This window comes from Thermomicrobium sp. 4228-Ro (assembly GCF_026241205.1).
Lineage (GTDB): Bacteria > Chloroflexota > Chloroflexia > Thermomicrobiales > Thermomicrobiaceae > Thermomicrobium.
The window spans coordinates 1,660,138-1,717,808 of sequence record NZ_JAPFQM010000001.1; the positions used below are offsets into that span (position 1 = coordinate 1,660,138).

The window sequence follows — 57,671 nt, forward strand, 5'->3', positions numbered from 1 at the left end:
CTGCTCGGCGGAAAGGGGGCCAACCTCGCCGAGATGACCCGGATCGGCCTCCCGGTGCCGCCGGGATTCACCGTCACGACGAAGGCATGCGTCGCCTACCTCCAGGGTGGGCGCCAGATGCCCGAGGGGTTATGGAGTGAAGTGCTGGAGGGGTTGCGGGATATCGAGGAACAACTGGGCCGCCGGTTCGGCGATCCGGCCCAGCCGTTGCTCGTTTCGGTCCGGTCCGGTGCCAAGTTCTCCATGCCTGGCATGATGGACACCATCCTCAACGTCGGGCTGACCGACGAGACGGTGCGTGGTCTCGCTGCGATGACTTCGAACGAGCGTTTCGCCTACGATTGCTACCGGCGCCTGATCCAGATGTTCGGAAAAGTCGTGCTCGATATCCCCTCGGAACGTTTCGAAGACGCGCTCGACGAGCTCAAGCGGGAACTCGGTGTCGTCCAGGACTACGAGATCCCGGCCGAGCAGCTTCAGCAATTGGTCGAGGCGTACAAGAGAATCGTCCGAGAAGCGACCGGGAGCGACTTCCCGCAAGATCCGTTCGAGCAGTTGCGCCGGGCGATTCTCGCGGTGTTCGAATCGTGGAACAATCGGCGAGCGATCGACTACCGGAATGCGCACGGCATCCCGCACGACCTGGGCACGGCAGCGAACGTCCAAGCGATGGTCTTCGGGAATCTGGGGCCGGATTCGGCGACGGGCGTCGCCTTCACGCGGAATCCGAGTACCGGCGAGAAGGGGATCTTCGGCGAGTATCTGACCAATGCTCAGGGCGAGGACGTCGTCGCTGGTATCCGCACGCCGCAGCCGATCCAGGAGATGGCGAACGACCCGCTCCTCCGCGGGGCATACCAGCAGCTGCTCGAAGTTGCCGAGCGGCTCGAGCGCCACTATCGCGACATGCAGGATCTGGAGTTCACGGTCGAGCGCGGCAAGCTCTGGATGCTCCAGACGCGGACCGGCAAGCGCACCGGCCGGGCGGCGGTCAAGATCGCGGTCGATATGGTGCACGAAGGGCTGATCGAGCCCCAGGAAGCGGTGTTGCGGGTCTCGCCGGAACATCTCGATCAGTTGCTGCATCCGATGATCGACCCCTCCTGGAAAGGGGAACCGATCGCCAAGGGGCTGCCGGCCAGTCCGGGGGCAGCGAGCGGGAAGGTCGTCTTCGACGCCGACGAAGCCAAGCTCCTCGGCGACCGTGGCGAAGCGGTTATCCTGGTGCGATTGGAGACGTCGCCCGACGATTTCCACGGCATGCTGGCTGCCCGGGGTATCCTGACAGCGCGTGGTGGCATGACCAGCCATGCCGCGGTGGTGGCGCGCGGTATCGGGAAGCCGGCTGTCGTCGGGTGCTCGGCGCTGGTGGTCGATTACGAGCGGCAGGAATTCCGCGTCGGTGATGTCGTGGTGCGGCGCGGTGACGTCATCACGATCGATGGCTCGACCGGCGCCGTGCTGCTCGGTGCGGTCCCGACGATCCCCCCGAGTGTCGGTGGCGACTTGGCGGAGCTTTTGAGCTGGGCCGATCAGTTCCGGCGCTTGCGGGTGCGTGCCAATGCCGATACCCCGGAAGATGCTGCGAAGGCCCGCGAGTTGGGCGCCGAGGGTATCGGGCTGTGCCGCACCGAGCATATGTTCTTCCAGGGTGACCGTATCTGGGCGATGCGCGAGATGATCATGGCGACGACGCCGGAGGAGCGACGGGCGGCTCTGGCCAAGCTGGAGCCGATGCAGCGGGAGGATTTCATCGGGATCTTCAAGGCGATGGCAGGTTTCCCGGTGACGATCCGGACGCTCGACCCGCCGCTGCACGAGTTCCTGCCCAAGCACGAGGAAGAAATCCAGGCGATGGCCGAGCGGCTGGGCGTGTCGCCGGAGGCGATTCGCGCCAAGGTCCAGGCGCTCACCGAGGCGAACCCGATGCTCGGGCATCGCGGTTGCCGCTTGGGCATCACCGCGCCGGAGATCACGGAAATGCAAGCGCGCGCGATCTTCAGCGCTGCGCTGCACTGTGCTGCCGAGGGGATCGAAGTCCATCCGGAGATCATGGTGCCGCTCGTTTCCGACGTGCGGGAGCTGATGCTGCAGCGCGAGATCATCGACCGCGTCGCGCGGGAACTGTTCGCCCGAGCTGGTCGCGAGATTCCGTACTCGGTCGGCACCATGATCGAGGTGCCCCGTGCGGCGCTCACGGCGAACGAGATCGCGCGCGAGGCCGAGTTCTTCAGCTTCGGCACGAACGACCTCACCCAGATGACCTTCGGTATCTCGCGTGACGATGCTGGGCGCTTCTTGCCGTATTACCTCGAGCAGGGGATCTATCCGGCCGATCCCTTCCAGACGCTCGATCGGGCTGGCGTCGGTCGCTTGATCGAGATCGCGCGGGACGGTGGGCGTGCGACGCGACCGGACATCAAGCTCGGGATCTGCGGCGAGCACGGTGGCGATCCGGCGAGCATCCGCTTCTGCCACGAGGTCGGCCTGGACTACGTGTCCGCTTCTCCCTACCGGGTTCCGATCGCACGATTGGCGGCAGCACAAGCGGCGCTCGGTACCCGTGAGGGCGATGTGTAGTGCTCGAAAGACGCAGGTCGGATCGCGGCGAGGCCAGCGGATTCCCGCTGGCCTCGCGGTTCTGCACGCGCTGAGAAAGCGGAACGGGAGCCGCACCGGCAGCTGGCAACGGAGCGGGTCGCCAGCGACTGGGTCGCTCGTGTTGCGGTGTCGGTGCGGTCATCTTATACTTTACCCAGTTGCCGTCACGATCAGGCGAAATGGTTCGTTTCGACCTGTCGGGCACGAGATCACGATGGAGTTGCCGAACCGGTAGCATTCGGGGGAAACCAAGTGGAATCGAGGATCGTCGCGGCTACGCCATTCGCGGACATTCGTGAGGAAGTCAAGCGCATTCTGGAAGCCGCCGAAACGCGTGGTGTGACGCTGCGCGTGCTCGGCGGTGTCGCAGTCTACCTGCATTCACCCAGCGCGACGCACCGGGCGTTGCAGCGCACCTATCGCGATGCGGATTTCATGGGCTTGTCGGCGCAAAAGCGGGCGATCGAGTCGCTGTTCGCCGAGCTCGGGTACCAGGCGGACCGCGAGTTCAACACGCTGCACGGGCACCAGCGGCTGTTCTTCTGGGACCCGCAGCACGAGCGCCAGATCGATGTCTTCCTCGATCAGCTCCGCATGTGTCACACCCTCGATCTGCGAGGGCGGCTCGATCGAGATCGGTTAACGCTTCCGCTCGCCGATCTCTTGTTGACGAAGCTGCAGATCTGGGAAGCGAACGAGAAGGATCTGATCGACATCGTCGCGCTCCTGCACGATCATCCGCTCGGTTACGGTGACGAGGAGACGATCGATATCCGGCGCATCGTGGACGTCTTGAGTAACGACTGGGGCTGGTACCGGACAGCGAAGGAAAACGTGGAACGCGTCCGTTCGTTGATTCTCGAGCGGGAACTCCAGGAAGAGTTCGTTTCTCTCCGCCGGCTCGAGGAGCTGTGGCGTGCAGTCGAGGATGCTCCGAAGAGTCGCGCCTGGAAGCTGCGCGCCATGATCGGGGAACGCAAGCGCTGGTACGAGCTACCGGAAGAAGTACGGCATGACTGAAGGAAGCGGGAGTAGGTAGGCGAAGGATGGTGTGGTTCCGCAAGGGAAAAGATCGGGCCAGTCGGCAGCTGGCACTTTACTATACGAGTGATGTCCATGGCTCAGAGCGGTGTTTTCTGAAGTTCCTGAATGCTGCCAAGTTCTACGGTGTCGATACATTGATTCTCGGGGGTGATCTCACCGGAAAGGTTCTTGTCCCAATCGTCCAGACTGACGGCCGTTGGGAGATGACCTTCTTGGGGCGACATGAGGTGCTGAGGAGTGCGGAGGAGGTCGAAGAGGCAGAAAAGCGGATCCGGTTCAATGGCTTCTACCCCTACCGCTGCGATCCAGATGAACTGGCACGTATGGAGGCTGACCCCGCCTATGCGGAACGGATCTTCCGGCGGGTCATGCGGGAATCGGTCGAGCGCTGGGTGCGTCTCGCCGAAGAACGCCTTCGTGGTACCGGGGTACGATGCTTCGTCATGCCGGGGAATGACGACGAGTTCGAGATCGACGAGGTCTTGAACCGGAGCGACGTCGTGATCAATCCCGACGGAGCGGTCATTGAGCTCGACGGCTACCAGCTGCTCAGTCTCGCCTGGGCCAATCCGACCCCGTGGAACAGTCCGCGCGAGTTGCCGGAAGAGGAACTGGCGGCACGGATCGAGCGACTGGCACGCGAGTTGGACCCGTCCCTGCCGGTGATCTTCAACCTGCACTGCCCGCCCTATGACTCGACGCTGGATAGCGCGCCGCAGCTTCGCGAGGACCTCTCCGTCGTGATGGTGGGTGGGCAACCGAATATGGTTCCGGTCGGCAGCCGTGCGGTTCGGGAGGCGATCGAGCGCTACCAACCGGTCTTGAGTCTTCACGGACACATCCATGAGTCGCGCGGTGCCGTGCGGATCGGCCGGACCTTGTGCGTCAACCCGGGATCGGCCTACGGTGAAGGTGTCCTCCACGGGGCTCTGGTGCGTCTCGAAGACGATCGCGTGGCGAGTTACCAGCTCGTGAGTGGATAGTGGGGATGCGGGTCTTCGATCTCTCGCATACGATCGTTACGGGCTTACCGATCTTTCCGGGCGATCCGGAGGTGCGGCTCGAGCTGGCCAATGCAACCCCTCCCTGGCGCGTGACGCGTATGACGCTCGGCAGCCATTCAGGCACGCATATCGATGCACCGTCTCACTTTTTTGCCGATGGACGATCGATTACCGATTATCCTGCCGCGCGCTTCATTCTGCCGGCCATTCTGGTCCAACTTCCGGACCTCGCCGATGATGCGGCGATTCCGTTCCCCCTCTTGCGCGAATGCGTGCCTGGCTCACCGACCGGTCAGGCGGTGTTGCTCGCGACCGGCTGGGACCGCTACTGGGGGACGGATCGGTATTTTCGTCACCCCTACCTCTCCGAGGAGGCAGCGACCTGGTTGGCGGAGGCGCGAGCGGCGCTGGTCGGGATCGATGCGCTCAACGTCGATTCGACGGTGCAGGGAACCGACCATGCGCATGCCCACCTGCTCGGGGCCGATGTGTTGATCGTCGAGAACCTGCGAGGCCTCCGTACCGTGCCTCCTGGCCGCGACTATCTTTTCGTCTGTCTGCCCTTACCCCTCGAGGGAGCGGACGGTGCCCCGGTGCGGGCGGTGTTGCTGGAACGATGAGTGGTTCGAGTCACTGAGGGAAGGAGCGGAACAGTGTCGGGGAGTGGGCAGAGCTCAGGACCGCGTGTCTTCACGCGTGCAGCGACCGGCCTGGTGCGGGAGGCTGGTCTGCTGGATGCGCTCGTCTACAACGTCAACTTCATCTCGATCGGACTCATGGTCGCGCTCATGTTCCTGTACATGCCCTCGTACGGCGGCGTGAGCCTACCGCTCTCGCTCGTCCTCTGTGCCCTCCTCGCGCTGCCGACCGCCGCGACGTACGGCATGCTGGCAGCGATCATGCCGCGGAGCGGTGGGGACTATGTCTACGTCAGTCGTGTGTTAGGGCCAGCCTGGGGCATGATGTCGAACTGGAATACGACAGTCTGGTGGGTGTTGTATGGTGGGGTGCCGTCTGCATTCCTTGCGAGTTTCGGTATTGCCCCGCTCATGCGCATCATTGCTGCCTTCACCGGCAATGTGGCCGTGCTCCGTTTCGCGGACTGGGCGGCCTCGCCGACCGGCATGTTCGTGATCGGAGCACTCTTGATCCTCATCTTGACTGGCATTTTCATCCTCGGGCTGGGTGTGTATTTTCGTGTGCAGAACGTTCTCTTCGCGTTCGCCATGTTGGCGACGGTGCTCGTTGTCCTCGTTACTCTTCTGCGGTCGCCGGGTGTCCTGCAGTCCAGCCTGGCGCAACACCTCGCTGCTCTCGCTGGCCGCCCGGACATTTTGGAGGCGCTGCTTCGGGAGAGCGGCTACGAAGTACAGTCCTTCAACCTGCGGAACACTGTCATCACGATGACCTGGATCTATCTGACGATGGGCTTCAGCTTCTCCAGCGCGTACATCGGCGGTGAGGTGAAGCAAGCCAGCAAGATCCAGGTCTGGGTGATACCGGGTACGGTGATCTATGCGCTCGTCTGGGGGCTGCTCTTGGTCTGGAGCGTCACTCGGGCTGTCGGGGAGGAGCTCATCGGAGCGATCAGCACGCTCGGCGATGCCGGTGCGCCGAACGTCGGCCTGGCAGCGGCACCGCGCTTTCACGAGCTCGTTGCCCTCGGGAGCGGAAATCTTCTGCTCGCATTCCTGATCGGGTTCGGCTTCATCTTCTGGAGCTACGCCTGGCTACCTGGACAGATCTTAAATGCGTCACGGAACCTAGTGGCCTACGCGATCGACGGCTTGATGCCATCTGCCCTGGCCTGGGTGAGCCCGCGTTTCCATACCCCGGTCGTGAGTCTCGTGCTGATGGGCGGACTGTCGATCGTGTCGCTCGCGATCTATGTTTTCACGCCCTACTTCGCGACGCTCGTCGGGATCTTCGGTTTCCTCCTGACCTTCATCATGGTCTCGCTCAGCGCGGTGCTTTTGCCGTACCGTCGACCCGACCTCTTCGCAGGCTCTCCAGTAGCGTGGCGGATCGGCGGTGTGCCGGTACTCAGCATCGTCGGTGCGATATCGATCGTGGCGTGCCTGGTCATGCAGTGGGCGTACCTCAACGATCCCTACTCGGGAATCAGTCTCGACCCGAGCACGCTGCGTGAAGGGATTCTCGGATTCGGCATGTTCCTCCTGAACGTCGCGATCTTCCTCTCGGGGCTCGTCATCTACGGGATCGCCCGCTGGTGGCGGAATCGACAGGGGATCGACATCTCGCTTGCCTATCGCGAAATCCCCGTCGAGTGACGAGAGGACGAGGAGGCTGAGCGATGAGCAGTGGCGGCGGTCGCAGCCCAGTCCGGGGACCGCGGACGTTCGTTCGTGAGGCGACCGGACTCACGAAGGAACTCTCGCTGCTCGATATCTTCGTCTACAACACCAACAACCAGAATATCGGGCTCGGTGTCTTGTTCATCCTGTTGTTCGTGCCGGCCTTCTATCCTGGGGCCAGCATGCTGGCGGGAGCGCTTGTTGCCGGTCTGCTGGCGTTAGCACACGCGACGACCTATGCCTTCTTCGCAGCGGCCTTGCCGCGCAGTGGTGGCGACTACGTGTACATCAGCCGCACGCTCTCGCCGGTTCTCGGTTTCATCAGCAGTTTCAACTGGCTCGTCTGGTTGAGCGTGTACATCGGCATCCCGGCTGCCTACTTCGGTCAGTATGGGCTGTCCTCGCTGTTCCGGATGCTCGCTGCGAATGCCGAGAATCCTGAGATCATGAGGCTGGCGGATTTTTGGCAAACTCCGCTCGGCATTTTTCTCGCAGGGACGGTACTCATCGTCCTCTTCGGCATCGTCTTCGCACTCGGGACGAAGTTGTATTTTCGCATTCAGAACGCTGCCTTCCTTTTCGCGACCATCGCGGTTGCGGTTGCTGGACTCATCGCGCTCGTTACCCCGCGTGAAACGTTCCTCTTGCGTTTCGACGAGTACGTGCGTGCGGTCGGTGGTGTGGAGCATGCGTTCGCCGTAGCCCAGCTGAGCGCTGGTTACCAGACGCATCCGTTCGATGCCTATCAGACCTTCCTTTCGCTGAGCTTACCGCTCTATATCGTATTGTTCGCGATTACCTCGAGTTTCATCGGCGGGGAAGTGAAGAACGCACGCCGGGCGCAGTTCTTTGGCATGCCCGGCTCGGTGCTGTACTGCACGGCCTGGATCCTGCTGCTCGTGGCGGCATTCCAAAAGATGGTCGGCTACGGCGGTCTGGCGGTCATCGGTGCAGCGGACCCGCAAGCCTTGGGGCTGGCCTTCACACCGACCTTCATCGAGCTCGCCGGGGCAGTCGTGCACCGCAATCTGGTGCTGGTCCTGTTCCTCGGTATCGGCTTTCTGCTCTGGACGTACGTCTGGTTGCCGATCAACTATCTGGCGTCGACGCGCATCTTGCTCGCCTGGTCGTTCGATCGTCTGATGCCGGAAAAGCTCTCGTACGTGAGCCCGCGGACGCATACGCCGCTGGTGGCGATCCTGGTGGTCGGGCTGATCGGGGAGGTTTGCCTCGCGCTCTATGCCTGGCACATCGTGCTCGCGAGCATCGTCGGGATTTTCGGCTGGATTGTCTCGTTCATCTTGACCGCGATCGCGGCGATCGTGTTCCCCTACCGGCGGCGCGACGATTTCGAGTCCTCACCGGTCCGTTGGCGCTTGGCCGGGATACCGCTGATGTCGATCGTGGGAGCGCTGGCGGTCGTCAGCTTGCTGGTGTGCGAGGTCGTGTTCTGGCTCGACCCATTCGTCGGGCTCGCCCATTACCCGAACGTGCAGGTGCTGACGGTCGCTGTCTTCATCGTGGGGATGCTGGTCTACTGGCTGGCCAAGACGATTCAGGCTCGCCGGGGTATACGCGTCGAGTATGCCTTCCGAGAGATTCCGCCGGAGTGACCGGCTGCTCCGCCCGAGAGTGTCCAGTCTGTTGCCAGTACGATTGTGCAGTCGAGTACGTTCGTGGCGTTACACTTCGCGTCGTCGAGTCAGAGACGAGCAGAACACGTGTTCGGTGAATGGGGCAGCGGACGGTGACGATGGACGATCGCGAGCACATTCCCCATACCGAAATCCACCGCCTGTCGCGGCGCTTTTTGGAGGCTGCACAGGACATTCTCGTCGTCGCCCTCGTCATCGTCCTTTTCGGATTGATGATCCGGACGCTGCTCATCTTGATCGACCATCTCTTCGGGCCCTCCCTGGACTTTCGCGTCGTTATCGCTGAGGTACTGTTCATGCTCGTCATGGTCGAGCTGATGCGCTTGCTCATCGTCTACCTGGAGGAACACCGAGTAGCTGTCGATTTCATGGTCGAACTCGGCATCGTCGCCACGCTGCGCGAAGTCGTTCTCCGCGGTGTGGTCGAACTGGGCTGGGCGCAGGTGCTGGCGATCAGTGCCTTCCTGCTCACGCTCGGTGCCTTGCTCCGGTTCGGCACACTGCGAGCTCAGTTGCAAGCACGGCAAGCGCGTTGGCTCCGTGCGGAACGTCCGGGACCGGACCAGGCTGCCCGGGAAGCTGGCGAGCGGGTCCGCACCGCTACGGCGCGATCGGAGTGGACTCCGGAAGACTGACCAGCGCTGCGAGCGGGACGCGCAGTTCCCCGTTTGCGAGGCGGATGTCGACCCGCTCACCGCGCCCGAGCTGGATCTCGTACGGTGCGACTGGTGCGAGGTCTTTCCCCCGGCGCGGTTCGGGCCGGAGGACGAGCGGAGCATCAGTGCGCACGGATTGGCGCAGTGCCACCAGCGCTGCGGCGCGTCCGCAGGGATCGGCGTACTCTGCCTGCGTCGCCGCATCAACCAAACCGATACCGATGTTTCCAACGCGCAAGCAGGCTAGCAGCGCATCCTGCCGAGGGATGACCTCCAGCACGCTCTGGTTGCCGAGTGGAACGGCGAATGGTTCGTTCAGTTTCAAAAAACGGAGACCACGCGCAGTTGCCATACGTTCCAGAATCGTCCACGCAGGGTCGTCGTCTGGCGAGCCGGCGATGATGACAGAGCGCACGGCGCGGCGCTCGACAAAACCGAGAGCTCCCGTGACCTGGTCCGTATCCCACGCAGGAACGATGAGGAGCTCGTAGGGGCGTTGCCAGGGAAGCGTTGCGCGGTCGGCCAGTTCCACGCCAGCGTTCGGTACCGAACCGCCACCGAGTACGATGACGCGACCATCGAACAGCAGGACCGTGCTCAGCGTGCTCCCAGTACTCCCGACGACGAGACGCTGACCGGTCTGGTGGTGAACGAGGAAGAGACTCGTGAGGAGTCCGAGGATGAGTCCGCTGAGCAGCTGTGCGGGGGCACGCTGGCTGCGCACGGTTTCGCCTCACTGCGAACCGTTCTGCTGCTTCTGATAGAAGGCGATATCGATGGGTGAGCCACGCGGCACCCAGCTGTTCCACTGGAGCGTTGCACTGACGACGCCCCCGTCTGGAAACTGCGCGCAGTCGAACGACGGGAAAGTGGCGGTGATCTGGGTGCAGGTCATCGGGGTAACATTGCGGACGACGAGGCCAGCTCGCTCCAGTTCGATGACCGCTTGCTGGTACGGCTTGCTGTACATGTCCGGAACGCGCACGCGGTCACCGACACTGACATAGACCTTGACGGTGCCACCGTTGCGTACCTGCTCGGCGGGTTCGGTCCGGATGACGTAGCCTTCCGGAACGGTCCGGCTTCCCTCTTCGACCTTCTCCACGGTGACCGGCAGCCCCTGGAGTTGTTGCAGGACCTCGGTGTACGGTTTCCCAGCCAACCCGATCAGGGTGATCCACTCCGGCCCCTTACTGACCCACACCCGTACGGTGCTGCCTCTTTCGGCGAGTGTGCCCGGAGGCGGATCCTGCCGGACGATCGTTCCCGCCGGGACAACGTTATCGAACACTTCTTCCACCTGGAGTTGGAAATCGCCAGCCGCGGCCACTGCTTCGGCCTGCCGGAGGGTCGAGTTGACGAGATCAGGGACACGGGCCATTTCGGGTGTCGGCGTCGGGCTCGGTGTCGGTTCGGTCGTCGGAGTCGGGACGCTGGTCGGTGTGGCTGGTGGACTCGGTGTCTCGGCGATCGTCGGGCTGGGCACGATAGCCACAGTGGTCGGGGAGGGATGCGGGCGATCGTCGATGCCCGTCAGAGCGCCGAGATCGACCAGCTGGAATGCGAGCACGACCAGCGCAACGATGCCCACGAGAATTGCGCTTCCCACGAGCCAGGTCGCGCAGCCGATGTCGCCGGCCCGGCTGACTGCTGCGGGCGGTGGTGGCGTACTGCGCGCCCGTGCGCGGCCGGCTGGGACACGCGGCGGCACGCCACCGCGCGGCGGTGCTGGTGTGCTTCCCGCTCCGTGTTGACGCCAGTGGGCGAGCGCGTGCGCCAGTGCACCGGCCGTCGGAAAGCGCTGGCGGGGATCTTTGGCCAACGCGCGCAGGATGATCGCTTCGACCGCCGGTGGGATGTTCGGATTGAACTGTCGTGGCGACGGCGGGGCTTCGTGGACATGCTGCAGAGCGAGGCCGATGGGATTATCAGCGTCGAAGGGGAGGTGCCCGGTCAGCATTTCGTAGAGGACCACACCGAGCGCGTAGATGTCCGAAGCCGGTGTGGCTGGCTCTCCGCGCGCCTGCTCCGGCGAGACATAGTGGACCGTGCCCATCCCGAAGCCCGCTTCGGTGAGGCTTACATCGGTCAGCCCCTTTGCGATCCCGAAGTCGGTCACTTTGACGAAGCCCCGTTCGTCGACGAGGATATTTTGCGGTTTGATGTCCCGGTGCACGAGGCCGTGCTGGTGCGCGTAATCGAGGGCAGCAGCGACCTGGCGGACGATGTGGATCGCCTCGTCGAGCGAGAAGGGCGCGTGTTCGAGGATCAGTCGCTTCAGTGTCTTGCCTGGGACGTACTCCATAACGATATAGCGGGTACCGTCGTCGCGGCCAACGTCGTACACGCTCACGATGTTCGGGTGACTGAGACGGGCGGCCGCTTGCGCTTCGCGTTCGAAGCGCCGGAGGAAGCTCGCATCCGCTGCGAACTGGCCACGCAGCACCTTGATCGCGACAGGACGATCGAGGACGAGATCGTAACCGCGGTAGACGACGGCCATCCCGCCCTCGCCGATCGGTTCGTCGAGTCGATAGCGGCCGTTCAAGACGCGTGTTTGCACTCAGCTCGCCTCTCTACGCACTCGCACAGCGCGATGGTCGGGCCAGCCCTTCCTCACGGGGTTATCCTACTACGTGCCCCTGCGAGCGTTCTGGATTCTGACGGATACGCTCAGGCAGAGTGGGCCCTCGCCGTCAACTCTGCCGGCCCTCACTGTGGCAAGATGGAGCGCGAAGCGAGGCGGAGGGGACGGTTCGATGGGACCCTCGATGCACTGCCGGCTCGGTGAAGCGCTCACGGAGCGAATCGGAAACACCCCGCTCTTCTGTTTGCAACGGCTCCCAGCGGAGTATGGTGTTGCCGACGGTGTTCAGCTGCTCGTGAAAGCGGAGTGGTACAACCCGGGGGGCTCCGTCAAGGATCGAGCAGCATTCCGCATCGTTCAGGAGGCGTTTCGTTCGGGGGCGCTCGGTAACGGCAAGCGCCTGCTCGATGCCACGTCGGGGAACACCGGTATCGCCTATGCGATGCTCGGGGCGGCGTGGGGCTTCGGGGTAACGCTCGTCGTGCCGGCGAGTATCGGCGAGGAGCGACGGGCTATCCTCCAAGCCTACGGTGCTGAGCTGATTTTCAGCGACCCCTACGAGGGGACGGATGGCGCGATACGGCTGGCGCGGCAGCTGGCGGCCGCGCATCCCGATCGGTACTACTACGCCGACCAATACAGTAACCCGGCCAACTGGCTTGCACACTACGATGGGACGGGAGTCGAAATCTTGGAGCAGACGCGTGGGCAAGTGACGCATTTCGTCGCTGGCCTGGGAACGACCGGAACGATGATGGGCACCGGGCGTCGCCTCAAGGAGGCGAACCCGAGCGTGGTCTTGGTCGGCGTTCAACCCGACGATCCCTTTCACGGGCTGGAGGGTTTGAAACACTTGTCGACTGCTCTCGTTCCAGCGACCTATGATCCGTCACTGATCGACCGCATGGAGTTCGTCGATACCGAGGAAGCGTACCGACTGGCGCGCGATCTCGCGCGGATCGAAGGACTGCTTGTCGGCCCTTCGGCGGCAGCAGCGGTCGTTGCGGCGTTACGCGTCGCACAGGAACTCGAATACGGCGTGATCGTCGCGATCCTGCCAGATAGCGGGCTCAAGTATCTCAGTACACCACTCTGGCATCCAGACCGAGCTTGACGGCACACTGGGGACAGAAGGGAGTGAGAGACGATGGCGGTGACGATCTTGATACCAGCACCGCTCCGGCGGTTCACCGAAGATCGAGCAGCGGTGCAGGTGGACGCCAAGACGGTTGGCGAAGCGCTGGCCAAACTAGACGAACTGTATCCCGGCCTCCGCGAACGGATCTGCGAGCCGGATGGTCGCGTCCGCCGATTTGTCAGTGTCTTCGTGAACGGGAAAGATATCCGTTCATTGCAGGGAATCGATACGCCCCTCAACGATGGGGACGAGGTCGGCATCATTCCGGCGATGGCGGGTGGACGGTGATCCGTATTCCACGCGAGCAGTACGACGCGATCATCGCTCATGCGCGGCGCGAGGCTCCCCGTGAGGCCTGTGGGCTCGTCGCGGGTCACCGCGACCGGGTCGAACGGGTCTATCCAGTCGCGAACCGGGCTGAGTTCGCAGTCGAATTCTTCGCTGAACGGGGACTCATTCCGCCCGGCCGGGATTACCGGCCGGATGCTCCCGGATCGATCGCGGTGGAGCGCTTCTTCATGGATCCGGAAGAGCAGTTCCGCGTGTTGCGCGAAATCGAAGCGAGCGGGCTCGAGCACCTGGGAAGCTATCACTCGCATCCAGCGACCGAGGCCTATCCATCGCGGACAGACGTGGAGATGGCTGCCTTCTGGCCGGGGATGCTTCTTCTGATCTGCTCGCTGGCCGATCCCGATCGGCCGGTCGTGCGCGCTTTCCGCGTCATCGATGGACGTGTCGAGGAAGAGCCGGTCGTCGTCGAAGAGTGATCGACAGGTGGCCAGACGGAGCAGAGGGGCCACGGCTCGAGCCGTGGCCCCTCTTTTCGGAAGTTCCTGTTCCCGAGGGCTTCAGTCGGCGACGCTGCGGCTGACCGGCAGGATGCAGCTCTGCTGGTAATCGATCTGGCCGATCGTCTCCACGGTGAGCGTCGAGTTGGGGCCGCAGGCTGCGCACTCCGGATCGCGCTCGACGTGGAGTTCGCGGAAAGTAGCCGACAGGGCGTCGTACAGGAGGACGCGGCCGATGAGCGGCTCGCCCAGACCGAGCAGGAGCTTGATGGCCTCGGTCGCCTGCAGGACGCCGATGACGCCCGGGAGCACACCGAGCACACCGGCCTGGTCGCAGCTCGGCGCCAGCTCGGGCGGCGGCGGCTCCGGATAGAGGCACCGGTAGCACGGCCCCTCGCCCGGCTTGTAGACCGTCACCTGGCCGTCGAACCGGAAGATGCTCCCGTCGACAACCGGCTTCCCGAGCAGCACCGCGGCATCGTTGACCAAGTACCGTGTCGGGAAATTGTCGGCTCCATTCACGATCACGTCGTAGTCTCGGATCACGTCGAGGATCGTCTGACTGCTCAACCAGACATCGTGAGTGATAACTTTGACGTCCGGGTTGAGGGCCTCGATCGTCTCGCGGGCCGACTCGGTCTTCGGTCGTCCGACGCGATCGGTCGTGTGGATGATCTGCCGCTGTAGGTTGCTGAGGTCGACCACGTCGGCGTCCACGATGCCGATCGTCCCGACCCCCGCTGCGGCCAGGTACAGTGCTGCTGGCGAGCCGAGCCCTCCCGCCCCGATGATGAGCACCTTCGAGTCGAGCAGGCGTGCCTGGCCCTCCTCACCGACCTCCGGAATCAGGAAGTGCCGGCTGTAGCGCTGGAGTTGCTCGCGCGTCCACTGGCGCGGTGTCACGAACGGGTAACCAGCGTGCTTCCAGGCACTGAAGCCGCCGGCGACCGAGTAGACGTTCTGGTATCCCAGTTCCTGGAGCGCCTTCGCGGCGAACGCCGAGCGAACGCCACCGGCGCAGTAGACGTAGACGGGTGTCGACTTGTCCGGCACCTCTTCCTCGATACGGAGCTCGAGGTAACCGCGCGGAATGAAGATCGCGCCGGGGATGTATCCCTGCTCCCACTCCTCGCGTTCGCGCACGTCGACGATCACCGGACGACGACCAGCTCGGAGCTGCTCGTAGACCTGATGGACGTCGACCTCGCGAATCGCTCGCTTGATTTCCTGAAAGAGTTGTTCGTACCTTCTCGCCATCGATCGGTCCTCCGCGATAGGCTCGTGCACTGGCTGGCAGTGTTGCCTGAGCCAACGACAGCTCGATTGTACCCTAGAGGGGTACGAGATGTTCATGGCGAAAAGGATGAGCGATGGCAGGCGAGCGTGTCAACCGAGTGACCGATCATGGCTGCTTCGGATGTGGTGAGCGCAATCCGATCGGGCTCAAGTTGGCCTTCTATCGGGAGGAGGAGGGCGTCGAGGCCTCCTTCACGCCGCAACCGGAGCACGAGGGATACATCGGTCTCGTCCACGGCGGGATCCTCGCGACGCTGCTCGACGAGGCGATGAGCTGGGCGGTGATCAGCACGGCCGGGCGGCTGATGGTGACGGCCCACCTGTCGATCGCTTTCCGCCGGCCAGTTGCGGTCGGTCAGCAACTCCGTCTCCGTGGTTGGGTCGAGCGGTCGGAGCGTCGGCTCGTGCGGGCCCGTGCGGAAATCCGCGATGCTGTCCAGGGAACCCTACTGGCCGAAGCGGAGGGAACTTTCCTCCCTGTCGCTGCGGACCGTGAGAAGTCGTGGCGGGAGCAGTATATCCGGTCGGCCACGGCAGACAGCGAGTGAGAGCTCGTTCGGGCTACCCCTTCGGCAAGAGCGGTGGCGATGTCTCTGTCGTCTGGAGCGTGAAGTTCACGCTCACGGACTGCCAGTCCGGCTCGTACGGTGCAGCGAGGATCGGTCGCAGACCAGCGTGCTCGAGTCGGCTCGCGATCGCTTCTGCCGCGGTGCGCTCCGGGCACCAGGTGAAGATCGCCGGTCCAGCTCCGCTCGGCCAGGCCCAACGGGCTCCAGCGGCGGCGAAAGCCTCGAGCGTGCGTTGGACTTCGTGGAACGCTGAAAGCGGACGCAAGAAGACGTTGCGAACGAGCCTCGGATCGAGCCCGAGCCCGGCGCGCAGTCGCCCGGCCTGGCGGAGAGTGGCAGAACCATCACTGTAATCGGCTGGCGTGAGCGCGGCATACAGGCGGCGCGTCTTGCTGCCGAGCGTCAGTTCTGGTACTACCAGGACGAACCAGCCGTCCGGCGACGGGAGTGGCTCGAGTTCGGTTCCGCGCCCGCGCGCCAGTGCGGTTCCGCCGTCCAGAAAGAACGGAACATCGCTCCCGAGCTGGTGTGCGGTTTCTTCGACCAGCTGGCGTGGCACCCCGGCGCGCAGGAGGATACCCAGTAGCGTCCCAGCATCGCTCGATCCACCGCCCAGCCCCGCCGCGACCGGTATCCGCTTGCTGAGGCGAAGACGGGCCGTGAGTTCGACACCGCGCTGCCGGAGCAGATGCAGTGCGCGAGCGACCAGATCGTCGCTGAGCGAAGCGGGTGGCTGGTAGTCGCAGACATCGGCAGGATCGAAGCAGAGTTCGTCGCAGAGATCGATCGTCTGGAGAATGGTCACGATGTCGTGGTAGCCGTCCGGGCGTCGACCGAGTACTTCGAGACCGAGATTCAACTTGGCTGGCGCAGGTACCGAAACTGGTGCACGGGGAACGACGCGCCAGGATATCATCGGAGTTCCTCTCGAAATGCCCGGTACAGGCGAAGCCACTCGTCCAGGGTCAGCGTTTCGGCACGCCGGGTCGGTTCGATGCCGGCCGAGACCAGGAGTGCCCGGACGCGTTCTTTGTCGAGCCCCAGCTCACTGGCGAGAGCGTTCACCAGCTGCTTGCGTCGCTGCGCGAATCCCGCCTGCACGAGGCGAAAGAAACGCGGCCACTCCTCGCGCGCCAGAGGTGGCTCTCGTGGTTCGAGAACGACGACGGCACTTTCGACTTTCGGCGGTGGTGTGAAGGCTCCCGGCCCGACCCGGAAGGCGATCCGGGGCCGAGCGAAGAACTGGACCAGCACGCTCAGGAAGCTCATGTCGGGCGGTATCGCCACCATGCGCTCGGCGACCTCCCGTTGCACCATCACGACCAGGCGGGTCGGAGGATGCGCGGCCGTGAGCAGTCGTTCGAGAATCGGGGTGGCGACGTTGTAGGGTAGGTTCGCGACGACGACATAGGGCGCTCCACGCGTAACGTCAGCGAAATCGATCCGAAGGGCGTCGCCGTGCAGCACAGTGACGTTGGAGCTGCGAAACCGCTCCGCGAGGAAGGCAGCGAGCTTGTCATCGAGTTCGATCGCGATCACACGCCCGGCGTGGCGAGCCAGTGCTTCCGTCAGGATACCCAGCCCGGGGCCGATTTCGACGACGAGCGAGTCGGGACTCAGGTCGGCGGATGCGACGATGCGCTGGACGATCGAGCGATCGTGCAGGAAATGCTGGCCGAGCGCCTTGCGTGGTCGGATGCCGAGTTCGGCGAGGGTGGCCCGCAGCTGACCACGTGGGGATCGTGCAGCGGGGTGGCTATCCAGCGAGTTCGGCGACGACGTCGACACCGGAACCCTCGTCGACGAAACCGATTCGCCAGAGTGGTTCACCCGCTTCGCGGAATGCCTGCTCGATCGATGACGCGCGTTCGGCTGGGACAGTGAAGAGCAGGCCACCTGAGGTGACCGGATCGAAGAGGAGATCCCAGAGAACGGTCGGGATTCCCCGGCCACGGCGGACGACGGCGTCCGGCCCCTCGGCGTAGAAGGCGCGATTGCGCTGCGCGCCACCAGGCAGGCGCCCGGCCCGAGCGTACAGTTCGGCTCCTTCGAGGATGGGCACGGTTCGGGCGGCAATCACCAGCCGGACACCACTCTTCAGCGCGATGTCGCTGGCATGCCCAGCGAGACCGAACCCGGTCACGTCGGTGCAAGCGCGGATCCCGTGTGCGACCAGGAGACGGCTCGCCGTCCGGTTGAGCCGGAGCATCCAGGCGACTGCCTCCTCGACGTGGGATGGCTCGGCGACTCCGGCTTTGAGCGCAGTGGTGATCGCGCCGGTGCCGATCGGTTTGGTGAGGTACAGGAGTTCGCCCGGACGAGCTGCACGCTTGGCGAGGATACGGTCGGGTTCGACGCGCCCGGTCACGACCAGTCCGTACTTGGGCTCGTCGTCCGTCACCGTATGCCCTCCAGCGATCACGACACCGGCTTCCCGGGCCTTGTCGAGTCCACCACGGAAAACCTCGGTCAGTAGTTCCAGGGGGAGATCGTTCGGCCAGGCGGCGATGTTGAGCGCCAGGAACGGCTCGCCGCCCATCGCGTAGACGTCGCTCAGCGCGTTGGCCGCAGCGATCGCGCCGTAGGTGTAGGGATCGTCCACGACGGGTGGGAAGAAATCGAGCGTCTGGACGAGTGCGAGTCCGTCGTCGACGAGGTACACTGCGGCATCGTCGCTCGCCTGGAGGCCGACGAGCAACCGGGGATCGCTCTGGAACTCGAGCGGGCGCAGCACCTGCGCCAATGCCGCTGGAGCGAGCTTTCCTGCTCAACCAGCGCAGCTGGCAAGTGCTGTCAACCGAATCGCCTCACGCCGGTCGGTCATCACCGCACCTCTTCCGACACTCTGGCGGCAATAGTACTCCGGCGTCGACTCTTCGGCGAGTTCGCTCGGGGTGCAGCCTCTCCTGTGCGACAATCTGCGCGAAGGGGAGGACAGGTATGGGTGGGATCAGTACGGACGAACTCGTGTCGATCGCGCTCGAGATGGCGGGGATGCGCAAGCTTCCCGCCGACAGCGAGGTGTACGTCCGAGGAGAAGGAATCGAACGGCTATTGGTCGCACTCGATGTCGGAACAGCCGAGCTCCTTCTGGCACGGGAGCTCGGGTGTGACGGTGTGCTGGCCCATCATCCGGCTGGTGGGCGAGCAGTCTTGCGTTTCCCCGAGGTACTCACGCGACATGTGGAACTGATGGTCGAGCACGGCGTCGACCCGACAGCGGCGAAAGCTGCGCTGCAGCCGCTCGTCTCGCGCGCCGTCCTGCGGGCGCACGCGGCGAACTACGACCAGGTGCCGGCGGTGGCGCGTGCGCTCGGCTTGCCGTTCCTGAATCTGCACTTACCGCTCGACGAGATCGGTCGGCGGATCATGGTGGAAGCGATCGAGCGCTACCGTTCGCAACTCGACCGCGAGTGCACGGTGCAAGACGTGATCGACGCGCTGCGCACGCTTCCCGAGTTCGCGGAGGCGGACACCTCGATCATGGTGCCGGTCGGCGCGATCGATCGCCCGGCGCGCCGGATCGCCGTCGTGCACGGAGCGGGAACCAACGGTGGCGCGCCGGTCGCACAGGCATATTTCGCGCACGGGGTCGATACCGTTATCTATCTCCACCTGGCGCCCGAGGAAGCGGAACGCCTCCGCTTCGACGCAGTAGGCACCGTCATCGTGGTCGGTCACCTCGCCGGCGACCGGGTGGGCATCAACCGGTACCTGGCTGAAGTGGCGCGGCGCGGTGTCGAGATCGTTCGGCTCGGCATCTAGCCGCCGAACACCTTGGCGATCCGGTCGAGTGCGCGTTCGAGCAACTCGTCGGCGGTCGCGAAGCTGAGCCGGATACAGCTCGCCCCGGACTCGCCGAAGGCGTCACCGGGCGTGACACCGACGTGCGCCTCGTCGATCAGCTTCTGCGCCACTTCCTGGCCGGAGAGCCCGGTGCCGCTCACATCTGGGAAAGCGTAGAATGCGCCTTCCGGTAATGGGCAGTGGAAACCAGGAATCGCGTTGAGCCGTTCGGTTACGAACCGACGTCTCCGATCCCAGGCCGCTACCATTTCAGCGATCGCGTCCTGTGGCCCTTCCAGCGCAGCAACACCACCCCACTGGGCGAAGGAGGTGGCGCAGGTCGCCGAGTGGCTGTGCACTTTCATGATTTGCTTGATCAGCGGCGCCGGCCCAGCGACGTACCCCAGACGCCAACCCGTCATCGCGTAGGCCTTGGAGAACCCGTTCACGGTGAGCGTCCGCTCGGCCATGCCTGGGAAAGCAGCGAGACTGAGATGCTCGCGGCCGTCGTAGATGATCTTCTCGTAGATCTCGTCGGAAATGACGAGCAGGTCATGCTCCCGGGCGACGGCGACGATCGTTTCCGCTTCCTCCCGGGTCAGCACCCGACCGGTCGGATTGTTCGGGCTATTGACGATCATCACCCGAGTCTGTGGCGTCAGCACCGCCTCGATGGCCTCGCGGGTGATGCGATAGTTCTCCTTCGGCTGGAGTGGGACATGCAGGCAGCGTGCGCCGGCCATGATGACCATCGGCTCGTAGGAGACCCAGCCGGGATCGAACATGAGCACCTCGTCGCCGGGGCCGACGAGGGCGAGGATCGACACGAACAGCGCCGCCTTGCCGCCCGGCGTGACGATGATCTCATCCGCGCTGACCTGGACACCGTTCTCTACCTGCAACTTGCGAGCGATCGCGCGGCGCAATTCCGGAATACCCGCACTCGCGACGTAATGTGTCTCGCCGCGGAACATCGCGTCGGCGGCAGCCTGGCAGATATGCTTCGGGGTCGGAAAGTCGGGATCGCCACCGCCGAGATCGATGACGTCGATACCCTGCTGGCGCAGGGCACGGGCGCGGTCACTCACAGCCAGCGTGGGCGACGGGCGCAACTGACGGACTCGCTCGGCGACACGGTACTGCAGCACGGTTCCTCCTCTCCGCAGGCGTACGCTCCGCTCGTGCCGATTATGCCGCCTGCGAGTGTTTATCGTCCTGACATGACTCGACGCAAACAGTCATCGTTGACCCCTTGAAAAGTGGTGCGCGCCTGAGTACGATACTTGGCGGTTAGCACTCTCGGCGTGCGAGTGCTAACCGGTCGGACAGGGAGACCGCTAAGCGATGCGGAGGAGGGACGGACATGACGGCGACGACGACCAAAATCCGGCCGCTGGGTGATCGGGTCGTGGTGAAGCCGATCCAGAAGGAAGAGGTTACCAAGAGCGGGATCGTCCTTCCGGATACGGCGAAGGAGAAGCCGCAGCGTGGACAGGTGGTCGCGGTCGGGCCAGGGCGGCTGACCGATGACGGGAAGCGCCTGCCGATGGAGGTGAAGGTGGGCGATGAGGTGCTGTTCGCCAAGTACGCCGGCACCGAGCTCAAGATCGATGACGAGGAATATCTGATCCTGAGCGAGAAGGATATTCTTGCCATTTTGAGCGAATAAGTCTCAGCGTCGGTACGGTGAGCGGTCGATCGTTCGGAACAGGAGGGGAACTATGCCGGCGAAGATGATCCGCTTCCATGAGCAGGCACGGCAGTCGTTGAAAGAAGGCGTCGACATTCTCGCGAATGCGGTGAAGACGACGCTCGGGCCGAAGGGGCGCAACGTGGCGCTGGACAAGAAGTACGGCGCTCCGACGGTCAGCCACGACGGTGTGACGGTCGCCAAGGAGATCGAGCTCGAGGACCCGTTCGCCAACATGGGTGCGCAGCTCCTGAAGGAGGCTGCGACCAAGACCAACGACGTGGCCGGTGACGGGACGACGACAGCGACGGTTCTCGCCCAGGCGATCGTCCACGAGGGGCTCCGCAACGTCGCGGCCGGTGCTAACCCGATGCTGCTCAAGCGCGGTATCGAGCTGGCGACCAAGGCCGTGGTCGAGCGGCTGAAGTCGATGGCTAAGGAGGTCCGTGGCCGCGAGGATATCGCGCACGTGGCGACGATTTCGGCGGCTGACCCGGAGATCGGGAACCTGATCGCCGAGGTCATGGAGAAGGTCGGGAAGGACGGTGTCATCACCGTCGAAGAGTCGAAGGGCCTGGCCTTCGAGGTCGAATACACCGAAGGTATGGAGATCGACCGCGGCTACATCTCCCCGTACTTCGTAACCAACCCCGAGCGGATGGAGGCCGTGGTCGAGGAACCGTTCATCCTCATCACCGATAAGAAGGTCTCCGCGGTTTCCGACATCCTGCCGATCCTCGAGAAGGCCCTCCAGGTGAGCAAGAACTTCGTGATCATCGCGGAGGACGTCGAGGGCGAGGCGCTGGCGACGCTGGTGGTCAACAAGCTGCGCGGAACGCTCAACGCGCTCGCGGTCAAGGCACCGGGCTTCGGTGATCGCCGCAAGGAGATGCTCCGCGACATCGCGATCCTGACCGGTGGTACGGTGATCTCCGAGGAACTCGGTCGCAAGCTCGAAACGGCTCGCCTCGAGGATCTCGGTCGCGCCCGCCGTGTCGTCGCGACCAAGGACAAGACGACGATCGTCGAAGGGTACGGTCGCGAGGAGGACATCAAGGCGCGGATCGAGCAGATCAAGGCCCAGATCGAGCAGACGACCAGCGACTTCGATCGCGAGAAGCTGCAGGAGCGGCTGGCCAAGCTGGCCGGCGGTGTCGCCGTCATCAAGGTCGGTGCGGCGACCGAAGTCGAGCTGAAGGAGAAGAAGCACCGCGTCGAGGACGCCTTGAGCGCGACCCGCGCCGCGGTCGAAGAGGGTATCGTGCCGGGTGGTGGTGTGGCGCTCCTCAACGCGATCTCCGCGCTCGACGAGGTGCAGGCCGAGGGTGACATCAAGACCGGCGTGATGATCGTCAAGCGGGCGCTGGAGGAGCCGCTCCGCGGTATCGTCGAGAACGCAGGTCTCGACGGCTCGGTCGTGATCGAGACGGTGCGACGGCTCCAGAAGGAGCAGAACAACCCGAACATCGGGTACGACGTCATCCGCGAGGAGTACGGTGACCTCCTCGAGTGGGGTGTCATCGACCCGGTGAAGGTGACCCGCTCGGCGGTCGAGAACGCGGCTTCGGTGGCGGCGATGATCCTCACGACCGAGGCGCTGATCACCGAGAAGCCGGAGAAGGAGAAGACGCCGGCGCCGAGCATGGAGTACTGAGCGCTGCTCCGACGCGAACGCTCGGCCGGGGATGCTGCCCAGCATCCCCGGTTTTTTGTTCCCGCTCCCTCCGGGCCGAGTACACTGCAGCCGGTCAGGCGGTGTGGGATGCCTGGCAGGAGAGGGCGATGGGTGAGGCGCTGACGGACTCGACCGAGCTGACCGGCGGTCGCCTCCGCGTTGTCCGTCTCGGGCTCTTCGACAGGGCCTACGCACGGAACCGGACGACGGCAGCAGCGTTGCTCGCGGCCGGGGCGCAGGTTGCCGACCTGCACGTGCCGGTGGTCGAGGGGATCGGCGACCGGCTGCAGCCCGCGCGAGCGACGCGGGCACTCGCGCAGCTGGGCCGGCGGATCGTGGCTGGAGAGGCGAGGCTCCTGGTGCGTGCAGTACCAGCACTGGCGCGGGCCGATCTCGCCTTGATCGGGTATCCCGGCCAGTGGGATGCTGTTCTGTGGTCACCGCTCGCCCGGCGAGCCGGTTGCACGGTGTTGTTCGATCCGCTCGTCTCCCTGACCGAGACGTTCATCGAAGATCGTCGTCTGCTCTCTCCCGGTTCGTGGCGGGCGCGCCTGGTGCGCTGGCTCGACCGGCGTGCCTTTCGCGCCGTCGATGTCATCCTCGCCGATACGCCCCAACAGGCGGCTTATTGGGCAGCTTTGGCGGGACTCCCGCTCGATCGGTTTCTCGTCGTCCCGGTGGGGGCTGACGAGGAAGTATTCGATCCCGCGCGCCGGGCGGCGACCCCGTGCGACAAGTCCGGCCCGTTGCGCGTTCTCTTTTACGGAACGTATAGCCCCCTGCACGGGGCGGAAACGATCGTCGAGGCGGTGCATCGACTGGAACGAGCTGGGGAGCAGATCGCACTGGTCATGATCGGGACTGGGCAGTGCGAGGCGGCGGTGCGACGACGGGCTGGCGAACTCGGCTTGGCGCAGGTGACCTTCATTCCGTGGGTTCCTGAAACGGAACTCCCAGGCTGGATCGCCTGGGCCGATATCGTCCTCGGGATCTTCGGCGGGACTGCCAAGGCTGCTCGAGTGGTGCCGAACAAGGTGTATCAAGCGATGGCGATGGGTGCGACGATCGTCACCCGCGATAGCCCGGCACTGCGCTGGCTGGCGGCAGGAGAGCCGTGCGCGGTACTGGTACCGCCGGGTGACAGCGAGGCGTTGGCCGGAGCGATGCGCTCGCTCCGATCGCGGGACGTGCGTGATCGGATCGGCCGGACAGCACGCCGGGTATTCGAGCAGCGGGCCTCGACGCGGGCGCGCGCACGTGCCTTGCGGCCGCTCTTCGAGCGCATCGAACGGCAACAGCGCAGTACGCGGCGGCGTGTACCGTGAGGGCGGGGCAGCATCGGTCGCGAGCCTGGCGACTAGCCGCTGGTGTCGCGATCCTGGCGCTATTGCTGTGGCGCTTGGGGCCGGCCGAACTCGGCCGTGCGCTCGGTGCGATGCCGGTGTCCGTCTTGCTTCCCGCTGCGGCTCTGGCGACACTGCTGCCACTCTGTCATGCCTGGCGGTGGCGTCGGTTGCTGGAAATCGCTGACCAGCGGGTTCCGTTGCTCGAAGCGATCCGTGTTACGGTGGCAGCATCTGCCGCCAACTACCTCGTCCCCGCGTTCGGTTGGGCACCGGCGAAGGTCGTCGCGACTCGGCAATGGTTGGGTATCGGGGTGCGGCGAGCGTTGCCGACCCTGGTGATCGAGCAAGCGCTCGATCTCGCGGTGCTCGCAAGCTGCGCGTTGGTCGGCTTCTGGCAGATCCGGCCGACCGTAGTCGTACCGATCACTCTCGTGTCGTTCCGCACGCGTTCCGTGCTCGGTATGCTCGTGCTGGCTGGAGTGGCCGGAGCCGGCCTGGCCGCCGCCCTCTCCGCACGTGTTCGGAAGTTCGGTCTCGAGGTGGTAACGGTCGGTTATGGAGTCCTGCGGGAGACCTGGCGCGACCCGGTCGTCTGGCTCGCGACTGTAGGTCGTTGGGGTGTTGAATTGCTCGTGCTGGCATGGCTCGTCGCCGCTGCCCGGCTTCCGGTCGACTGGGGCGGGCTGTTCGTCTTGCTCGGTGGCCCGGGGATCGTCGGCGCGCTCTCGCCGATCCCAGGCGGTCTCGGTATCCGCGAGGCGACCGGTGTGCTGCTGGCCCGCTGGCTCGGTTGGGATCCCGTCGTGGTCGGGGCGGTTCTGGCCTGGCAACGCCTCGTCACCTTGACCGGATTGGGAGCGGCCGGGGTGGTGACCAGCATCGCGCGGAGAATCCGACAGTGAAGCGCTGGTCGGGACTTCCATCGAAATGGCGAACCGCAACGTTCGACCCGGTCATGGTGGGGATCTGGAGTGTCGGGCTCGCGATTCGCCTCATCTTCCTGCCGGTGACCTTCCACAGCGACCTCTATCAGGTCTACTCGCGCGCTGCTCTCGCGGTGACGAGCGGCGACTGGTTCGCCTGGAACTCGCAGCTCGTCGCGCAGCTGGTTCACACCGCATGGTTCGCGTTCGTCCGCCTGCTGCTTCCAGCGAGCGGTGATCTCTGGTCTCCCACCGCTGGCGTGGCGGGACTGGGTGCCCAGCCCGCCGATATCGAGCGGTTTCTCGCGTATCGGTATCTGGCCCGCGCGCTGGTCCTGCTCAAACTCCCGTACCTTCTGGGTGACGCGCTGACTGGCTGGCTCCTGCTGCGACTGGCACCGGGTGGGCCGCGCCGCTGGCTCCTCGCGCTCTGGTGGTTGAACCCGATCGTCATCTACACCAGTGCGCTCTTCGGCCGGCACGAGACGATCTGGATCGCGTTGCTGGTCGCTGGCTGCCTCGCCGCTTCGCGCCAGCGTCGCTGGCTCGGTTTCCTGCTGAGTGCACTGGCTGCGGTCGCGCGCTTTTTCCCGGCGTTCGTCTTACCCTTCTATATCGTGTCGCTCCGCCGATCGTGGCGTCAGGTGCTCCTCGTGCTCGGTGCCACGACTACTGTGTGGTCGCTCATCGACCTCTTCTTCGTCGTTCGCTCCGGGAGGAGCCCCACGCTCACCTTGCTCGGCGATTACCCGCACGTGCGCTATCTCGTGGCGCTCGCTGTCCCGGTCGGTGACGACACACCGCTGGCACTCTTCCCGTTGCTCTACGTGCTGGCTCTCTGCTACTGGATCGCACGGGCACCGCTCGGCGTCGACGCCTACCGTGCGATCGCTGGTGCGCTCCTGTGCACCGTCGTCGCGCTCATTCCGGTCCATCCCCAGTATGTCGTGTGGGCGATACCGTTCGCTGTGCCGGTGCTGGCACGGAACGGGAGCGGCCGAGTCATCGCGGGGTTGCAGGCCGGTCTGTTCGTGCTCTGGCTGCTCCGCTGGGGAGCGAGCGTGACGACCGAGCTCTTCCTTCCGCTCGGACAGTCGTTCGTCGCGACGTTGCCCGATCCGCAGCTCGTCGCGGCGGCGCTGATCCCGCCTGCTGTGTGGCAGCCGGTCGTGCGCGCAGCGTTCACCGGAGTGACGCTCTGGATCGGCTGGCTGGTTCTCGAAGAGGGAGTGCTCGACCCATCCGCTCGGCGGGAGCGGCAAGGTGAGCTCGTCGGAGGACGCCGATGACGCACATCCGGCTGTGCCTGCTGCTCGTCACGGTGCTCGTCCTGACTACTGGTTGTCGCGTGCCGGCGGCGCTCGTCGCGTCCTTGCCACCGACCGTGAGTACCCTGACCGTTCGGACGACACTCGAGCAGCCGTTCTACTCGGCAGCCGATGGGCTGACGGCGGTGGCGGTGCGGTTGAATCTTCCAACCAGTTTCGGCCCCAACGAGCGTCCGTCGCTCGGCGGTGGGGCGATCCTGCGGGTCTTCTACGCGCCTGAGGTCGATCCGCGCTATCCCGACAACGATTTCTACGCCTGGCCGGCGACGCAGGGCTGGATCGGCGAACTCCTGCCGAGCCGCGTCGTCGAGCAGACGTTTCTGTCCCGGTATCCCGGTCTCGACGGTATCACGGTCCGTGTCGGAACATTCGGTGCAGACGTCGGTACGGGAATCGGCCGCCTGCGCGAGGATCTGACAGCGCTCGTCCGGGAAGCACCGATCGCTGGTCGCGAGCTCGCGAGTCTTGCCGGGGGCAGCTCCGTCGAAGTGCTCGGGAGCCGGGAAGGCTGGATTCGCGTGCGGCTCGCCGATGGCCGCGAGGGGTATATCGACCGGAGTGCCTTCGCGTACCTCCCCGAGCCCGTGCGAAAGAACGAAGGAACACTCGTCCTGCGGCTCTACGACGAGCGGACCGGTGCTTTGCTGCGTGAGTCGCGACTGGACGTATCTACTCTGACCGACGAGAGCCACGTCACGTTCCGGTTCGAGCCGATTGCGGACTCCTACCGTGAGACCTACCGGTTCACGATCGAAGCCGTCGGCTCCTCGCCCGGCCATGCGGTCACCCTCTGGGGTGATCCGACGAGCGGTGACCTGGTCTTCCGGCCCAGCTATGCGCCGATGATGCTGGCGGAAGCCCCTCTCGATACGGGCCGCTGGTCGGGGGTGGAAGGGACGCTCGAGGTTCGCTTCGCGCCGATCCGGCCGACACGCGATACCTACCTGCGGATCGTCATTCAAGCGGGTGACCGTCCCCTCATCGTGCACTGGTCGAACGTGCGCCCACCTGGGAACCTGCCGCTCGTCAGTCAAGATGACCCGGGCATTTGGGGTGGGGTCGTGTTCAACGCCCGGTACGCTCAAGATCTGCCGATTCTGCGGATCGGCCACGACGCGCTTTTCCGGGCGGCCCGGCTCCTTTCTCGTGATGTGCCCCTGCTGGTGGGGTATTTCGTGGTGCTGAGTCTCGTTCTCGCCGCCATTGTCTGGAGCTGGAGGTACGGTGGTCGTCGAACGGTCGCGTCGTGAGTGTGTCCTCTGTGGGACAGCGTTCATGGGGCGGAGCTTCCTGTGTCCTTCGTGTAGTGCTCGCTACCGTCGCCAGCGTCCGGATCGTGTCCTCCGCCGTCGCTTCTACGAGGCGGTCGACCGACAGTACCCGGGCTGGGCGAACACGTATGGCAGCTACAATCCACCGTTCGGCTTGCTTCGGGTGCTCGACCGTCTCCCGCGCTCGCTCCGGATTCTGGAGCTCGGTTGTGGGGGTGGGGCGCTCTTGCGTGATCTCGCCGCGCGCGGTTTCATCCACCTGGTCGGCCTGGACCTCGCGCAGACAGCGCTCGCCGAAGCGAGACGACGCGGAACACCTGCGCGTCTCGTCCTGGCTGAAGCCGAGTCCCTGCCGTTCGCGGCTGAGACGTTCGATCTCGTCATCGCGGCCGATCTCATCGAGCACGTGGACGATCTGGACGCGCACCTCACTGAGGTAGCGCGTGTCCTGCGGTCAGGCGGGCTGTATCTCGTGAAGACACCGAACCGTCCGCTGGCTGAGCTCTATTACCGGCTCGCTGGACTGGACGACTACCCGTTCTGGCACCCGTCGATGCTCTCGCCACGCGAGTTGCGTCAGCTGTTCGCTCGTCACGGCTTCACGGTCCGTTTCGTCGCGCAACCACGCCTGACTCCGGCACAGCTGCGGAAAGTGCCGACACGGATGCTCCGCTTCTTGGCGGCGCGACTCCCGATCGGCAATCTGCCTGTTCTGCTGCGACCGCATCTCGAGGTGGTGGCAACGCGCTGGTAGCGTTCGGTACGGGCTGCTTTTTGTCGCGCGCTGAGGCACACTCGTGTTATCTGCATGGTGGGTTATCGATGGAGTCGGTCGCAGTGCGGTGGATTTGCCTGGTTTGGCTCGCCTTGCTCTGTGCCGGGTGTTTCCGGGCTCCGCTCGGTGGTCCGATCGGAATCCGGACCCCCGAAGCAGTGATGCCGACACCGACCGCGCAGCCTCTCGTTCCGGTGGACCAGTTGCCCTCGGTGTTCGGCCCAGTCACGGTTGTCCCGACACCAGCCGAGTCGACCTATCGTGACGATGTCGACGTACGCGAACTCTATCGAGACCTCGCCACCTACGCTGATCAGCCGTTACGCTACCGTGGCACAGTGTGGACGGTGATCGAGCAAGGCGAACTCTTGTTCGTCCAGCTCCGCGTAGCGTATGGTCCGGGTCGCGACGATTGGCGAGCGATCGTCGTTCTGTTTCCGACCTATCGCGTCGCAGTGGATACGACGCGCCTGCGGGAGGGAACTGTCGTCGTGGTCTGGGGGCGCGCGCGTACCATGCTCCGCTTCACCGACGAGAGCGGGAACGAGGTGGAACAACCGCTCCTGCTCGGCGATCGCCTCGAGGTGGTCCAATGAGAAACGCCCCGCTAACGCGGGGCGACCTTGCGTGGCGCATACGGGATTCGAACCCGTGATCTCCGCCTTGAGAGGGCGGTGTCCTTGGCCGCTAGACGAATGCGCCGCGGCACTGCGGAGAGTATAGCAGGTTCGCTCCTCCGCTGTCCAGTCAGGAGGCATCAGTAGGACCGTGTCTGCCCGGATCCACTCCGCGAGCTCGTGGATCGGTGTGGAGTACCGAGAAGGACGCTGGCGGATCGCTGTGCCTGCCGGCCGCTTCCGTGACCGCTCGAGCGAATCGTTCCGGATCGTCGACGGCCACATGGATGCGCTGCACCGGCGCTACTGGTGCGAGAAAGCGGTATGCGGTGGCGGGGTGCACGAGTTCGACGAGCGCGTCGGTGCGCCCACTGACCGCGATCCAGGCGGTGTCGCCATGGACGATGAGGCCGTCACGCCCACCGGGGACCGCTCGCTCCGCTCGACAACCGCGTGCACGGTGTCCAGAGGGATGTGCACTGCATGGAGGTACAGCCAGCGCAGCACGAGCGTGCCGTCGTCGATCTCGTGGGGGTGGACGCGGAGGCTCGCCCAGAGCGCGAGCAGCCAGAGGAGCGCGTAGACCGATACGGCTGCCGCGACCCAGCGTGCCCATGTCCAGGGGAGCACGGCGTGGACGAGCACGAGTTCTCCGGGAGTCGTCAAGAGGACGAGGAGCAAGACGACTCCCAGCATCGAGCGCTTGCGGTAGGTGAACGACTGTGCTGGGGCCGGGACACGACGCAGGAACCACCGTGCCAGAGTGCTGAAGGTGATGAGTTCCAGCACGATGAACCGGGCCAGCCGGTCAGGCAGTACCGAGGACAGTGCGATGAGTACCTTATCGGTTCGTGACTCACCAGAGTGGCGTGCTGCGCGAAGAGCGCGGCAGGGGAGTGCCAGGGCGAGCGTCAGCGCAGCTGCTTCGAGCAGCCCAACTACAACGAGTACGGTGCCGGTGTCGAGGATGCCAGCGACAGCGAGGAGGACGTTCGCGACAACGAGGACCCAGAGCGCTCGCTTGAGCCAGTGAACGCTCCGGTGCGCTGGTCCGCCTGGACCTGGAGGAGGTGCACTCATCGCCGTCTTTCCGCGCCGGTTCACTGGCTCGTCTGGCACGGCACGACCTTCTTTCCGCGTCAGCGGTCCGTCTGTGGCTGGTGTCGCTGACGGACTACGCGGGCGGCAGTGTACGGAAGCCCTTTGCCCGGTAACGGTACCGGTTTGACGGTCCTTCGTCCTCTCGACTATACTGCGCCGGAGCCGAGCGGAATGAGGATCGAGTATCGGTTTCGCGACCCGGTTCGACTCGGAGGATGGACGAGAGGGTTTCCGTGAGTACGCTAGCAGAACGGTTGCTCGCTGATCTGCAAGATGCTGTTCGCACCGGTGATGCCACCAAGCGCGAGGTCATACGGTTCCTGCGTGCTGAGATCAAGAATCGGGAGATCGACAAAGGGCGCCCCTTGACGGACGACGAGATCATCGAGGTGATCCGTCGTCAGATCAAGATGCGGCGCGAGGCGATCGAGCAGTTCGCACAGGGCGGACGGCAGGACCTGGTCGAGCGCGAGGAAGCGCAGATCAAGGTGCTCGAGTCGTACCTACCGCAGCAGCTCTCGCCCCAGGAACTCCTCGACCTCGCTCGTACCGTCGTGCGAGAACTCGGAGCGACCGGTCCGCGCGACATGGGGCGCGTGATGCCGGTCTTGCGGGAACGAGTCGGCCCACGGGCTGAGGGGCGAGCCATCGCCGAGGCGGCGCAGCGGGCACTTGCCGAGGCGGCCCAAGCTGCGCAGTGAAGCCGACCGAGATCGACCGGGGGTGGCGAGCGGCTGTGCGTTCGCTTCTGCGTAGACAGCGTGACGCGGTTACTGTGTTCTCGCTCGCACCGAACCAGCGTGCCCGTGAGGTTCTGCTCTGGCTCGGTGTGCTCCTGTCCCTCTGGCTCCCGACCGCCGTCCTGGTGTATGGGGTTTGGGAGGCGAGCGGGGTCACGCTACGCCCGGGACAGATCGCTGACCGGACGATCAAGGCTCCCTACACAGCCACGTTCGAGTCACAGCTCCTGACTCAGCAGGCCCGGCAGGAAGCATACGACGATGCACGCAACATCGTGCTCGTCCGCGATCCCTCAGTCGAAGCGGCCCAGCTGGACGCGCTGAACCGTCTCCTCTCGCAAATCGAGTCGATCCGGGCACAGCGTGGGGCTGATCTCGCTGCTGCGACGCAACAGGCCCAGGCTGCCCTGGAAGGGCTGAGTGCCGAGGATGCGCAGCTCCTGGTGAGTCTCTCCGATGCGAGCTGGGGCCGGATCGAAGGCGAAGCTCGCCGTTTGCTCTCGACCGTCTTGGCCGAGGACGTGCGTTCCGACAACGTGGCGCAGATCAAGGAGCAGCTCCCGGATCGAGTCTCGCTCGAATTGACAGCAGTGGAGCGGCGACTCGTTGTCGCGCTGGTGCGGCCGTTCATCCGACCGAACGTACGGATCGACGAGGAAGCGACGCGGGCGGCGCGAGAAGCGGCGGCACAGGCGGTTCCCCCGGTCATGGTCACCGTGCAGGAGGGACAGGCGATCGTCCGCGATGGGGATCCGGTGACTCCGGAGGCGATCGAAAAACTCGAGTATTTCGGCTTGCTGTCGCCGCGCGAGACCTGGCCGGAATTCCTCGGCCTCCTCGGGCTGCTCGTCCTCTGGGCGACCGCTTTCGTGGTCGCGCTCTACCGGTCGATGCAGCATACACGGCAGACGCGTCAGCTGTTGCTGATCGTCGGCTTGGTCGTGCTGACCGTCCTGGCTGGCCGGTTGGTCATCGTCGTTCCGGAGCTTCGCTACGCGTTCCCGGTGGCCGGTACGGTCATGCTCCTGGCTGTGCTGCTCGATTTCCGAACCGCGACACTGGCGAGCTGGTTCCTGGCACTTGCTCTCGGCATCCTCGACGATTTCTCGCTCCTGACCGCGCTGGTCGCCGGCTTCGCTGGTCTGGCCGGTGCGGCAGTCGTCTGGCGTGCCGAGCGAACGATGACCTTCTTGTGGGGCGGCGCCGCGGTGGCTACGACGACTGCGACGACGGCGCTGGTGGGTTTGTTCGCCCTCGGCGAAACGGTGGTGGATCTCCCGCTCGCGGGAATGGTGCTGGTACAGAGCGGCATCAATGGTGTGCTCTCGTCGAGCCTCTGCTTCCTCTCGTTCAGTCTGCTGGGGCGCCTTCTCGGGATCACGACGCATCTCCAGCTTCTCGAGCTGGCTCATCCGACGCAACCTCTCCTGGCACGCCTGGCGCGCGAAGCGCCGGGAACCTACCACCACAGCCTCGTGGTCGGCAACCTCGCTGAGGCTGCGGCCGAAGCGGTCGGCGCTGACCCGCTCCTGACCCGAGTGGCCGTGCTGTACCACGATATCGGTAAAGTGCTGCACCCGGAGCTCTACGTGGAAAACCAAGCGAACCGGGTCAACGTGCACGACGTGCTCGATCCGGTCACCAGTGCCCGGCTGATCAAGGAACACGTCACCGAGGGCGTCAAGCTCGCCAAACGGGCGCGGCTCCCGAAACCGATCGTCGAGATCATCCAGCAACACCACGGCACGACCTTGATCAAGTACTTCTACGCCAAGGCGAAGGAATTGGGGCTGCCGGTCGAGGAGGAAGAGTTCCGGTATCCGGGGCCACGGCCACAATCGAAGGAGGCAGCGATCGTCATGCTGGCCGACAGTGTCGAGGCGGCCGTGCGTGCTGCCGCTCAGGCAGGGAAGCTGTACGACCCGAGCGACCCGCACGCGACCGCACGGCGTTTGACCGAAATCGTCGACCGGGTGATCCGCGAGCGTCTCGAGGACGGCCAGCTGGACGAGTCCGACTTGACGTTGCGGCAGATCAGCGAGATCCGCCAGGTCTTCCTCTCGCTGCTCGAAGGCGTCTATCATCCGCGTGTGGAATATCCCGAGGTGGCCCGCGAACCGGTGGCGGCACCGGTCGACGAACGAGCGGCGGCGGAAGCATGAGGCGCTCGCGGCTTCGGGTGAGCGTGCGGATCAGCGAGGGGCTCGGGCGACCGGTCGCCGTACGGCGCCTGGCCGATCTCTTGCGTTTCGCTGCCGAACGTGAGGGGGTCAGCGGTGCGGTGAGCGTCTGGGTCTGCTCGGATAAGGAAATCGCTGAGTTGCACGAGCGTTTCCAGGGTATTCCGGGGCCGACCGACGTGATGAGCTTCCCCGGTGATCCACCGTATCTCGGCGATATCGCCGTCTCCGCCCAGACGGCAGCCGAGCAGGCCCGCGATGCTGGTCACTCGGTAGGACGGGAGATCGCGTTTCTCGCTCTGCACGGCCTCTTGCACCTGACCGGCTACGATGATCTCAGCGAACCGGAACGTTCGCGTATGCTCGCTCGCCAGGAGGAGCTGCTCCGTGCCTTCGAAGCCGAACGACCGGGTGCCTGGGAACCGAAAGCGCGTCAGTCTCGTTCTGACAGTCAAGAATGAAGCGGCATCGCTGCCGGAACTCCTCGCGTCGGTAGAGCAGCAGACGCGACGTCCGGACGAGATTGTCGTCGTCGACGGTGGTTCGCAGGACGAGACGGTGGCGCTGCTCGAGCGCTGGCAGGATCGCCTGCCGCTCCGCATCATCGTCCTGCCGGGAGCGACGATCGCCGAGGGGCGCAACCGGGCGGTCGCTGAAGCGACCGGCGAGATCGTCGCCGTGACCGACGGTGGGGTCATCCTCGAACGGGATTGGCTGGAGCGACTTGTCGCGCCGTTCGAGACAGCCCAGCCTCCAGACGTGGTGAGCGGCTTTTTCGTCGCCGACCCGCGCACGCCGGTCGAGCTGGCGCTGGCCGTCACGACGTTGCCCGATGTGGACGAGGTCGTCCCGGCCCGCTTCTTGCCCTCGAGCCGGTCGGTCGCCTTCCGCCGGAGCCTGTTCCTGGCTGGCCTGCGCTACCCGGAGTGGCTCGATTACTGCGAGGATGTCGTCTTCGACCTCCGGCTCCAGCGCGCGGGTGCCCGGTTCGCTTTCGAGCCAGGCGCGATCGTCCGGTACCGCCCGCGCCGTTCGCTCGGCGCCTTCGCGCTCCAATACTTTCGGTATGCGCGCGGCGACGGGAAGGCGGGCCTGTTCGCGGCTCGCCATGCCGTCCGATATGCGACCTATCTCGGCTTCCTGCCGCTGGTCATCTGGCTCCGGCGCTGGTGGCTCTTTCTGCTCGCGGGGATCGGTGCACTCGCCTACCTCCGGCGGCCGTACCGGCGGCTCTGGAGGCGACGCTCGGCCTTCCCGCGTCGCTGGCTCGCCCAAGCTGCCCTACTGATTCCACTCGTGCGGCTGGTCGGCGATGTCGCCAAACAAGCGGGGTACCCGATCGGGCTCGCCTGGCGCGCGGGTCGCTATGGCCTCAGGCGGACCTGGCGGTCGATCCCCGAGCACGTGCCGCCGCCTCCCGCAGTGCGAGGAGGAAGAACTCGGCTGCCCACAACGTCACCCGCCGACGGAACTCCTGGGGATGCGTGACCAGGGTCTGCTCACGTTCGTCCATTCCGTGCGGCGTCACGAGCACGAACGCTGCCTCACCAGGTGTCCGGTCGGCTGTCTCGCCCGACCCGAACCGAACCGCGATCGCTCCCGCGCACGGAGCGCCGGTCGACTCCCGAGCGGAGCGGGCCGCTCGGCGCGTGTGCTCGATGAGCGCCGTATCCGGAGCGATCGGCTCGGTCAGAACCAGGGCTTGTCGGAGGTGCTGCTGCGCTGCCGACTCCTCAGCGAGCAGCGCTGCAAAGCGTCCGCCATTCCCCTGCTCGACGAGTGCCAGACACCAACCGGTCGCAGCCAGCGGCTCCAGAATGGCCGCGCCGAGCGTCGTGTCGTCCGTCCCGTAGATGTGCCGGTCGAGCCGTCGTCGGATTTCCTGCTCGGTCTCGGCCAGGAGGCGCTGGGCGGTCGGCTCGTCGTCGGCCTGCACGCTGATGCGGACGTGCACACCGTCGTCCTTGGCATAGGTGGCGACACGCGGGAGCCCACGCGCGATCAAGTCGTGGAGCCGTTCCTCGACCAGGGACTCGCCCAAACCGATCGTCTTGAGCGTGCGGAAGCGGATGACACCGCCACCGAGGAGGGGCAGCAGTCGCGGCACGACCTGCTCGCGCCACATGCGCAGCATCTCCCGTGGGACACCCGGCATGCTGACGATCACGTGCTGGTCGCGCCGGACGAACCAGCCGGGTGCCGTACCGATCGGGTTGGGAAGCGGTTCACAGGAGGGGATCCGGTAGGCTTGCTTCACGTTTCGTTCCGGCATGACCAGCCCGCGCGCCGCGAAGAAGGCGCGGATCTGTCCGGCGAGTTCCGGGTCGATCGTGAGCGGCTCCTCCAGGAGGGTCGCGATCGCTTCTCGGGTCAGGTCGTCTTCGGTCGGGCCGATCCCGCCGGTCGTGACGATCAGTTCGGCATCCTCCCAGGCACGGCGCAGGACGCGGACGATCGTCTCGAGGTCGTCCCCGACCTGGGAAATCCACCGCAGGCGAATACCGAGCGCCGCGAGTTCCTGTGCGAGAAAGGTAGCATTGGTGTCGGTGAGGTGCCCGTCGATGAGTTCGGTACCGATCGAGAGGACGACTGCGTCCATGTGTTCGGCTCTCCCTCTCGCTGTCCAAAAGGAACGAGCGAGCAGGGAAGATTCCCCGCTCGCTCCGTCCGTACCCTCGGAGGGATTCGAACCCCCAACCTCTTGGTTCGAAGCCAAGCGCTCTATCCCTTGAGCTACGAGGGCCCACGCCCAGCAATAGAGAGTGTAGCAAAACCGCTGGCCTGGGTGCTACTCCCGCTTCCGAGCGGCTGTCCCTTCCAGGCACGTCATCACGTCCGCTTGCGGGCGACGACCCGGATGCGCCCCGAGCGACGGGCGAGCGCCGCGAGCGCAGCGACCGGCGTCGCGAGCACGATGAGCGGGAAATGAGCCCGGGCGAGGAACCGCTCGAGTGCGGTCGCGCCGGCCTGTCGCGCCAGCAAGCGAACCCCCCACGACCACTCGAGCCCGTGCCACTCGTGTTCCTCGTCGATGACCGTGAAACCCGTCTCCGAGAGCAGGCGCTGGAGGGTGGCCGGTGTGAAGACGCTCCGGTGTCGCGGGGGGTCGTAGCCCATCCAGGCGGGGCCGAACAGTGCAGCGGCCCACGAAGCACCGTTCGGTACCCACACGATGAGCGTGCCGCCGGGCCGCAGCAGCTGGCCGATCCGTTCGAGCGCCTGCCGGGGGCGGGCGAGATGCTCGAGGACGTGCTGCAGGAGCACCGTGTCGAAGCTGGCGGACGGAAAAGCGACCTCGTCCAGGGTACCAGTCAGAACCGCGAGCCCGCGCGTTCGCGCCGTCGCGGCAGCCTTCGGGTCGGGTTCCACGCCCACGACGCGTGGGTTTCCAGCCTCGCGGATGCATTGGAGGAGTTCACCGGTCGCGCAACCGACTTCGAGGATGCGTCGTGGCGGGGCGAGGAACGGCCAGAGTTGGTGGACCTCGTGACGGAGCAGGAGACGCCGGGCGCGAGCGGTCAGGTTCATCCGGCGATGCGGTTCGTAGTCGTCCGGATAGAAGGCCATCTCGCAGCCTGGCCGGGGCTGCGGGGTGAGATAGCGAAAACCGCAGTGACGGCAGCAGACCAGCTGGATCGGGAACGGCAACGTCCCGAAGCGGAGGTCCTCGACCCAAAGGAGCGGCTCCGGGTCGTCGGCACCGCAGAGGCCACAGGGAACGTGCTCGAAGATGCTCGTGTCAGCCGTCATCGTCGTGTCGCCAGTGCTGGCGGATGCTGTAGTCCTGGCGGGGCGCACTGTGGGTGATCAGCTCGGCGAGGAGACCAGTGAGGAAGAACTGTGCACCGATCGTCATGAGGAGGACGCCCAGGGTCAGCAGCGGGCGGTGCCCGATCGGATGCCCGAGGAACCACTGGACGGAGAGATAGGCGTTGATCGTCGTTCCGATCCCGAGCGCAGCCAGACCGAACCAGCCGAAAAGGTGCAGCGGCCGCGGACTGTACTGGATGAGGAACAGCACCGTCAGGAGGTCGAAGAGTCCGCGGGCGAAGCGAGTTGGCCCGTACTTCGAGCGACCGTAGCGGCGAGGCCGGTGCGCGACCGGAAGCTCGACTACTCGGAAACCGCGGGCGTGCGCGAGGATCGGGATGAACCGGTGCAGCTCCCCGTACAGCGGGATCTCGCGGACCACCTCGGCGCGATAGGCCTTGAGCCCGCAGTTCACATCGTGGAGGTGCACGCCGGTGAGGAGCCGGACCAGCCAGTTGAAGACCCAGGAGGGAAACCGCTTGGTCCAGGGGTCTCGCCGGGGTGTCTTCCAGCCGCTGACGAGGTCTGCCTGCTCGAGTGCCTCGAGGAGGCGCGGAATCTCGTGCGGATCGTCCTGGAGGTCGGCATCGAGCGTCACGATCCATCGGCCACGGGCGGCGCGGAACCCTGCAGCGAGCGCAGCCGATTTCCCGAAGTTGCGCCGGAACTCGATGACCTGGACCCGCGGATCGCCAGTGAAGAGTTCCTGCAGGATAGCTGTCGAGCCGTCGGTGCTCCCGTCGTCCACGAAGATCAACTCGGATCGGAGCTGGAGCGGCTGGAGTGCCTCGCAGAGCTCCCGGTACAGTTCCGGCAGGCTGGCTGCCTCGTCGTAGACCGGGACGACGACCGAGAGGTCGACCGGCCCGAGCGCTCGCGTCGTCTCTGGCGTTTTCGGTCCCGTCGACGGGTGGCGAGTGACCGGAACCGTCATACCCCGTCCCTTCCCGCGTTCCTGATGGTAACCGAGGGGAACGCCGAGCGCCTAGCATGCCGTACGACCTGTCCGACCAGGTTCCCGGGCAGGTCGGACCGGGCTGGTGCTGGGCCCGGAGCGCTCGCCGACCGCCACGATCTATCCGCTGTTCGTCGTTCCTTCATGGCAAATCCAGGATCACGCAGCATACTGGTCGCGGAGCGCGAAGGGGGGGACCGCATGCGCACGACCGCGTTCGATGCCTGGCTACTGGACCTCGACGGCGTCGTCTACGTCGGTGACCAGGTGTTGCCGGGGGTACACGAGGCACTCGCTGCACTGCGTCGCGCCGGGAAACAGCTGCGCTTTCTCACCAACGATCCGCGGCCGACTCGCGAGCAGCTGGTCGCGCGCTTGCAGCGACTCGGCATCGAGGCGCGCGTCGAGGAAGTCGTGACCTGCGGCTGGGCGACGGCCCGCTTCCTAGCAGCTCGCGGGATCCGCAGTGCGTTCGTGGTCGGTAGTGCGGGCCTGGCCGAGGAACTCGAGCGGGCTGGCATCGCGGTGGCCCGCGACGGCTTGCCGGAAGCGGTCGTCGTCGGTGCCGACGAGCGCATGAGCTTCCTCGACGTCGTGCAGGGGGCCGTCCTCGTGCAGCGCGGTGCACTGTTCGTGGCGACCAATGCCGATGCGTCCTATCCGATGCCGATCGGTACCGTACCGGCCACGGGAGCGGTCGTCTGCGCGATCCACTTAGCCGCGCAACGTCGGCCACTGATTGTCGGGAAACCGGAACCACTGATGTTCCAGCTGGCGCTCGAGACGCTGCCGCCCGGCAGTCGCGCGCTGGTCGTCGGTGACCGGGTCGAAAGTGACATCCTCGGTGCGCACCGGGCCGGTCTCCCGGCGATCCTCGTCGCGCCGCGAGCACCGGAATTCCCGTCACCGCGCGATCTCCGCCGACCGGATGCGGTCGTTTCCTCGTTGGCCGAGGCGGTGGAGCGAGCGCCGGATCTCCCCGACGATCCTCCGGTCGCCGAGCGCTGGCCGGAGCGAATCCTACCGGGAGTCGTCCTCCTCGTGACCGACACGGCAGGGGAACGCGTTGCCCTGATCGAAGCGCATGGCGAAACGGTGCTCCCGTGGACGGAACTGGAGCCACTCGAGACATTCGAGGAAGCTGCTCAGCGGCTTTTCGCGCGGCTCTCCGGCGATCGGGTCGACCGGTCGCTCGAACCGCTCGGGCCGGTCTCCGGAGATGGCTGGCTCGTCAGCGACCGCGACGGTGCTGCGGTCCAGCTGGCCGGGCAAGCCTATCTGGGTCGGATCGAGCCGAGCGCGCTCGAACCTGAGGTGCGCTGGGTGGAACTCGCGGCGCTCGAAGCGCACCTTCCACCCATGCAAGCCGGCTGGTGCCGTCAACGGCTCGCTCGGAGTAGCTAGCGCTGGGCCAGGAGCAGTGCCGTCGCGTCGTCGACCGTACGCCATTCGAGCGTGCTGAAGCCGACGCTGCTGAGCCAGGCCGCGAGTTCGTCAGCAGTCGGGTTACGGCCGCGCTCGGTCGCGAGCAGCATCTGGAGGTCGTGCAGCGCGTGCTGCAGCCGTGCCTGCGGAGTGGCGTCGGGCGGCGTTGCGCGGATCGCGAGCCAGCCGCCGGGTGCCAGCGCGTCGCGCACGCGGCGGAGCAACCGGAGCGCTCCCTCCTCGTCCATGCCGTTGAGCACGCCGAAGAGCAGCACGAGTTGGTAGCCTGCGCCGAGCGGGTCGACGAAGAAATCACCGGCCAGTGTGCGGACGCGATCGCTCAGGCCCTGGCTGGCGATGAGTTCCTGCGTCACGGCGACGACCGGCGGCCGGTCGAAGACGGCCGCCTCGAGCGTCGGGTGCGCCCGCGCCAGCGCCATCGCGTACTCGCCGTGCCCGCCGCCCAGGTCGAGGACGCGCGGGTGTGGCAGGTCACGCAGGAGCGGAAGCAGGGCAGCCGCGATGTCGTCGCTCGTCATCCGGGCGACCTCGTAGAGCATCAGCGTGAAGCGCCGGACCCAGTCGGCACGGTCTTCCTCGCGACGGCTCGCCTCGGGGGCACGGCCGGTGCGCACCGCCTCTGTCAGGAGTCCCCAGCGGCGGTAGAAGGCGGCCTGGTTGGCGAGAAAGCGGGCCAGCGAATGGGGCGACTCGGGCACCAGTGTCTCGGCAGCCAGCGGCGTCAGCTGCCAGCCAGCTGCCGTTTCGACGACGAGATCGAGCGCGGCAGCGGCCCGGAGAAAACGCGCCAGCGCCAGTGGGTCGGCACCGACCGCCGCTGCCAGGCGCTCGGTCGGGAGCGGACCGGCGGCCAGCTGGGTGCCGATATCGAGTTCGGCGAACGCGATCGCGACCGCTGCCGTACGGAAGCTCTGGGCGAGTTCGAGGATCCGCCGTTGCGCGGTAGTCGGGGGCATCAGGATCTCCTTTACCAGCGACGCAGGAGCGGGCGAGAGAGACAGGTCGGGCCACCCGACCGGTTGTGGGAGATCTCCTGCCCTTCGTACGGGTAGACCGTGCAGCCGGCCGCTTCGAGCGCAGCGATCGTCCGCTCGTTCTCGCGCAGGATCACGCAACGACGCGGGGCGAGCGCCAGCACGTTCGGCCCTTGCGTCGGGAACTCTTCGTCGGGGACAGCGATGAGCTGAATTTCGCGCGCCGAAAGCAGCTCCATCAGACGCACCGGGACGAGCGGCGGATAGACGACAGCGAGGTCGACGTCGACCGGGCTCACGAGCGACAGGAGGTGCAGGCACTCGCCGGGGCCGTGCCAGTGCGGGAGATCGACGGCGATGACCGCGACGTCGAGCGGCCGCACGAGTTCAGCCAGCTGAGCGATCCCAGCGTCGTTCGTGCGATAACTTCGGCCGACGACCAGCGTCCGCTCGTCGAGCCACAAGCAGTCGCCGCCCTCGACCGTACCGGGCGCTTCGATCCGCCCGACGATCGGGACGTCCAGGTCGCGGAGCACGCGTTCCAGGAACGCGACCTCCGGCTGGCGTTGCGCCTTGCCCATGCGCAGCAGGATCGCGCCGGCCTCCGTGACGATGACCGGATCGAACGGGAAGATCGCGTCCTGCAGGTTGGGATCGTCGGGTTCGACGACGATCGTCTCGACCCCCTCGCGTTCGAGCAGCGCGACGAGCGCCGCGTGCTCGGTGACCGCACGCTGGTGGTCGATCGGCCCAAGGTAGCCGAAGGCACGCCAGCAGTCCGGGTCGGCGGGCGGCACTGGCCGCACGAGGAGCACGCGCCGGAGCGGCGCGACCATCGACTGTGCTCCGAAGGTCCGGTCCTCCCGAGTCGACGCACTCGCACGCACCGTCCGGCTCCTTTCCCTCGCGATCCGCGCGAAGACCGCCCTACCCCACGGCCGCGGGCGCTGCCCTCTCCTCGTCCGGCCTGCGGCATCGACGGCCGTCCCGTCGGGTGGCATTCTATACGAGTGAGGAACCGGTCGCATCGCCAGGGGACGAACCGAGAAATCCTGAGCAGCCTCGAGCGAGTCGGTGAGGAGGGCCGATGCGTTCGCTCTACGAAACGTGCGAACCCCGTCCGGAGGTCCTGCAGGGCGAACTCCGGGAAGAGCTGTTCGCTGCCCGCCTGAAGGACGTGCTCGATGGTGTCGCCGATCCGGTCTATCAGGATCCGGAGCGATTCTTCGAGAACACGTATCCGACCGAAGGTCTCCGGACCTTGCTCCGTGAGGTCTTGGGGCGGCTGACTGGCCGGAATCCTGCCGCCAATCCGATCGTCCGACTGGAAACGCCGTTCGGTGGCGGGAAGACGCACAGCCTCATCGCACTGTACCATGCCGTCCGCGGCAGTCCCGCTGCTGAGCGCCTGGTCGATCCTGGATTGATTCCGGATCCTGGTTCGGTGCGGGTCGCTGGTATCGTCGGATCGGAACTCGACCCGACGACCGGCGTGCTCCATCCGGACGTAACGACCTACACGCTCTGGGGCGAACTCGCCTACCAGTTGGGTGGTGTCGCGGGATACCGACTCGTCGAAGAGTCGGACCGCCGGACCAAGGCGGCGCCAGGTTCCGGGCTCCTCGACCACCTGATCGGTGACCGTCCGACCTTGATCCTCCTCGACGAGATCGCGCGGTACCTGCGCGCCGCGCAAGCGGTGCCGACGGGGACAGGCGAGGGGAACGTCGCCGGCCAGACGATCGCGTTTCTCATGTCGCTCCTCGAGTTCGCAGCGAGCCGGCAACGAGTGGTCGTGGTCCTCACACTCGCTGACCCGAGCGATGCCTTCGGCCAGGAAAGCGAGCAGCTGCGTGCGCATCTCGCCGAGGCTCGGCGCGTTGCGGCGCGCAACGAGCGCGTGCTGACCCCGGCGGCTGAGGACGAGACCGCATCGATCGTCGCGCACCGGCTGTTCCGCACGATCGACCGGCACGCCGCGCAGGAGGTCAGTCGAGCGTATCTGGCAGCGTACGCGACGGCTGTCGAGCACGGCGCGCCCTTGCCGCACGAGGTGACGACCGCTGCGTATGCGGCCCAGATCGAACGGAGCTACCCGTTCCACCCGGAACTCCTGCGCGTGCTGAGCCTGCGTGTCGGGACGATCCCCAACTTCCAGCGCACGCGCGGCGCGCTGCGGCTGCTGGCTCTCGTCGTGCGCCGATTGTGGGAGCAGCGGCTCCTTCGGTTGTCGCTCATCCATCCGCACCACGTCGATCTGGGCTTCCCTCCGATCGTCGAAGATCTGACCAGTCGGCTCGACCGGCCGGTGTTCAAGCAGGTCATCGAGGCGGATATCGTCTCGCAGGTGCCCGGCCATCCTGCTCACGCGCAGAGCGTCGACACGGCGTTCCTCGCCGCTGGTCGGCCGCCGTACGGCCAGCGGCTGGCGACCACCATCTTTCTCCACAGCCTGGTGCACGGCCAGGCTGCCGGTATCCAGAAGCCCACGCTCTTCGCCAACGTGCTCGAGCCAGGGGACGATCCCGGCGCACTGGAACGCGCGCTCACCGAACTGGTGGAACGGTGCTGGTATCTCGCTGCCGAGCGCGAACACTACCGCTTCGGCACCGAGGTGCAGCTCAACAAGGTGATCGCGGACGAGATGGCGGTCGTTCCGGTCTCGCTGGCCAAGGCGAAACTCGAGGAGCGGATCCGTCAGATCTGGACGCGTGGTGCGCTCGAGCCGGTCACTTTCCCGCACGAACCGGCCGATATACCGGACGACGCTGGGACACCGAAACTGGTCATCGTCCACTTCGATGCGGCAACGGCGACAGCGGCCGAGGACGCGCCACCGGACTTCGTCCGTCACCTGTTCGAGTACGCTGGGAGCGCTGGCAGCTACCGTCGCTACCGGAACAACCTGGTCTTCCTGGTCTGCGATCAGGGCCAGCGGAGCCAGCTGATCGACACGGCCCGCAAGTACCTCGCGATCGAGCGGTTGAACGATCCCAGCCGGCTCGCCGACTTCACGCAGGAGCAGCAGCGCCGCCTGCGCGAACTGCGCGAGCAGACCGAACTCGAACTGCGGGTCGCGATCACCCGGGCCTATCGGTTCTTGTACTACCCGAGCGGCGACCTGGCGCCGGGGCAGTCCCAACTCGCTCGCGAGATCCTGCCGGCGCAAGACCAGGGTACGGTGCGGCGGGCCCAGACCGATGTCGTCGTCCAAGCGCTGAAGCGGTTGGAGAAGGTGCGCACGAGCGATGACCAGCCGCTCGCGCCAGCCTACGTCCGTGCGCGCGCCTGGAGCGGGCAACAGGGCAAGGTCAGTACGGAAGAAATCCGCCGCACCTTCGCGCAGCGGGTCAACCTGCCGATCTTGCTCGATCCGAACGTGCTCAAGCGGATCATCCGCGACGGCATCGTGAGCGGAGAGTGGATCTATTACGACGCTGCCACCCGCAAGGGCTACGACAAGGACTCGCCCTTGCCGACGGTCGAACTCTCCGAAGAGACCTATCTCTACACGCCCGAGGAAGCAGCCCGCGTCGGGATCGAGGTGGAACGCCCCAGGCCGAAGCCGAACGGTAACGGCGACAACGGCCAGAAAATGGCAACGTGCCCGGTCTGTGGGCAACCGGCAGCGCAGTGTGTCTGCGGGATCGTCATCGAGCGGAGGGAACGACCCGTCCTCGAGGCTGCGGGGGTGGCCCCGCAGGCGTTCCAATCGCTGATCGACCAGGCGGGGGACAAGCGGGTCGAGCGCCTCGCTCGTCTGGAACTCACACTGGAGGCGAGCGGCGCTGCGGCGGTGCAGGAAATTCGGGCGCTCGGGCTGCTGCTCGCGCAGGTTCCCCGCGCGCGCCTGCGGGTGGATATGCAGTATATCGCTGGATTTTCGGAGGACGAGCGCGTCACGTTGCAGTTCGCTGGAGGCCTCTCCCGCTGGCAGGCAGTGCGGCAGGTCGTGGAAACGGTGGGTGGGCAGGCCAGCCAGGCAGTGCTGACCGTCACGGTGATCGCCGAGAGCGAGGAGGATGGCTTTTCCGTGGCCGAGGACGTCGTCGGCTTGCGTGACTATGTCGAGCATCTGCCCTTCGGGAAAATCGCGCTGCGGGCAGAGGCGGTCGAGGACGGAGCGGAGGGGAAGCGGTGAGCGACGATCGGCGATGGCGGTTCCAGCTGCGCGTGCAGCCGCTGGGTGACGAGGCATACCGCCTGATCGTGCTCCAGCAGCGTCCGGCGAGCAACGGGCGCCGGCCGACCGTCCAGCGGGTCGCCGCACTGGACGGGACACCGCTTTTGGTGGCGCTCGACCAGGTGCTCGAGTTGCTGCGCCGGGACGGATACCGGAGCTTGCGCGATACCCGAGCGAGCGGCGGCGAGGACCGGATGGTAGCACTCAGCGAGGCGACTGGCGTGCGGCTCGGGCTGCTCTTCCTCGCCCTCCGTCCGTTGCGGCGGGTCGAGCGGATGGAGCGCGTCGCGGCCGGTGTACGCGCGATGACCGACGAAGAGGCGTACTACTGGTTCAGCAAATGCGTGGCGCCTGGTACCGGTTACCGCGCCCGCCGTGCTCTGCGCATCCTGGTCGCGGGGGAATAAAGTACTATTCAAGCTGCTGTCCTCGTTCCGTAACAGCATTCGATTCGTCTCGTCGTCGGCGCGTTGGCGGAGCCCTAAGGCACTGAGGAGGTGTCGGTCCGCTATCGGATGGAAGGATGTCGGATGGTCAGGTCTGGAGGTCGGTTCTCGTGAGCCATTTGATCCGTATGACCGAAGAGCCTGCCGAGACGAATGGTGACGAGCAACTGAGCCGGTTCCGGCGAGAGATCGGTGAGGTGATTCGCGAATGCCGTCAGGTCGAGCAGGCAGCTCGGAGCGCTCGTCAGCTCTGGGAAGAGGTGCTTGCGCTCTTGCCACAAGCGGCTGAACGCCCCTTCGGCCTTCTCGCCAAGCTCGACAAGCTGGAGAGCGTCGTACCCGAACGTGCCGCGCTCGTGGCTGCGTTGCGTTCCTGGGCTGACACCTTGGCGGAGGAGCAGCTCACGGACTATACCCGATTGCTGCGTCGAATTCTGGGTCCTGACGAGACGGTCGAGGGGCGTCTCCAGGATGGCTATCGAATCCGCAGCCTGATCGAGGTTCGGGTCGACTATCAAAAATATGAGGCGACCATAGCGACTCCATTCCGTGCGCGTCGACTCACTGGTGATATTTCCGTATATGCCGTCGCAGAAGCCATCCGGTCAGAACTCGAGCGGTTATTCGATCGACCGTTCCACGCAGGGCGTTTTGCCAAAGAACTCTTCGAAGCGTACCAGCTCGCGCTCGTCCAGTCGGGAACTGAACGGAGTCCCGGGGAGCCTGTTCCGATCCTTGCTGTCCACAAATTCGTTGTCGTTCTCCGGCAGTCACCGAAGGCGTTCCAAAGCGTCGATTCACGGCACTTCCGACCCTATCCGCCTGACGAGTTCGCCGTCGATCTCGGAAGGTTGCTGGCTACTGGCCAGGACGAGGTCGATGGCTGGCGGCTACGCCTGCATCCGATTCGCAAAGTCAAGGATTCGTTGTACGTCGTGAACTTCGGGACCGGGATCGGGCAAAACTACGGATTGCTCTCCTTCCAGCGAGTCCATGTGGGGTGAGCTGTATGGAAACACTCAGCCGGAGGGATGCCATAACCATCATCGAGGCGTTGAAGCGTGGTACCCCGCCACCACCGAGCCTCGCCAGTTACCTGCACGTGGGCCGAGGGCGGTGGGTCGAAGGGATGTGCTGGTATCTGGATGTTGTCCGGGCAGACGCGCTCTCGGCGGTGCGGTTGATTGCTGGTGACTATGGAAGCGGGAAGACGCATTTCCTCCGAGTAGCGGAGCAACGAGCCTATGAACGCGCGTTCGTCGTCTCCGAAGTAACACTGACCAAAGATGTTCGACTGGATCGCTTCGAGACAATTTGGAAGAAGATAATGGACAATCTCACACACGAAGATGCAAATGCGCCTATGAACGGCATCGAGGAATTATTGAATTACTGGTGTGAGAAGGTTGCGGAATCCGGACAAGTATCGAATGAGCTAGCGAAGTTGAATGCGTTGCGTGGACTCGATCCGGATTTCCGGCAGGCAATCGGAGGTTATCTCCAGCAGTGGGTCAGGAACGGCGGAAGGCGAGGCGAGCTACTGCCCTATCTACAATGGTTTGGCGGGGATGCGGTACGCCCACCGGGCGTTCGGGGGCGCATCGACCGTGCCAGTGCGCGTGCCATGCTGCGCTCGCTGATCCTGTTCCTTCGCCATATCGGCTACAGTGGGCTGGTGCTGATTTTCGACGAGCTGGAGCTGATTCTTCATCAGCGGGTGAACGTCCGCGATGCGTGCTATGAAGTCGTTCGACAATTTGTGGATAATGCTGATAACTTAGCAGGGTTACTTCTAATTTTCTCTATTACGGAACAAATGATTCTGGATACGAGTAGAGGGATTCCGAGTTATCCCGCTCTCTATCAACGGATCGGTGGTTTGATTCGATCGTTTTCCGAGTATGACTACCGTTCCGTGTTGATCAACCTCAACCACTTGCCGCTCCGAAAGGAGGAACTCGTCGAGCTGGCGCGACGCATTCGACAGGTGCACGCGGTAGCCTACTCGTGGCCAGCCGCTGACCGCGTTCGGGATTCGTATCTCGATCGTTTCGCTGAGCACGCTCTCGCTACCGGAGAAGTCCCTGCACCACGCTTCCTCGTGCAACTCACCGTGACAGTTCTCGATAGTGCCCAGCAGAATCCCCACCTGTCCATCGAGGAGCTCATACCCTCGAAGAGCGAGATCCTGAAAGAGATTCGTAGTACCGAACGAGGTCGGTATGCTCCGTGGGATGAAGCAGATGTCGCGTTCGGCGCTCGATGAGGAGATACCGACCGATCGGCACGCGTGCCGGCGAGCCCTGATCGCTCTCAAAGCCGGGTACCCGCCGCGCGACGCGCTGCGCTATCTGAGCGTTGGAATGACCGGTGTCTTGGCGGAAATCGACAATGTTTTGGTGCAGGCGGGCCGTGGTGCGCGAGTCAGACCTCTGGTCGTCAGTGGCGACTACGGTGAGGGAAAGAGCCATACTTTGCGACTGATCGCGACAGAAGCGGAGCGACAGCACTTCGCCTGGGTCGTCGTGACGCACGACCGCCAACAGAACATCGGCTTGCATAAGCCCGCCTGGCTCTTCCAACATATCCTGTGGCAACTCCGGTGGAGCTACCCGGCCCTCGACCTTCGCCGATGGGATAGCTGGCTGCACGGTCAACCGGATTACAGGACCGATCGCAGCATGCGCCGTCAGCTCCGCGGTTGCTTGGCAGAGTTGACGCAGAGCCTTCGGTCACAGGGGTTTCGCGGCTTCGTCTTGTGCCTGGACGAGTTGGAGAATGTGGCGCTTTTGGCCGGAAACCAAAGGGCGATCTTCGGAGAGGTTCTCCGTCATTTGCTCGATGGCCCCGAGTCGCATGTCGTCCTCGTACTAGCCGCGACGTCTGGTCTGAGTGCGGCAGGTCGATGGGGTACCCTCCTTCGCCCTCCAGCCCTGGATGAGAGATCGGCACTGATACTGACGTATCGCATCCAGCGGTTGCATAGTGCCGCGTTCGACTGGCGACCGCCGATCGGTCCGGTACCGATTTTCGAGAAGGCTTGGAAGGCCTCTTCGGCTGTACCCTCTGGGCGCTGGCGTACGTTCGTGCAGAGTGTCGTCATCCACCTGGAGGTGTTGGAGCAGAACGGCTGGCTGCCGACCGAACACGTCTCTCGTCCGGCACTTCGAGCGGAAAGCGCGCCGGATGTCCTGTCGCGTATCACCCGGTTCGCTCGCCTTCTCGGCATCCGGTAATGCGGAGTTCTGGGGTTGTACTCGCGGAGAAACGCTCGCTGCGGTCGCCAGCGGTTGGGGAGGAGCGCAGCGGCTCGAGCGTCAGCGGTTTGTACCGTCGGATGGACCGCATGTCCGACGCAACTAGTCAGGAGGGCTCTCCGTGGTTGGGCGGGAGATGCTGCCGCGCGTGTACGACGCGTTTTTCGGAACGTTCGGCCGACTGCGTCCAGTGCAAGAGCGAGCCATCCCGTTGGTCCTCCAGCGCCAGAATCTCCTGATCATTGCCCCGACGGGTTCCGGCAAAACCGAAGCAGTCGTCGCACCACTGGTGGAGATGGCGCTCGATCACCCACAGTCGACCTTCGCGCTGTACATCGCACCGACGCGAGCCTTGGTCAACGATCTCGCAGTGCGGTTATCGGAGCGTCTCAGCGCTTGTGGCCTGCGGCTGGCAGTCCGACATGGCGAGTCGAAAACCGTGCAGGGGCGGGACGCACCGGCGATGATTCTGACGACTCCTGAGTCGCTCGAGGTCATGCTCGCGGGCAGCGACGACTACGTGACCGCCCGGCTCCGTGAGGTCCAGGCGGTTGTCATCGACGAGACGCACCTGTTCTACGGCACGCCCCGCGGCGTGCAGCTCGGCTGCCTTCTCGAGCGGTTGAAGCAGTACACGCGACACCCGCTCCAGCGACTGTGCCTTTCCGCGACGGTCGCCGAGCCCGAGCTGGTTGCAGCGTTCTTTCGCGGGAGCGACGCACCCTTCAGGATCATCAGCGTCCCTGGTGTTCGTGACCTGGTCGTCCATCTCGATGTCTTGGAGTCGGACTCGGTCGAACGACTCGCGGATATCACCGCGTACTGGTTGACGGAAATCTTGGAGCGACATCGAAAAGTCCTGGTGTTCGCGAATACCCGCGTTCACTGCGACTGGCTCGCCTGGAAGTTGAGCGAGCGTGTTCGGAACGTTCCTGTGCTCCTCCATTACTCGTCGTTGCACGGGACATACCGCAAGCATGTCGAACGGACCTTCCGTGAGGCATCCCGTGGCGTCTGTATCGCGACCAGCACCCTCGAACTCGGTATCGATATCGGAGACATCGATGCTGTTGCGATGTGGGGCGCGCCGAATACCGTGACGAGCTTCCTGCAACGGATCGGCAGGGGCAACCGTCGTTCCGGGACGTGCATCGTCTATGCTGGTTGTCCCGCGTTCTATCCCTCGGGGCGGGACGCCGATCCGACCTCGCACGCATTGACCTTCGCCGCGCTGACCCACTGCGCCGTGCATGGCGTTCTGGAGAGCGTATCCGTGCCCCGGCATTATTCCGTACTCGTCCAGCAGCTCCTCGCACTGTGTCACCGATGGGGTGCGGTCGCCGCCGATGGCTTCTTCCGGGTCGTGGAACGTCCCCCAGCATTCGCGACGCTCGAGACATTGGCCGCCATCCTCGACGGTCTGGCGCAGGCAGGCGTGCTCGAGTTCGACTCCCGCCGTCAGCTCTGGTGGCCGACCGATCGCTTCCATCGCTTGTGGGAGACCGGCCTCTTCTGGGGGAATATCCCCGAGCAGGTCGAGTCGCTCGTCCTGCGGAAGCGCGGGGAGCGAGACCTTCCGATCGCGGGACTCCCGAGAGAGTACTCGCGTGGACTTCGTCCTGGAAATATCGTGGTCGTTGCCGGCAAACCGCGGCTGGTACTCGAGGTCAAAGAGACCATCGTGCGCGTGCGCGATCTCGAGGTAAACGAGGCCCAGTTCGTCCGCTACTCGACACCGCCGGAACCGACATCGGCCACGGTTGCCCGGGCGATCGCGGATGTCCTGACGATGACCGATGCCGAGCTCGCCCGGTTACCGATCCGATATACCGAAGCGGCGAGGGAGCGCTTGCGCCGGTGCCGAAGTGTCCTGCAGCCGCTCCTGGCCACGCGCGAGATGGTGGCCCCGGAGCCGGACGGCCGTTGGGTCGCCTACACGTTCGCCGGGACGAACGCCAACCGGCTCCTGGAACTCTGGCTCCAGAAACATGGAACGCGCGTGCTCGATGCCGATGCGTGGCGCGTGTGGTGCGCGAGCGAGCCGCCGCTTCACGTTTTGGCTCGGTGTACGGCTGATGCCTTGGCCTCGCGGGTCCGATCGGAATGGAAGCGATTCGTGAGGATGGTTCCCTTGCCCCCGGCGTACCGTTTTCTCCCCGAGGAGCTGAAGCAGGAGGAGCTGATATCGGTGCTCGACCTCGAGACCTGTGCACGACTCTTGCAGGCGTTGCTGGATTCGACCGCCCGGACGGGCGTCACGCACGAGAGATGAGCCATCGCGCGCGGGCGCAACGACAGGACCTGAGAGAGTATCCTCCTCGCCGTGGTGGTGGCACGTCGGTCGTGAAAAGTGGCGTCAGCCGCTCGTCTCTCGTAGGAACTCCGACGACCGAGGGAGGAGCTGCGGGCGATGGCTCGCCGTTGGACGCGAGTGTGGATCAGCTCGGGCCAGCCGACGTGTCCTCGGACGGCCGATGACATACTCTGTGTCGTCCTGTCTGTTCTGGCAGGATCTTGGTCAGGTTCCCTGGATGTGCGGAAGCCGACGCGCCGTGCGATCCATCGGTCGTCCGGTTGCCGGAGGGGACAACGATCGGCAGGATAAAGGGGGATCGATGGAAGTCCGGATCGCTTCCGATGGAAATCGAGGCCGACACGTCGTCGCGCTTCTCGAGTTCATCTTCGAACCAGCGTGTGCTGCGGTGACTCTGATGCTTGTGAAGGACGACACCAGCGAGGATCAGGCTCGATAGACGATGAGCGACCGGATAGTGCAGGAGATGAAACAAATTGCCGAGATCTTGGGCAAAATCCATACGGTTCTGCAGAGACCGGAAACCCCTGTACGGTTCTCCGGTTCGCTGATGAACCACACGGACTGCAACGTGGTCGTCCCCGTCGATGCGCCATACTGCGTCGAGCCTTCCCTGCGACTTCCGTCGCTCTTTTCGCGCACGGTCGTAAGGAAGGTCGCGGGCGTGTTCCAGTGCGACGAGACGGGACCCCGGCGTCCTGAACTGCCGGCCCTGGTCGGGAATCTCTCTCAGGTGGCGAACGACCTCGTCCACGAGGGGCCGACGAGCGTCGAGCGCGTCGGGGTCATACGCGAGGGAGCCCGTCCTGGATCGATGCTCGTGCCGACGGGGATCCATCCGCGATGGTTGGAGGGCAGATGAATCGGGAAACTGCTCTGGCCAGTCGCCCACTCCTCATCGAAGACTGGCTGCCGATCCAGGAGGTAGGGATCGAGGCGCGACGTGAGAACAGCACTGGCCAGCATCCCCCGCCCAACCGCCTCCACGTCTGGTGGGCGCGGCGGCCGCTGGTGGTCAGCCGCGCGGCGGTGCTGGCGAGTCTCCTCCCCGCCTGGCAGCCCGACTGGCCCGAGCCGCTGCGCCAGCGCTTCCCCACCCGCGACGCCTACCACGCCTGGGTGCGCTGGTTGCTGGGGATCCACGGGGAATTAGCCTCTGCCTGGAGGACGATCCAACAGGCGAGGGCGATAGGAAAACGTATCGACAACCCTTTCACGCACGGGAGAGCTTTTACTTTCAACTTGTCTGACCGTGAAGCCGAAGAACTCTCGAGTGTCTTCCAAGCTACATGGGAGAGCCCGGAAATTGCTGTGCTGGATCCGACCGCTGGCGGAGGATCTATCCCGCTCGAAGCGCTCCGTTTGGGCTTAACCGTTCACGCCAACGAGCTGAATCCGGTGGCGAGCGTAATCTTGCTTGCTACTCTCGATTATCCGTCTAGGTTCGGTGACGATTTGGTCACTGACCTGGTACGATGGGGGCACAGGCTGAGTGAGTACGTACGTGCCTCGATAGGCAATTTCTATGTAGGAATGAACTCGATAGAGGAGCCGTTAACCTACCTCTGGGCGCGCACGGTCGCCTGCCCGCAGACCGGCAAGCCCATCCCCCTCTCCCCCAACTGGTGGCTGCAGCGCGACGACCGTGCCCGCGTCGCCGTGCGGCTGCTCGCCCACCCCGACTGGCCCACCTGCCGCTTCGCGATCGTGCGCGGCCGCGAGGCCGACGCGCTCGGCGACCAGGGGACGATCCGCCGCGGCGTCGCCGTTTCCCCCTGGACGGGTGACGTGGTCGACGACGAGTACATCAAGCGCGAGGCCCAGGCCGGGCGGATGGGCCAGCAGCTCTATGCCGTCGTCGTCAAGACCCCGCGCGGCGTCGACTTCCGGTTGCCGAACGAGGCCGACCTGGCGGCTGCCGCCGCGGCCGAGCAGGAACTCACCCGGCGTCTCCCCGGCTGGCTCGCCCGCGACCTCGTACCCGACGAGGAGATTCCGGAGGCGAGCAGCGACCCGCGACCGCGCCGCTACGGCATGACCCGCTGGCGCGACCTGTTCGCCCCGCGCCAGCTCCTGGCGCTGGGAACGGCGGTCGAGGCGCTGCGCGCGCTCGAGCCGGCGATCCGGGCGGAGCTCCCGCCCGACCGGGCTCGCGCTGTCGTCACGTACCTCGCGCTCGCGCTCGACAAGCTGGCGGACTGGAACTCACGGCAGTGCACGTGGCACCCGAATCGCCAAGTGCTTGGGCACACGTTTCAACGCCACGACTTCAGCATGAAGTGGAGTTTCGCCGAGATGGCGGTGGTCGCCGCCGGCAAGGGGCTCGACTGGGCGATCGACCAGGTGGTCGATGCCTACCGCGGCATCGCCCGCTTGGCCCAGCCTACCCGGCTCCCGCTGTGGCAGCGCACCGGTCGGCCGCCGGTCGAAAGGTTGCGCATCACTCAGGGGGACGCGCGCCACCTCGGTCATCTCGCTGACGGTTCCGTCCACTTGGTCTGCATCGACCCGCCGTACTACGACAATGTCCAGTACGCCGAGCTCTCCGACTACTTCTACGTCTGGCTCAAGCGGACGGTCGGCCACCTCTATCCCGACTGGTTCGCGAGGCCGCTCACCGACAAGGACGCCGAGGCGGTCGCCAATCCGGTGCGCTTCGCGGGGCTGGGTGGGAGCCGCCCGGCCCGCGAGCTGGCCCGCCAGGACTACGAGCGCAAGATGCAGGCGATCTTCCGGGAGTGCAGCCGCGTCCTGCGGCCCGACGGTGTCCTCACCGTCCTGTTCACCCACAAGCAGGTCGAGGCCTGGGACGCCCTGGCGACGGCGCTCATCGAAGCGGGCTTCCAGATCGTCGCCTCCTGGCCGGTGCATACCGAGAGCGAGCACAGCCTGCACCAGGCCAAGAAGAACGCAGCCCAGAGCACCATCCTCCTCGCCTGCCGCAAGCGCCCGCCGGGCGACGGGCCGGTCTGGTGGGACGAGCTGCGCGGCGTGCTGATCCGGCGGGTGCGCGAGCGGGCGCAGGAGCTGGCTGCGCTCGGGATCGGCGGGGTCGACCTGCTCCTGGCCGCCTTCGGGCCAGCGCTCTCGGTCATCTCGGCGCGCTGGCCGGCCCTGACCAGCGAGGTCGATCCGAAGACCGGGAAGCCGCTCGTCCTGCGGCCGGAGACAGCGCTCGATCTAGCTCGCGAGGAGGTGCTGCGCTTGCGCCGCGAGCGGCTCCTGCACGGGCAGAGCGCACGGTTCGATGCCGCGACCGACTGGTACCTCTTCGCCTGGGATACCTTCCGGGCACGCGAGTTCCCGGCCGACGAGGCGCGCAAGCTGGCCCTGGCGGTCGGGCTCGACCTCGATGCCGACATCATTCGCGGCGCGCGGCTGGTCGAGCGACGCAGCAATACGGTACGGCTGCTGGAGCCGAGCGAGCGGGTCCGTCGCCGGGCGGTGGATCCCGGGGCGACGTCGTTCGCGCGCCTGGTCGATGCCGCCCACGCTGCGCTGGTGCTCTACGCTGAGGACGGAGCGGGCGCCTGCCGGGAGTTCCTGCGGCGGGCCGGACTCCTGCAGTCGTCGGAGTTCCGCCAGCTGCTCCAGGCCTTGCTGGAGGCGGTCCCGCGCACGCGGGGGAGGGAGGGAACCTTCCTGCTCCCGGAAGCGCAAGTGCTCGACGCCATGCGGCTCGCGCTCTTCCCGGAGCTCGAGGTGCCGCCCGAGCCGGAACCGGTCGCCCGGGAGGTCCAGCGGTCGCTCTTCGACGAGGCGAGCGGCGAGGAGGACGACGAGGCAGTGGAGTGAGGTCGCGGTGGGCTGCTTACGGGCGTACCCGTTCCGCATCACTTACGGTCCCGCGGACGACCGGCTGCACGAGTTCTACTTGCCGGCGCTGGAGCGGAGCGTGGCCTACGACCGTTCGGCCGGATTCTTCTCCAGTTCGGCGCTCGCTATCGCTGCTGCCGGTATCGCCCGGCTGATCCAGAACGGCGGCCGGATGCGCCTGCTGGTCGGGGCGGACCTGCAACCGGAGGACGTCGACGCGATCGTCGCGGGGGAGGAACTCGCCGCGGTCGTCCGACAGCGCCTGCTGGCCCGGCTGACGACGCCCGAGGACGAGCTGATGCGGGACCGGCTGGCCGCGCTGGCCTGGATGGTGGCGGAAGGGCTTCTGGAAGTCCGCGTCGTCCTCCCGTGCGATGCGACCGGCCGCCCGTTACCCGCCGAGCGAGCCGAAGAGTACTTCCATGCCAAGGAAGGCGTCTTCACCGACGCGCACGGTGACCGGATCGCCTTCAGCGGCAGCGTGAACGAATCGGTTCACGGTTGGCAACACAACTACGAGCAGTTCGCCGTCTACTTCTCTTGGGACACCAGCCGACCGTATCTCGAGCAAGTCGTGCACCGCTTCGAGCGGTTGTGGACGAACGCGGAGCCCGGCTGGATCAGCCTGCCCCTTCCCGAGGCCGTCCGGGCTGAATTGCTGCGGTACCGGCCCTCGGCGCCCCCGGTGCGGGACCCTCTGGAACGGACGGTCGGTGTGCGGGAACAGCGAGAAGGCTATACGGTCGAGCGGGGCGACGCTCGGGCGGTGCTGCTGGCCCGTTTCCTGCGGGACGCGCCGCTCCTGGTCGGGGCCGAAGGTCTCGGCGTCGCGACGGCGGCGATCCAGCCGTGGCCGCACCAGCTGCGCGTCAGCCGGGCGTTGATCGAGCGGTTTCCGGAGCGGTTCTTGCTGGCCGACGAGGTGGGGCTGGGCAAGACGATCGAGGTCGGGCTGGCGCTGCGGCAGCTCGTCCTCGACCGGCGCGTGCAGCGGGCACTCCTTCTGGTACCGCACAGCGTCATCCGCCAGTGGCAGGAGGAGCTGTACGAGAAGTTCTGTCTCGATGTCCCGCGCTACGAGGACGGGAAGTTCTGGTCCGTCCGGGGAGGAGCCTGGGAGCCGCGCACCGCGAATCCGTTCGCCAGTGAGCCGGTCTTCCTCGTCTCGAGCCAGCTGGCGAAGCGACGCGATCGCAGCGCCGACGTGCTGGACGCTGGCCCGTGGGACCTCGTCGTCGTCGACGAGGCACACCACGCGCGGCGCGGCGGGTTCGAACGCGGCCTGGACCAGCCGAACCGCCTGCTGGCGCTGCTGCGCCAGCTGAGCGAGCGCACCCGTGGCCTGTGGCTGCTTTCGGCCACGCCCATGCAGCTGCATCCGATCGAGCTGTGGGACCTGCTCGTCTTGCTCGGACTCGGCGGGCGTTGGGGTGCCAGCCCGAGCGCGTTCCTCCGCTTCTACGAGGAACTCCGGCGCGGCCCCGCCGAGCTCGATTGGTCCTTCGTCCTCGGGCTGGTGCGGGAAGAGGTCCGGCTGCAAGGGCTCGATCCGGTCTTCGCCCGGGAGGCCGAGAAGGCATTGGACGTCGTCGGCTGGGAGGAGGTACGCCGGATCCTGTCCGGCGAATCCCAGCGGTCGCCGCATCACCTATCGCCGCCGCAGCGGCAGTGGCTGTTCAGCGGACTCCGGCGCCATACGCCGCTGCGGCGCGTGATGTTCCGGCACACGCGTGCGCTCCTCCGCCGGTACGTCGAGCGGGGATTGCTGGAGGCCCAGATCCCGACGCGCCACCCGCGACCGGTCTGGATCGAGATGAGCCCAGTCGAACGGGAGCTCTACGAGCGGATCGAGGAGTACACGAGCCAGTTCTACGGGCGGTACGAGGCGGAGCGACCCGGTCTCGGCTTCGTGATGACGGTGTACCGCCGGCGGTTGACGTCCAGCTTTTTCGCTGCCCGCTGTAGCCTGGAACGTCGGTTGCAGTATCTGCGGCAACAACGGCCGGATCTGGGGATTTCGGACGAGGACGTCGAGGACGAGGAACTCGAGCTGGACATCAGCGAAACGCTGGCATCGTTGCCGGAAGGTCTGGCCCAGGCCTACCGGGACGAGATCGCCTATCTCGAGGATTTCGTGGCTGAGCTGGCGCGTCTCGGCGAGGACTCGAAGTTCGCCTGCCTGCACGAGCAGCTGCAGGAGTTGTTCCGCCGTCACGAGACGGTCGCTGTCTTTACCCAGTACACCGACACCATGGACTACCTCAGGGAGCGCCTCGTCGCCGTGTATGGCAGCCGGGTGGCCTGCTACTCGGGCCGGGGCGGCGAGCGCTGGCGGGGCGGCCATTGGGTGCCGGTGACGAAGGAGGAGATCAAGAACGCCTTCCGCGAGGGGCGTGACGTGACGATCCTGCTCTGCACCGATGCCGCGAGCGAGGGGCTCAACCTGCAGACCTGTGGCGCACTCGTCAACTACGACCTGCCCTGGAACCCGATGCGGGTCGAGCAGCGGATCGGTCGCTTCGATCGGATCGGCCAGCGGTATCCCCGGGTCGATATCCTGAACTTCTTCTACGCCGACTCGGTCGAGGCGGAGATCTACCGGCGTCTCAGCGACCGGATCGACTGGTTCGAAACGGTGGTAGGCCCTCTCCAACCGATCCTCACGCAGGTGGCGCGCAGCATCCAGCGCGTCGCCTTGCAGCCGCGGCAGACGCGCGAGCAGGTGCTGCGGGACGAGATCGCCGAGATCCAGCGGCGTCTCGACGCGCACGAGCAAGCCTCGCTCGACCTCGACGCTACGCTCTACGACGAGACCTTCCGCGAGACCATCGGGACACCGGTTTCGCTGGCCGATCTCGAGCGGGTCGTGCCCACGCTCCCTGGCCTGGCCGAGCGGTTCCGGCCGCATCCGGAGATCGTTGGGGCCTGGCTGGTCAGCTGGCATGACCGGCTCGAGGCAGTCACCTTCGATCCGGAGGTGTACGACCGCCACAGCGGCACGGTCCGCTTCCTGACCTACGGTGATCCGTTCTTGCTGGAACTGCTCGAGCAGGTGGACGCGAGCGGTAGCGCGCCTGCACCCGGCATCGTGCGGCTGGAACACGCTGGGCCACCACCCCGTTGTGGGTACTACCGGGTCGAGGGTGATCGGGCCGTCTGGGTGCGCACACTGAGCGAGTTGGAAGAGGCGCAGCCGACCGGAGCGGCGACCGTGGAACCGCCAGGGTTGGCTGCAGCCGAGGCGGACTTTTCCGCACGGCTCGCCAGGGAGCACGACCGGTACGCCGAGCACGAGCGGCGCCAGCGAGAGCTGCTCGACACGCAGCTGCTCGAGCGGGCGCGCCAGGTGCTGGTCGAAGCGGCCCTGGTCGAAATCGCGCTCGGT

General features: G+C 65.5%; 46 protein-coding genes and 2 tRNA genes (2 of these 48 only partly in view). 33 read left to right on the forward strand and 15 right to left on the reverse strand.

What is annotated here, in order from left to right; all coding sequences use genetic code 11:
• The 7 genes from ppdK to OO015_RS07875 form a co-directional block, all read left to right on the forward strand.
• Positions 1-2,580 carry the 3' portion of a pyruvate, phosphate dikinase gene (gene ppdK / locus OO015_RS07845; RefSeq protein ID WP_265940675.1) on the forward strand. Its footprint begins 69 nt before the window's first position, so the window shows 2,580 of its 2,649 coding nt (coding positions 70-2,649); its start codon lies off the left edge, out of view; its stop codon occupies positions 2,578-2,580.
• 273 nt (positions 2,581-2,853) lie between these two features.
• Positions 2,854-3,621, forward strand: a complete 768-nt coding sequence (locus OO015_RS07850; protein ID WP_265940676.1) for a hypothetical protein — start codon at positions 2,854-2,856, stop codon at positions 3,619-3,621.
• Positions 3,622-3,647: 26 nt separating this feature from the next.
• The gene (locus OO015_RS07855) at positions 3,648-4,628 is read left to right on the forward strand and encodes a metallophosphoesterase family protein (protein WP_265940677.1); all 981 of its coding nucleotides are present in this window, start codon (positions 3,648-3,650) and stop codon (positions 4,626-4,628) included.
• Between the two features lie 5 nt (positions 4,629-4,633).
• Positions 4,634-5,269, forward strand: coding sequence for a cyclase family protein (locus OO015_RS07860; RefSeq protein WP_265940678.1), 636 nt, complete (start codon positions 4,634-4,636; stop codon positions 5,267-5,269).
• A gap of 33 nt (positions 5,270-5,302) precedes the next feature.
• The gene (locus tag OO015_RS07865; protein WP_265940679.1) at positions 5,303-6,940 is read left to right on the forward strand and encodes an APC family permease; all 1,638 of its coding nucleotides are present in this window, start codon (positions 5,303-5,305) and stop codon (positions 6,938-6,940) included.
• Positions 6,941-6,963: 23 nt separating this feature from the next.
• A complete protein-coding gene (locus OO015_RS07870) occupies positions 6,964-8,577 on the forward strand; it encodes an APC family permease (RefSeq protein ID WP_265940680.1) in 1,614 nt (537 codons plus the stop codon).
• A 119-nt stretch (positions 8,578-8,696) separates the two neighbouring features.
• Positions 8,697-9,254 carry a phosphate-starvation-inducible PsiE family protein gene (locus OO015_RS07875; protein WP_265940681.1) on the forward strand — a complete coding sequence of 186 codons (558 nt, stop codon included), beginning with the start codon at positions 8,697-8,699 and terminating at the stop codon, positions 9,252-9,254.
• Here OO015_RS07875 and OO015_RS07880 read toward each other — a convergent pair.
• Both OO015_RS07880 and OO015_RS07885 read right to left on the reverse strand, forming a co-directional pair.
• Positions 9,220-9,999, reverse strand: coding sequence for a hypothetical protein (locus OO015_RS07880; RefSeq protein ID WP_265940682.1), 780 nt, complete (start codon positions 9,997-9,999; stop codon positions 9,220-9,222). The two genes, OO015_RS07875 and OO015_RS07880, sit on opposite strands and share 35 nt — an antisense overlap.
• A 9-nt stretch (positions 10,000-10,008) precedes the next feature.
• Positions 10,009-11,838: a protein kinase domain-containing protein gene (locus OO015_RS07885; protein WP_265940683.1), complete on the reverse strand. Its 1,830-nt coding sequence runs from the start codon at positions 11,836-11,838 to the stop codon at positions 10,009-10,011.
• Positions 11,839-12,034: 196 nt separating this feature from the next.
• Between OO015_RS07885 and OO015_RS07890 the strand changes: the two genes are divergently transcribed.
• The 3 genes from OO015_RS07890 to OO015_RS07900 are packed head-to-tail and all read left to right on the forward strand — an operon-like array spanning position 12,035 to position 13,767.
• Positions 12,035-12,976: a PLP-dependent cysteine synthase family protein gene (locus tag OO015_RS07890; RefSeq protein WP_265940684.1), complete on the forward strand. Its 942-nt coding sequence runs from the start codon at positions 12,035-12,037 to the stop codon at positions 12,974-12,976.
• A 33-nt stretch (positions 12,977-13,009) separates the two neighbouring features.
• A complete protein-coding gene (locus tag OO015_RS07895) occupies positions 13,010-13,288 on the forward strand; it encodes a ubiquitin-like small modifier protein 1 (RefSeq protein ID WP_265940685.1) in 279 nt (92 codons plus the stop codon).
• Complete coding sequence (locus OO015_RS07900; RefSeq protein WP_265940686.1) at positions 13,285-13,767, forward strand: M67 family metallopeptidase; 483 nt, start codon at positions 13,285-13,287, stop codon at positions 13,765-13,767. Before OO015_RS07895 ends, OO015_RS07900 begins: the two co-directional genes overlap by 4 nt.
• Before the next feature lie 81 nt (positions 13,768-13,848).
• On the opposite strand, the gene moeB is transcribed toward OO015_RS07900, so the two are convergent.
• Positions 13,849-15,045 (reverse strand): molybdopterin-synthase adenylyltransferase MoeB, encoded by a 1,197-nt coding sequence (gene moeB / locus OO015_RS07905; protein WP_265940687.1) that lies wholly within the window; start codon positions 15,043-15,045, stop codon positions 13,849-13,851.
• Between the two features lie 113 nt (positions 15,046-15,158).
• On the opposite strand from moeB, the gene OO015_RS07910 reads away from it, so the two are divergent.
• Positions 15,159-15,632 (forward strand): PaaI family thioesterase, encoded by a 474-nt coding sequence (locus tag OO015_RS07910; RefSeq protein ID WP_265940688.1) that lies wholly within the window; start codon positions 15,159-15,161, stop codon positions 15,630-15,632.
• A 13-nt stretch (positions 15,633-15,645) separates the two neighbouring features.
• Here OO015_RS07910 and ispE read toward each other — a convergent pair whose 3' ends face one another.
• The 3 genes from ispE to selD are packed head-to-tail and all read right to left on the reverse strand — an operon-like array spanning position 15,646 to position 18,477.
• Complete coding sequence (ispE, locus tag OO015_RS07915; protein ID WP_265940689.1) at positions 15,646-16,569, reverse strand: 4-(cytidine 5'-diphospho)-2-C-methyl-D-erythritol kinase; 924 nt, start codon at positions 16,567-16,569, stop codon at positions 15,646-15,648.
• On the reverse strand, positions 16,566-17,441 hold the full coding sequence (rsmA, locus tag OO015_RS07920) for a 16S rRNA (adenine(1518)-N(6)/adenine(1519)-N(6))-dimethyltransferase RsmA (RefSeq protein WP_265940690.1): 876 nt from the start codon (positions 17,439-17,441) through the stop codon (positions 16,566-16,568). The genes ispE and rsmA overlap by 4 nt, the downstream gene beginning before the upstream one ends.
• The gene (selD, locus tag OO015_RS07925) at positions 17,410-18,477 is read right to left on the reverse strand and encodes a selenide, water dikinase SelD (RefSeq protein WP_265940691.1); all 1,068 of its coding nucleotides are present in this window, start codon (positions 18,475-18,477) and stop codon (positions 17,410-17,412) included. The genes rsmA and selD overlap by 32 nt, the downstream gene beginning before the upstream one ends.
• A gap of 116 nt (positions 18,478-18,593) precedes the next feature.
• Between selD and OO015_RS07930 the strand changes: the two genes are divergently transcribed.
• Positions 18,594-19,418 (forward strand): Nif3-like dinuclear metal center hexameric protein, encoded by an 825-nt coding sequence (locus OO015_RS07930; protein ID WP_265940692.1) that lies wholly within the window; start codon positions 18,594-18,596, stop codon positions 19,416-19,418.
• On the opposite strand, the gene OO015_RS07935 is transcribed toward OO015_RS07930, so the two are convergent.
• A complete protein-coding gene (locus tag OO015_RS07935; protein ID WP_265940693.1) occupies positions 19,415-20,587 on the reverse strand; it encodes a pyridoxal phosphate-dependent aminotransferase in 1,173 nt (390 codons plus the stop codon). The two genes, OO015_RS07930 and OO015_RS07935, sit on opposite strands and share 4 nt — an antisense overlap.
• Positions 20,588-20,802: 215 nt before the next feature.
• Between OO015_RS07935 and groES the strand changes: the two genes are divergently transcribed.
• The 8 genes from groES (at position 20,803) to OO015_RS07975 (ending at position 29,043) form a co-directional block, all read left to right on the forward strand.
• Positions 20,803-21,108, forward strand: coding sequence for a co-chaperone GroES (gene groES / locus OO015_RS07940; RefSeq protein ID WP_265940694.1), 306 nt, complete (start codon positions 20,803-20,805; stop codon positions 21,106-21,108).
• A gap of 52 nt (positions 21,109-21,160) precedes the next feature.
• Positions 21,161-22,783: a chaperonin GroEL gene (gene groL / locus OO015_RS07945; protein WP_265940695.1), complete on the forward strand. Its 1,623-nt coding sequence runs from the start codon at positions 21,161-21,163 to the stop codon at positions 22,781-22,783.
• 128 nt (positions 22,784-22,911) lie between these two features.
• Positions 22,912-24,129, forward strand: a complete 1,218-nt coding sequence (locus OO015_RS07950) for a glycosyltransferase (RefSeq protein WP_265940696.1) — start codon at positions 22,912-22,914, stop codon at positions 24,127-24,129.
• Entirely contained in the window at positions 24,126-25,052 is a 927-nt protein-coding gene (locus OO015_RS07955; protein WP_265940697.1) for a lysylphosphatidylglycerol synthase transmembrane domain-containing protein, read from the forward strand. Before OO015_RS07950 ends, OO015_RS07955 begins: the two co-directional genes overlap by 4 nt.
• Complete coding sequence (locus OO015_RS07960; protein ID WP_265940698.1) at positions 25,049-26,362, forward strand: hypothetical protein; 1,314 nt, start codon at positions 25,049-25,051, stop codon at positions 26,360-26,362. The genes OO015_RS07955 and OO015_RS07960 overlap by 4 nt, the downstream gene beginning before the upstream one ends.
• Positions 26,359-27,651 carry an SH3 domain-containing protein gene (locus tag OO015_RS07965; protein WP_265940699.1) on the forward strand — a complete coding sequence of 431 codons (1,293 nt, stop codon included), beginning with the start codon at positions 26,359-26,361 and terminating at the stop codon, positions 27,649-27,651. The genes OO015_RS07960 and OO015_RS07965 overlap by 4 nt, the downstream gene beginning before the upstream one ends.
• Positions 27,626-28,426, forward strand: a complete 801-nt coding sequence (locus OO015_RS07970) for a class I SAM-dependent methyltransferase (RefSeq protein ID WP_265940700.1) — start codon at positions 27,626-27,628, stop codon at positions 28,424-28,426. Before OO015_RS07965 ends, OO015_RS07970 begins: the two co-directional genes overlap by 26 nt.
• 68 nt (positions 28,427-28,494) lie before the next feature.
• Positions 28,495-29,043 (forward strand): hypothetical protein, encoded by a 549-nt coding sequence (locus OO015_RS07975; RefSeq protein WP_265940701.1) that lies wholly within the window; start codon positions 28,495-28,497, stop codon positions 29,041-29,043.
• Between the two features lie 32 nt (positions 29,044-29,075).
• On the opposite strand, the gene OO015_RS07980 is transcribed toward OO015_RS07975, so the two are convergent.
• Both OO015_RS07980 and OO015_RS07985 read right to left on the reverse strand, forming a co-directional pair.
• A tRNA-Glu gene (locus OO015_RS07980) sits at positions 29,076-29,149 on the reverse strand.
• Positions 29,150-29,367: 218 nt separating this feature from the next.
• Entirely contained in the window at positions 29,368-30,144 is a 777-nt protein-coding gene (locus tag OO015_RS07985; protein ID WP_265940702.1) for a hypothetical protein, read from the reverse strand.
• Between the two features lie 254 nt (positions 30,145-30,398).
• Between OO015_RS07985 and OO015_RS07990 the strand changes: the two genes are divergently transcribed.
• Genes OO015_RS07990 through OO015_RS08005 form a run of 4 tightly spaced genes read left to right on the forward strand, consistent with a single transcriptional unit; the run spans position 30,399 to position 34,573 of the window.
• Entirely contained in the window at positions 30,399-30,866 is a 468-nt protein-coding gene (locus tag OO015_RS07990) for a GatB/YqeY domain-containing protein (RefSeq protein ID WP_265940703.1), read from the forward strand.
• Between the two features lie 35 nt (positions 30,867-30,901).
• A complete protein-coding gene (locus OO015_RS07995) occupies positions 30,902-33,067 on the forward strand; it encodes an HD family phosphohydrolase (protein WP_265940704.1) in 2,166 nt (721 codons plus the stop codon).
• Positions 33,064-33,546, forward strand: coding sequence for an rRNA maturation RNase YbeY (ybeY, locus tag OO015_RS08000; protein ID WP_265940705.1), 483 nt, complete (start codon positions 33,064-33,066; stop codon positions 33,544-33,546). Before OO015_RS07995 ends, ybeY begins: the two co-directional genes overlap by 4 nt.
• Complete coding sequence (locus OO015_RS08005; RefSeq protein ID WP_265940706.1) at positions 33,473-34,573, forward strand: glycosyltransferase; 1,101 nt, start codon at positions 33,473-33,475, stop codon at positions 34,571-34,573. Before ybeY ends, OO015_RS08005 begins: the two co-directional genes overlap by 74 nt.
• Here OO015_RS08005 and OO015_RS08010 read toward each other — a convergent pair.
• The 4 genes from OO015_RS08010 to OO015_RS08025 form a co-directional block, all read right to left on the reverse strand.
• Positions 34,458-35,684, reverse strand: a complete 1,227-nt coding sequence (locus OO015_RS08010; RefSeq protein ID WP_265940707.1) for a competence/damage-inducible protein A — start codon at positions 35,682-35,684, stop codon at positions 34,458-34,460. The genes OO015_RS08005 and OO015_RS08010 overlap by 116 nt on opposite strands.
• Positions 35,685-35,755: 71 nt before the next feature.
• Positions 35,756-35,828, reverse strand: a tRNA-Arg gene (locus tag OO015_RS08015).
• Between the two features lie 86 nt (positions 35,829-35,914).
• Positions 35,915-36,835, reverse strand: coding sequence for a class I SAM-dependent methyltransferase (locus OO015_RS08020; protein WP_265940708.1), 921 nt, complete (start codon positions 36,833-36,835; stop codon positions 35,915-35,917).
• A complete protein-coding gene (locus OO015_RS08025) occupies positions 36,825-37,829 on the reverse strand; it encodes a glycosyltransferase family 2 protein (RefSeq protein ID WP_265940709.1) in 1,005 nt (334 codons plus the stop codon). The genes OO015_RS08020 and OO015_RS08025 overlap by 11 nt, the downstream gene beginning before the upstream one ends.
• Positions 37,830-38,051: 222 nt before the next feature.
• Here OO015_RS08025 and OO015_RS08030 point away from each other — a divergent pair, with 222 nt between their 5' ends.
• The gene (locus tag OO015_RS08030) at positions 38,052-39,254 is read left to right on the forward strand and encodes an HAD-IIA family hydrolase (protein ID WP_265940710.1); all 1,203 of its coding nucleotides are present in this window, start codon (positions 38,052-38,054) and stop codon (positions 39,252-39,254) included.
• Here the strand turns inward: OO015_RS08030 and OO015_RS08035 are convergent.
• Positions 39,251-40,252, reverse strand: coding sequence for a methyltransferase (locus OO015_RS08035; protein WP_265940711.1), 1,002 nt, complete (start codon positions 40,250-40,252; stop codon positions 39,251-39,253). The genes OO015_RS08030 and OO015_RS08035 overlap by 4 nt on opposite strands.
• Positions 40,253-40,263: 11 nt before the next feature.
• A complete protein-coding gene (locus tag OO015_RS08040; protein WP_265940712.1) occupies positions 40,264-41,157 on the reverse strand; it encodes a dimethylarginine dimethylaminohydrolase family protein in 894 nt (297 codons plus the stop codon).
• Between the two features lie 200 nt (positions 41,158-41,357).
• Here OO015_RS08040 and OO015_RS08045 point away from each other — a divergent pair, with 200 nt between their 5' ends.
• The 8 genes from OO015_RS08045 to OO015_RS08080 all read left to right on the forward strand — a co-directional run.
• Positions 41,358-44,411, forward strand: coding sequence for an ATP-binding protein (locus OO015_RS08045; RefSeq protein WP_265940713.1), 3,054 nt, complete (start codon positions 41,358-41,360; stop codon positions 44,409-44,411).
• Positions 44,408-44,860 (forward strand): hypothetical protein, encoded by a 453-nt coding sequence (locus tag OO015_RS08050; protein WP_265940714.1) that lies wholly within the window; start codon positions 44,408-44,410, stop codon positions 44,858-44,860. The genes OO015_RS08045 and OO015_RS08050 overlap by 4 nt, the downstream gene beginning before the upstream one ends.
• A gap of 149 nt (positions 44,861-45,009) precedes the next feature.
• The gene (locus OO015_RS08055) at positions 45,010-45,903 is read left to right on the forward strand and encodes a hypothetical protein (protein WP_265940715.1); all 894 of its coding nucleotides are present in this window, start codon (positions 45,010-45,012) and stop codon (positions 45,901-45,903) included.
• A 5-nt stretch (positions 45,904-45,908) separates the two neighbouring features.
• Positions 45,909-47,165 carry a BREX system ATP-binding domain-containing protein gene (locus OO015_RS08060; protein ID WP_265940716.1) on the forward strand — a complete coding sequence of 419 codons (1,257 nt, stop codon included), beginning with the start codon at positions 45,909-45,911 and terminating at the stop codon, positions 47,163-47,165.
• Entirely contained in the window at positions 47,122-48,135 is a 1,014-nt protein-coding gene (locus OO015_RS08065; RefSeq protein ID WP_265940717.1) for a BREX system ATP-binding domain-containing protein, read from the forward strand. Before OO015_RS08060 ends, OO015_RS08065 begins: the two co-directional genes overlap by 44 nt.
• 142 nt (positions 48,136-48,277) lie before the next feature.
• Positions 48,278-50,428 carry a DEAD/DEAH box helicase gene (locus tag OO015_RS08070; RefSeq protein ID WP_265940718.1) on the forward strand — a complete coding sequence of 717 codons (2,151 nt, stop codon included), beginning with the start codon at positions 48,278-48,280 and terminating at the stop codon, positions 50,426-50,428.
• Between the two features lie 900 nt (positions 50,429-51,328).
• A complete protein-coding gene (locus OO015_RS08075; protein WP_265940719.1) occupies positions 51,329-54,265 on the forward strand; it encodes a DUF1156 domain-containing protein in 2,937 nt (978 codons plus the stop codon).
• Between the two features lie 7 nt (positions 54,266-54,272).
• Positions 54,273-57,671, forward strand: the 5' portion of a protein-coding gene (locus tag OO015_RS08080) for a helicase-related protein (RefSeq protein ID WP_265940720.1). 255 nt of this gene lie beyond the right edge of the window; only the first 3,399 of its 3,654 coding nucleotides appear in the window; the start codon lies at positions 54,273-54,275; the stop codon falls past the right edge of the window.

What these genes read in the sequence shown, in the direction of transcription:
- OO015_RS07870 (WP_265940680.1), top strand. Translation starts at nt 6,964, where the DNA reads ATGAGCAGTGGCGGCGGTCGCAGCCCAGTCCGGGGACCGCGGACGTTC.
- OO015_RS07910 (WP_265940688.1), top strand. Translation starts at nt 15,159, where the DNA reads ATGGCAGGCGAGCGTGTCAACCGAGTGACCGATCATGGCTGCTTCGGA.
- OO015_RS08075 (WP_265940719.1), top strand. Translation starts at nt 51,329, where the DNA reads ATGAATCGGGAAACTGCTCTGGCCAGTCGCCCACTCCTCATCGAAGAC.
- OO015_RS08020 (WP_265940708.1), bottom strand. Translation starts at nt 36,835, where the DNA reads ATGACGGCTGACACGAGCATCTTCGAGCACGTTCCCTGTGGCCTCTGC.
- OO015_RS08035 (WP_265940711.1), bottom strand. Translation starts at nt 40,252, where the DNA reads ATGCCCCCGACTACCGCGCAACGGCGGATCCTCGAACTCGCCCAGAGC.
- OO015_RS07895 (WP_265940685.1), top strand. Translation starts at nt 13,010, where the DNA reads ATGGCGGTGACGATCTTGATACCAGCACCGCTCCGGCGGTTCACCGAA.
- groES (WP_265940694.1), top strand. Translation starts at nt 20,803, where the DNA reads ATGACGGCGACGACGACCAAAATCCGGCCGCTGGGTGATCGGGTCGTG.
- OO015_RS08045 (WP_265940713.1), top strand. Translation starts at nt 41,358, where the DNA reads ATGCGTTCGCTCTACGAAACGTGCGAACCCCGTCCGGAGGTCCTGCAG.
- ispE (WP_265940689.1), bottom strand. Translation starts at nt 16,569, where the DNA reads ATGATATCCTGGCGCGTCGTTCCCCGTGCACCAGTTTCGGTACCTGCG.
- groL (WP_265940695.1), top strand. Translation starts at nt 21,161, where the DNA reads ATGCCGGCGAAGATGATCCGCTTCCATGAGCAGGCACGGCAGTCGTTG.
- OO015_RS07890 (WP_265940684.1), top strand. Translation starts at nt 12,035, where the DNA reads ATGGGACCCTCGATGCACTGCCGGCTCGGTGAAGCGCTCACGGAGCGA.
- OO015_RS08060 (WP_265940716.1), top strand. Translation starts at nt 45,909, where the DNA reads ATGGAAACACTCAGCCGGAGGGATGCCATAACCATCATCGAGGCGTTG.
- OO015_RS08025 (WP_265940709.1), bottom strand. Translation starts at nt 37,829, where the DNA reads ATGACGGTTCCGGTCACTCGCCACCCGTCGACGGGACCGAAAACGCCA.
- moeB (WP_265940687.1), bottom strand. Translation starts at nt 15,045, where the DNA reads ATGGCGAGAAGGTACGAACAACTCTTTCAGGAAATCAAGCGAGCGATT.
- OO015_RS08065 (WP_265940717.1), top strand. Translation starts at nt 47,122, where the DNA reads ATGCTCCGTGGGATGAAGCAGATGTCGCGTTCGGCGCTCGATGAGGAG.
- OO015_RS07985 (WP_265940702.1), bottom strand. Translation starts at nt 30,144, where the DNA reads ATGAGTGCACCTCCTCCAGGTCCAGGCGGACCAGCGCACCGGAGCGTT.
- OO015_RS07975 (WP_265940701.1), top strand. Translation starts at nt 28,495, where the DNA reads ATGGAGTCGGTCGCAGTGCGGTGGATTTGCCTGGTTTGGCTCGCCTTG.
- OO015_RS08010 (WP_265940707.1), bottom strand. Translation starts at nt 35,684, where the DNA reads ATGGACGCAGTCGTCCTCTCGATCGGTACCGAACTCATCGACGGGCAC.
- OO015_RS07965 (WP_265940699.1), top strand. Translation starts at nt 26,359, where the DNA reads ATGACGCACATCCGGCTGTGCCTGCTGCTCGTCACGGTGCTCGTCCTG.
- OO015_RS07930 (WP_265940692.1), top strand. Translation starts at nt 18,594, where the DNA reads ATGGGTGGGATCAGTACGGACGAACTCGTGTCGATCGCGCTCGAGATG.
- OO015_RS07860 (WP_265940678.1), top strand. Translation starts at nt 4,634, where the DNA reads ATGCGGGTCTTCGATCTCTCGCATACGATCGTTACGGGCTTACCGATC.
- OO015_RS07855 (WP_265940677.1), top strand. Translation starts at nt 3,648, where the DNA reads ATGGTGTGGTTCCGCAAGGGAAAAGATCGGGCCAGTCGGCAGCTGGCA.
- OO015_RS07950 (WP_265940696.1), top strand. Translation starts at nt 22,912, where the DNA reads ATGGGTGAGGCGCTGACGGACTCGACCGAGCTGACCGGCGGTCGCCTC.
- OO015_RS08030 (WP_265940710.1), top strand. Translation starts at nt 38,052, where the DNA reads ATGCGCACGACCGCGTTCGATGCCTGGCTACTGGACCTCGACGGCGTC.
- ybeY (WP_265940705.1), top strand. Translation starts at nt 33,064, where the DNA reads ATGAGGCGCTCGCGGCTTCGGGTGAGCGTGCGGATCAGCGAGGGGCTC.
- OO015_RS07875 (WP_265940681.1), top strand. Translation starts at nt 8,697, where the DNA reads ATGGGGCAGCGGACGGTGACGATGGACGATCGCGAGCACATTCCCCAT.